Raw genomic sequence first — 55865 nt, 5'->3', positions numbered from 1 at the left:
GCCGAAGATCAGGGCCAGTGCCGCGGCCGGATTGAGGATGATCTTCATCAGCCGCGCCTGCCAGGCCCGCAGGAGAGCGCGCATTTCGCTTTTCAGCGGCTCGGGCTTTTCGGCCTGTTCGGCGTCATAGGCATAGAGGCGGGGCAGGAAGAGAAGTCCCGCCATCCAGGCGATGACCGCCAGGATGTGGAGGCCTCGGGCGAGGTCATAGAGGTTCACGCTGCGGCCCGTTCAGTCTGGAACGGACAGGCTTTCCACCGCGCCTGACAGCCGGGTCCGAACGGCGCCGTGCCGGTACGGTCGAGGCTGTCGGTCACGGCCTGGGCCAGGGCGCCGATGAAAGATTCGGCCACGCCGACGGCGGGCGCCCGGAGATAGGGATGCAGACCGGCCTCGTGGGCCAGTTCGCCGTATTCGATGTCGAGCTCGACCAGGGTCTCGATGTGTTCCGAGACGAAGGCGATCGGGGTGACGACAACGCCGACCCCGTCGGCTGCGGCCTGTTTGATCGCATCCGGGGTCGAGGGGCCCAGCCATTTCATCGGCCCGACCCGGCTCTGATAGCACAGGGCCCAGTCCTGCAATCCGGCAGCCTTGACGACAGCAGACACCGTCGATTCGATCTGTTCCTGATAGGGATCGCCTTGTACCACCAACTTCTCGGGAATGCCGTGGGCGGAGAACAGGACCCGCATCGAGCGGCCCGGATGGTCGCGGGCGGCCTCGGCCAACTTGCCGCGGATGCCTTCCGCCTGGGCCTCGATCCAGCCGGCGGCCCGGGGATAGCAGCAGATCGCGCGTGACCGGCCCGAGCCCGCGTAAGCAGCCTTCCAGGCCTTCAGCGACGACTGGGTCGTGGTGGTCGAAAACTGCGGATAGAGGGGCAGCAGGACCACCTCGTCAGGGCCGAAAGCGGCTACGTCGACGGCCGTTTCCTCGGTCAAGGGATGCCAGTAGCGCATGGCGACGAAACTCTTGACCTCGTCGCCGGGCAACAGGGTCGCCAGCCGGGCGTCGAGCGCCGCCATCTGTTTGCGGGTCTCCGCCTTCAGGGGTGAGCCGCCGCCGGCGTCCATCATCGCATAGTTGGCCTGGGCGCTCTTCTCGCGGCGCGAGGAGATCAGCTTCGCCAGAGGCATCCGCGCGAACCCGGGCAGGCCGATGATGGCCGGATCGTTGAACAGGTTGAACAGGAAGGGCCGCACAGAGTCGGCGTCGTCCGGGCCGCCAAGATTGAACAGGACGACTGCGATCCGTCTACCGGCCATTTGTCAGTCCTTACTGGGCGCCCAGGCGCCTGAGCACCTGTTCGACATGGGCAATCGGCACGTCCGGCAGAATCCCGTGGCCGAGGTTGAAGATCCATGGACCCGCACCCCAGGCCTTGACAAGCTCATCCACCCTGCGGTCCAGAGCCGCACCGCCGGCGCGGAGCAACAGGGGATCGAGGGCGCCCTGGATCGGCTTGATCGCCTGCACCTGTCTGCCGCGTTCCAGCGAACAGGCGGTGTCGAGCGCCACGCCCTGGACATCGACCTCACGGGCATAGCGTTCGGCATGCAGGGCCGAACCGCGCGGGAAACCGATCAGGGGGACGGTGACGCCCAGTTCGCGCACCCTGGCGACCAGCTTCTTGTGCGGCCGCATCACCAGCCGTTCGAACAGATCGTCCGGCAGACCCTCGGCCCAGCTCTCGAATATCTTCAGGGCATCCGCGCCGGCGTCGGCCTGCATCTTCAGATAGCGGGCGGTGGCCTCGACCAGGACGTCCAGAACCGCATCGACCTTGTCCGGGTCGGAATAGGCGTAGGACCGCGCCTGGGCCCGCTCGCCCTTGCCCATCGTATTATGGTGGCCGTCGAGCATATAGGTGGCCACGGTCCAGGGCGCGCCGGCGAACCCGATCAGGGCCCGTTCCGGCTCCAGTTCGGCCCGCACCCGGCTGAGGGTTTCCCCGATCTGATGCAGATGCTCTCCGGCGCCATCGGCCAGCTCAGCCATCCGACCTGGCGACGGCATCAACCCGAGTTTAGGTCCCTCGCCGGTCTCGAACCAGACGTCCTGCCCCAGGGCCTGGGGGATGAGCAGGATGTCGGCGAAGACGATGGCGGCGTCGAAGCCGAACCTGCGCATGGGCTGCATGGTCGCCTCGGCCGCCATCTCCGGGTTCAGGCAGAAGGCGATGAAGTCCGGGGCCTGGGCGCGCAAGGCTCGATACTCGGGCAGGTAACGACCAGCCTGACGCATGAACCAGACGGGCGGGCGCTCAAGGGTCTCACCCTGCAGGACCCGGATCAACGAAGGCGTGATGCTCATGACTCCGGGTCTACGGTGATGAGCGCATCCCCTCAAGCCCACGGCCTTCCTCTTATCCTGATCAGAATCTTAGAAATATCTGAGGAAGCAGGTAGGGCGTGGGAAGGCGGGGACAAATCGGCTCTCGTCCCCACACCGGACGGCCTTGTCCCAAGTCCCGTAAAGACTGCCGGGTGGCTGTGCGCGCGCCTGTGGAAACCGGGCAAAACCCTTAACAAAGCCTTAATGCCCGGGGCTCAGCCGGGCGTTTGACCCGAGGCGGGATTGGGGGGCGTTTACCATTCGTTAAGCATTTCCCCAGTCGAACCGATCGCTGATCAGGGGGAGGGGATGATCCGTTGTCGGACAAGGCGCGTGCTCCACCTGTGTCCCCGCTCGCCGGGCGGCGAGGCCCGCGCTATAGGTTTCGGCGCCCCGACCGAGGTTGGCGGCGCCCAGTCCGGTCCACAGGAATCCTCGCCATTCGCACCCCCTCTGATGTGGTTTTCCCTCGCCGGGATCCGGCGCTCCCGTCGCGGGGTCCGCGATGAGCCCCGCCCGGCCCGCGGGGGCGTCGCGGCTGGCGACCTATTTCCATGTCCATCTGGTCTCGGACTCGACCGGCGAGACGCTGAACGCGATGGCCAAGGCGGTCACGGCCCGGTTCGACGGCGTCATCCCGATCGAGCACATCTATGCGCTTGTCCGGTCCGAAAAGCAGATGGAGCGAGTTCTGGCAGAGGTGGCTGCGGCGCCGGGCGTCGTCCTGCACACCATCGTCGATCGCGACCTGCGCGCCCAGCTGGAGGAAGGTTGCCGGGCGCTCGACATGCCGCACATCGGGGCGCTGGATCCGCTGGTCGGAGCCCTGTCGCGGTATCTCGGCGCGGCCCTGTCGACGCGGGTCGGGGCACAGCACGCCCTGGACCACGACTATTTCAACCGGATCGGGGCGCTGGACTACGCTATGGCCCACGACGACGGTCAGGGCACGGCCGAACAGCTGGAGGGCGCTGACGTCGTCCTGGTGGGGGTCAGCCGGACGTCCAAGACCCCGACCTGCATCTATCTCGCCCATCGGGGCGTCCGCGCCGCGAACGTGCCTCTGGTGCCGGGGCAGGAGGACGGCGAACGGCTGGTCGGATTGAAGAATCCGCTGATCGTCGGTCTGACCGTCTCACCCGACCGGCTGGTGCAGATCCGCCGGAACCGGCTGGACGGGCTGAACGCCACCCATGCCTCATCCTACGTCGAGCCGGACGCGGTGCGTGAGGAGACGATCAAGGCCAGGCGCGCCTTCGAAAAGCGGGGCTGGCCCACCATCGACGTGACCCGCCGTTCGGTCGAGGAGACGGCGGCCGCGATCCTGAACCTGCTGACTGAACGCCGCACCCGCCGTCTGGGAGCATCCTGGTGACCGGGGAAACGACCGAGAGGCTGATCCTCGCGTCCCGCAGCGCCGCCCGTCGCGCCATGCTGACCGGCGCCGGCGTGCCGTTCGTCGCCGAGGACGCGGGGGTGGACGAGGACGTCATCAAGACCTCGCTGGCTGGGATCGATCCGGCCGAACTGGCGCTGGAGCTGGCCCGGGCCAAGGCGCTGGCGATTTCCAGGCATGATCCGGAGGCCTGGGTGCTGGGCTCGGACCAGACTCTGGATTTCGACGGTGACATGATCTCCAAGGCGCCGAACCTGACCGTGGCCCGGGAGCGGTTGCACACTCTGCGCGGCCGCACCCACCATCTCAACTCCGCGGCTGCCCTGGCCAACAACGGCGCGGTGGTCTGGTCAGGCGTCGAGACCGCGCGGCTGACGATGCGCCAGTTCTCCGACGACTTCCTCGACGCCTATCTGGACGCCGAGGGTGAAGGCCTGCTGGGTTCCGTCGGCTGCTATCGGCTGGAGGGAATGGGCTCCCAGCTCTTCGACTGCGTCGAGGGCGATTACTTCACCGTCCTGGGCATGCCGCTGTGGCCCGTGTTGGCCCAACTGCGGCGCGCGGGAGTGATCCGGACATGATCCGCGCCCGGATCACGGGGGCGGTGAAGGTCGGCGGCATCGTCGGCAATCCCGTCACCCACTCGCTGAGCCCGGTCATCCACAACGGCTGGATCGAGGCGGCCGGCATGGACGCCGCCTATGTCGCCTTCTCGCCGAGGGACGCCGCCGGGTTCGAAACCCTTTTGGCCGCCGGCCGGGCCGGCCTGCTCAGCGGCGTCAACGTCACCGCTCCGTTCAAGGAACAGGCCTTCGCCCTGGCGGATTCAGCGTCCGGGACTGCGCGGGACAGCGGATCCGCCAATATCCTCGTCTTCCGCGACGGCGAGGTGAGGGCCGACAGCGCCGACGGCTTGGGCCTGCTGCGGGCACTGCAGGAACAGGCGCCGAAACTGTCATTGGCGGGATCGCCGGTGGTAATCCTCGGCGCCGGAGGGGCCGCACGAGCCGCCGCGGCCGCCCTGGCCGGCGCCGGGGCGCGGGTTCGCATCGTCAATCGGACGCGGGATCGGGCCGAGGCGCTCGCCGCCGATCTCGGGGGATCGGTCTCGGTCGCCGAGGGGCCGGCGGCCTTCTACGGTGCGGCCCTGGTGGTCAATGCCCTCAGTGTCCGGCCCGAGATGGATCTCGCGGCGCTGGATCCCGACACGACCGTCATGGACATGACCTACAGGCCGGTCATCACGCCCTTTCTTCAGGCCGCCCGAGACGTGGGCCTGACAACTGTGGACGGGCTCGCCATGCTGATCGGCCAGGCGGAGCCGTCGTTCGAGGCCATCTTCGGCGTCCCTCCGCCCGCGCTGGACCCGAGGCCTCTGCTGCTGGCCCATCTGGGAGAGGCGGCGTGATCCTGCTGGGCCTGACCGGCTCGATCGGCATGGGCAAGTCGACCACAACCGCCATGTTCGCCGAGCACGGCGCCCTGATCTGGAACGCCGACGACGCGGTTCACGCCCTCTACGCCCGCGGCGGGGCGGCGGTCGAGCCGGTCGGCGAGGCCTTTCCGGGCGTGGTCGTTGACGGCGCCGTGGATCGCGGGCGGCTAGCCGAAGCGCTTGGCCGCGACGAGACGGCCTTCCGGCGACTGGAGACCCTCGTCCACCCGCTCGTCGCCGCCGGCCGCATGACCGATCTGGAGGCGGCGCGGGCGGCGGGCGTGAAGCTGGCCGTCCTCGACATTCCCCTGCTGTTCGAGACCGGTGGCGACCGGGCCGTGGATGCGGTGGTCGTGGTCAGCGCCGACGCAGCCATCCAGCGTCGCCGGGTTCTGGCCCGGCCCGGAATGACAGTGGAGCGGTTCGAGGCCATTCTGGCGCGTCAGATGCCGGACGGCGACAAGCGCCGCCGCGCCGACTTCGTCATCGACACCGGCCGGGACCTCGCCGCCGCCCGGACCCGGGTCGCCGAAATCGTGGGGATCATTCTGGCGCCGGACTGGAAACCACCCCGCCGGACTCTTTCGGGCGCCGCCGAAACACCCCATTAGAAGGGCATGTCCCGCGAAATCGTCCTCGACACCGAAACCACCGGCTTCGATCCCCGCACGGGCGACCGGCTGATCGAGGTCGGCTGTATCGAGATCGAGGACCTGCTGCCGACCGGCCGGACCTTCCACCGGTTCGTCAATCCGGAGCGGCTGATCCCTGCCGACGCCATCCGGGTGCACGGCATTACTGACGACAAGGTCAAGCACGCGCCGAAATTCGCCGAGATCGTCCTCGACCTGATGGCGTTCATCGGCGAGGCCCCGGTCATCGCCCACAACGCCCAGTTCGACCGCAATTTCATCGATCATGAGTGCGGTCGCTGCGGTCACGCCCTGCTGCACGAGACCCGCTGGATCGACACGCTGCAGCTGGCCCAGAAGCGCTGGCCGGGCATGCCCAACTCGCTGGACGCCCTGTGCAAACGCTACAAGGTCAGCCTCGTCGACCGTTCGTTCCACGGCGCCCTGATCGACGCCCGCCTTCTGGCCGAGGTCTATCTGGAGCTGAAAGGCGGCAAGGAGCGTGTGCTGGACCTGTCCAGTCGTCGCGAGAGCCAGGCCGCCGCAGCCCATGCGGCCGCCGGCGGCTATCAGCCACGATCACGGCCGCTCACGCCGCGGATTCACCCCGAAGAGGCCGAGGCGCACCGCGCCTTCCTGCTGGCGACGCTTAAAGACCAGTCGCTGTGGGCCGGTTACGGGCTCGAGGTCGTCGAGCCCGCTGCCTGACTTCAGGCCTGGCCGGTCGCGTCCGGCTGGGCGGCGATCTGTTGCTGGCGCGCCGCATAGATGCCGGCGAAGTCGATCGGATCCAGCATGAAGGGCGGATAGAAGCCGCCGTCCGCGGTCGCCCCGGCCACGATCTCCCGGGCGAAGGGGAACAGATAGCGCGGGCATTCGATCAGCAGCATCGCTTCGATCGCGTCTTCCGGCACGCCTTCGAGCTGGAACAGGCCGCCGTACAGCAGCTCGACCTGGAAGACCGGCATCGTGTCGGTCAAGGCCTTGATCGACAGCTTGACGTCGACTTCAAACAGGCCGTCGGGACGACCCTGGGCGTTGAGCTCGACGCCCATGTCGATCTGGGGCTTGCCCTCGAGGCGCAGGCTGTCGGGGGCCCTGGGGTTCTCGAACGACAGGTCGCGGACGTACTGCGCCAGGATGCGGAAGCCCAGGGTGGCGGGGCGTTCGGTCGGGTTGGCGCCGTTGGCGTCGGCGGGCGAAACGTCGGTCATGGAGGCGAAGCCGTTCAATATGGCGGAAAAGCGAGGCGCCGCGACTAGCATCAGCCCGGACGTCCCGCAACTTTCCCTCTTCCAGGAAGCTACCGCCCGCCGCGCGGCGGCTCGCTGCCTGAGCGGGTTCGGGGCGCGCTGAGGGGTCGCGGCGGCATGTCACAACTCGCCCGGGGTGCGTCGCGGCTTGCGCACGCCCATATCAGACCGTAATCGTCCTGTCCGACGCGCCCGGCCCTCATGGTCGGGATCAGGACGCCATCCCAGGGATACCCCGTGCCGGTACAGTTCCAGCTCGTCATCTTCGCCGTAATCGCCGCGGTCGTCCTGTTCCAGCTCTACAATGTGCTGGGCAAGAAGGTCGGCCGTCAGCCGCAGGAGGACGCCAAGACGCCAGCCCTGCCCGCTACGGGCGTGACCGGTCCCGAAGCCCAGGCCCGCGTGCCCGCGCTTGACGCCGCCACCCTGGCTGCCGCCGCCTCGCTTCGCGCCCGCGACCCGGCCTTCGATCCGGCCAAGTTCATTGACGGCGCCCGCCAGGCCTATGAAACCATCGTGCGGGGCTATGCCTCCGGCGATCGCGCGGCCCTGAAGCCGCTTCTGACCCCCGCGGTCCTCGCCTCGTTCGAGACCGGCATCGCCGCCCGCGAGACCCGGGGCGAGACCGAGCAGGTCGAATTCCTGCATGCGCCGCGCGCCGACCTGGAACTGGCCTCGGCCGAGGGCGACCGCGCTGTCGCCAAGGTCCGGTTCCTGGCCGAGATCCGCTCCAAGGTCATTCCGCCCGAGGCCGAGGCGACTCCGGGCGCTCCGGCCGAGCCCCGCATCGAAGAGCGTCGCACGGCCGAGCACTGGACCTTCGAACGGTCCCTGGGGGCCGCAGACCCCAACTGGGTCCTCGCCCGCGTCGAACCCGCCAACGCCTAGGGACGGCCGCGCCTTGGGACTCGACCTGAGGCTCGTAATGGCGGGCGCGCTCCTGCTCCTGGCGGGGTGTGCGACGCCCCGGTCCGGGCCTCCGGTCTCGCCGACGGGTCCCACGCCCACCGCTCCGCCGCAGGTTTCCAGCCTGCCGGGCCCGCAGAGCCTTCCCGGCTGGGCCGATGAAGACCACCTCGCCGCCTTCCAGGCCTATGCCGAGACCTGCCGCGTCGCGCGTGAGCCGGCTGCCGTGCGTCAGTGCGAGCGAGCCCAGCACATCAGGCGGACATCACGCCCGGTGACGCCTTCCATGGCCAGGGCCTTCTTCGAGGACGGCTTCGGGATCGTGGAAGCTCCACCCGCCGAGAGCCGGTCGCCCCTGCTGACCGCCTATTTTGCTCCCGAGTACCCGGCCCGGCGCACCCCGGACCGGGAGTTCGATACCCCCGTTCTCGGCCGCCCCTCCGGCTGGTCGCGCGGCCAGGTTCTGGACGAGCGCGCCGTGATCGAGGCCGGGCCCTCGCCCTCGCCGCCCCTGGCCTGGATGCGCGCCGAGGACCTGTTCTTCCTCCAGATCCAGGGGTCCGGTTATCTGACGTTCGAGGACGGATCCAAGGCGCGCGCCGCCTATGCCGCCGACAACGGGCGGAGCTTCGTCGGCATCGCCCGGCCGATGGCGGAGCGCGGCCTCCTGCCGACGAACGGAACCTCGGGCGACGCGATCCGCGCCTGGCTGGCGGCCCATCGCGGGCCGGAGGCGCGGGCGATCACGGCCCTGAACCCCCGCTACATCTATTTCTCGCTGGACCCCGACGACGGCGGACATCCGGCGGGCGCGGCCGGCGTTCCCCTGCAGGCGCGGCGGGCTATCGCGGTGGATCCGGCCAGTTGGACCTATGGTGATCTGGTGTGGATCTCGGCCGGCGCCGGAAACCTGGTCGGGGCGCGGCATGGCTACACCGGCCTGGTCATGGCGCTGGACACCGGCTCGGCCATTCGCGGCCCGGTGCGCGCCGATCTCTACATGGGCCGGGGCGAGGCCGCGGGGGCAGAGGCCGGGGCTGTGCGGCATCCCCTGCGCATGTGGCGGCTGGTTGCGAGACCCTGACTCTCCCCGCTGAATTCCCGCGCTGTTAGGGTTTCTGGTGAAAAGCGCCTAGATGGGCGGCGGATTCGCCGCCTGGCCATCCTCCCATGACATCCCCGACCGTTCGCACGCCGCAGCCCCTCACGGAGCGCGTGCTCGAACGCCTCGTGTATCGCAGCGATGCTGTGGGCGCAGCCGACGGTCCGATGGACCTGTCAGAGATCGTGGCGACCTCGGTGCGCAACAATGGCCGACGCCGGATCACCGGCGCGCTGGCCTATCAGGCAGGAACCTTCGTCCAGGTGCTGGAGGGTGATCCCGAAGCGCTGACCGCCCTGATGGCGGACATCGAGGCCGACCCGCGGCACCGCAATGTGCGCGTCCTGGCTCGCTGGCCGGTTCAGGCCCAGCTGTTCCTCGGCTGGGCCATGGTGCTGGTCGACACCCGCAAACTGTCGCCCCATCTGTCCAAACTCCTGTCCCAGACGGGGTCGGGCGCCCAGGTTACGACCGTCATCGCCGAACTGGCCAACGCCCGTCTGGGCTCGATGGTCTAGCCTAGCGGCGCAAGCCTCCCAGAATGCCGCGCAGCAGTTCCCGTGTCAGGGTAGAGCCTGCCGTGCGCAGGACCGACTTGGTCAGGGCCTCCATCGGAGTCTGACGGTTCGATTTGCGCGGCGCCCTGGGCGCGGGCGGCGCCTTCGGAGCCGCGGGAGCACGACCTTGCGGCGCAGGCTTCGCGGCAGGTGCGGTCGCGGCCTCCGTTTGCGCGCGGCGGGCGGCGAGGATTTCCTCGGCGGACTCGCGGTCCGCGACGGTGTCATAGACACCCTTCACCGGGCCGGCCGCCATGACGGCGGCGCGTTCGGCATCGGTGGCGGGCCCCAGGCGGCTGTCCGGCGGACGGATCAGGGTGCGGGCGACGACGCGCGGCGCCCCCTTCTCGTCCAGCGTTGAGACCAGGGCCTCGCCAGTGCCCAGCGCCTGGATGGCGTCGGCCGTATCGAAGGCCGGATTGACCCGGAAACTGTCCGAGGCCGCCTTCAGTCCGCGCTGATCGGACGGGGTGTAGGCCCGCAGCGCATGCTGGATGCGGTTGCCGAGCTGGGCCAGGACGCTGTCCGGGATATCGGCAGGGTTCTGGGTGATGAAATAGATCCCGACCCCCTTGGACCGGATCAGGCGCACGACCTGTTCGACTTTTTCCAGCAGGGGCTTGGGCGCATCCCTGAACAGCAGGTGGGCCTCGTCGAAGAAGAAGACGAGACGAGGTTTCTCGGGGTCGCCGATCTCGGGCAGCTGTTCGAACAGCTCGGACATCAGCCAAAGCAGGAAGGCGCCATACAGGCGCGGGCTGTTCATCAGGCGCGTCGAGTCGAGCACATTGACCTGACCCAAAACACGTCCTTGGCCGTCCAGCGAAGTCCGCATCATGTCGGTCAGTTTCAGAGCGGGTTCGCCGAAGAAGGCGTCGCCGCCGTCCTGTTCCAGCTGCAGCAGGGCGCGCTGGATCGAGGCGATCGAGGCGGGGGCGACATTGCCGACCTCGCGGCCGATGCGGGCGGCGTTCTCGGCGACATAGGTCAGCATGGAGCGCAGGTCGTCGAGGTCCAGCAGCAGCAGGCCCTCCTTGTCGGCGACGTGGAAGGCGACGGTCAGGACGCCTTCCTGCACGTCATTGAGGTCCAGCATCCGCGCCATCAGCAGCGGCCCGATCTCCGATACGGTTGCCCGGACGGGGTGGCCCTTCTGTCCGTACAGATCCCAGAACACCGTCGGCGCGGCCTTCGGCGCCAGGGTCAGGTTCATCCCGGCGGCGCGGGCCAGCAGCTTCTCATTCGGGGTTCCGACCTGGCTGATGCCCGAAAGGTCTCCCTTCACGTCGGCGCAGAAGACCGGGACGCCCATCTCGGAAAAGCCCTGGGCCATGATCTGCAGCGTGACGGTCTTGCCGGTGCCGGTCGCACCCGCGATCACCCCGTGCCGGTTGGCCCGATTCCACAGCAGGATCTCGCTTTTGGTCGTCCCCCCATCGGCGGACTGGCCCAGGAACAGGCCGGGGCTGGCGGCGGCATCGGTCATGCGATGGTCTCCCTGGAGCCTGATCGTTTGAGACGGAAGCACTTTGCACTTCTGTCAAAAGCGTGAATCAGGCTTTCGCTGATATCTGGAGCAGGATTCACGGTATCAGCGGACTCGCGAAACGATTCCTCCTCAGCCGATCCTGCTCTAGATGCTGATGATTAGCCGTGGCGCGGGCCATAGCCAATCGACGATTGACCGGCGCTGCGACGCCCCCGAAAAGACCAGTCATGAAACCACCGATCGCCGTTCCGACATCGACTGTGGCCCGCAATGCCCTGGTGACCCTGGCCGTGGTGGCTGGAGGCGCGGCGCTTTACTGGCTGCGGGACATCCTGACGCCGCTGGCGATGGCGATCTTCCTGTTGATCATGATCGACGGGGTGAAGCGGTTCATCGAGGACCGGACGCGTCTGCCCCGTCACTGGGCCGGGACGGCGGCCCTGGCCGTCGTGGTCCTGGCTTTCCTGGCCTCCATCGCCTTCATCGTGAACGGGGCGGCCGGGTTCTTCACCGACGCCTCGGGGGTGTCCAGCGGCATCGGGCCCCGGATCGACGCCATCATCGCTGACGGCGGGCGGCTGTTCGGCATGGCGACGCCCCCGACGGCCCATGAGCTGTTCGCCGGGCTGGATATCCGCGGCTATCTGACCACCCTGGCCTTCCAGGTGCAGGGGGTTGTCTCCGGCGCCTTCTTCGTCATGGTCTACCTGGCCTTCCTGCTGGCGGCCCAGACGGGCTTCCGGCGCAAGCTGGTCAATCTGTTCCCCAACCGGGAGGCGCGCCAGGAGGCCAGCGAGGTGTTCGAGCGCGTGCGCAGCGGGGTCGAGGGCTATCTGTGGGTCCAGACCGTGACCGGGGGCATCATCTGCGTCGCCGCCTGGATCCTGATGCGTCTGGTGGGCCTGCAGAACGCCGAGTTCTGGACCTTCGTCATCTTCGTGGTCGGCTTCATTCCGGTGCTGGGCGGAGCGATCGCCGGTCTCGCGCCGCCCCTGTTCGCCCTGGTCCAATTCCCGACCTACTGGCCGGCCCTGATCCTGCTGGTGGGGCTGCAGCTGATCCTGTTCGTGGTCGGCAACGCGATCCAGCCGCGCATGCAGGGCGAAAACCAGAACATCGACCCGGTCGCGGTTCTTCTGGCCCTGGCCCTGTGGGGCAAGATGTGGGGCGTGGTCGGCATGTTCCTGTCGACGCCCCTTGCGGTCATGGCCATGGCGATCCTGGCCGAGTTCAAGGGATCGATGTGGATCGCGATCCTCCTGTCGGGGAACGGCAGGCCCTTTGCCGACGAGGCGGAGGAAGAGCGGCCGCACAAGCCGCCGGCCCGCCGTCCGGCCCGCGTCAAACCGCCGCGCGCCGGAGTCGCAGAACCCTGAAACCCGACCCCTTGCGGCCCGGTTCTGTCGATCCCATCTGCCATCCAGACGTCGCGGCCCCCTCCCCTCCCCAAGGCCGCGGCGGCATCGACCGGCGCCCGTTCCCCCCTCCAGCGCCGGTCCAAGAGAGGCCGTCGGACGCCCGTCCGACGGCCTTTTTCTTTGCCGAATCAGTGATGCGTTGAGCACCCCGCCCTCCCTGAAATCCACGCGCGCACCGCATCTGTGAGGAACGCGCGGACGTCCCTGTCGTTAGGCTCGCCGGAAGGGTTGCCTCGCCGCGCTTCTGCGTCGCGTTCGACCAAGGACGGAAAAACATGATCAAAATCATCTCCACGGCCGCCACGGCGCTGCTTCTCATGGGTGTCGCCGCGCCGGCCATGGCCCAGAACTGGATGCCGAACGGGGCCGCCACGCCCGACTGGTCGGGCCCCTATGTCGGCGTCTACGGCAGCGCCACAAAGGCCAACGACCAGGACGACGAGCGTCTCCGGTTCGACCGAAACCTGGACGGAAACTTCGGCGATACGGTCGTCACTACGACTGGCGCCGACGCCTTCAGCGCCGGTTCGTGCGGCGGCTCGGCCAACAGCAATGTGCCGACCGCCGGCTGTGATGACGACGCCAGCGGCTCCGAAGGCGGCATTCGCGCAGGCTGGGACTTCCAGTTCGGCTCTTTCGTGGTCGGAGCCGTGGCGGAATACTCGGGCTTTGCGGGCGCTGAAGACAGCGTGACCTCCTATTCGACCACGCCGGCCTCCTACACCTTCGAGCGCAAGCTTCAGAACCTGGCCGCCCTGCGCGCCCGGGTCGGCTACGCCTTGGGTCCGGCCTTGATCTATGGCACGGCAGGCGGCGCGACCGGCGAAATGTCGAACCAGTTCTACTCGTCGAACACCCAGAACAGCTTCACCGCCACTACGGATGACGACCAGGCCGACGGCTACCAGGCCGGCGGCGGCGTTGAATACATGCTGGCTCCGAACCTCAGCGTGACCGGTGAGTATCTCTACACCTCGCTGGAAGCGCCCGACTTCGACATCCGCGTCGGGCGGGGCAATGCAATCGCAACCAATCCCTTCGTTCTGACCCCCAACACCACGGGTACGGACATGCGACGCTCCAACGGCCGCTTCGGCCTGCATGCGGTCCGGATCGGCATGAACTACCGTTTCTGATCTTCCCCTCGATCAGTGAACGGTGATCAGACGCCGGGTTCTCGAAAGAGGACCCGGCGTTTGTCGTTTCCGGCCTTCCCCGGCCGCGCGGACCGGCCTATCCAGCCATCAGGGACGGGACGCGTCGTCTTGGTGATACCGCAGTAACAATCGATCGATAGCGTCCGGTCCAGACCCTGGCGGCCCTGCCGCGCCTTTCGAGACCCTGCCCATGCCCGGCGACCTCCGCACCTCCTCCCAGCCCTCCAGCCCGGAGGCGCTGCAACGGGCCTTCGCGGAGGCTCTGGGAGGCGGAGGGACCCTGGACGGGCTGGAGCAGTCTTTCGTCACCCAGTCCTGGGAAGACTACGCCGAGGACGAGACGCCGGAGCTGGCGGGAGAAGACGTCGGCGCCGTTCTGGCCGACGCCTGGCGCTGGGCTGAACGCAGGACGCCAGGCGAATCCCGGGTTCTGGTCCAGCCGTTGTCCGCCGCCGGGGGCCGCGCGACCCCCTATGACGTCCTTCGCATCGTTCAGGACGACAGGCCCTTCCTGGTCGACAGCGTCATGGGCGAACTGGCGGACACCGGCGTTTCGGTCCGCGCCCTGTTCCACCCGGTCCTGAATCTGGCCCGACAGGCTGACGGCACGCGCAAGGCCGCCGCCGACGCCCGGGAATCCCTGATCGTCCTTGTCATCGATCCCCTGCCGCCCGAACGCCGCGAGGCGCTCAAGGCCGGCGTCGAACAGACCCTGGCCGACGTGCACACCGCCGTCGCCGACTACCCGGCCATGAACGAACTGATGGCGCGCTCGATCGCCCATCTGGAAGCCTGCCCAGGCGGCATCGACCCGGAGATCGTGGCCGAGAACCTGGAGTTCCTGCGCTCGCTCAACGACGACGCCTTCGTCTTCCTGGGCGCCCGCGACTACGACTATCCGCGCACCTCGGACGGCGGCTATGCGGCCGAGGCCCCGCTGGACCAGTCCGCCGCCGGCGTCGGCGTCCTGCGCGATCCCGAGCGGACGGTTCTGAGGCGCACCTCGGAGCCCGCCGTCCTGACCGCCCAGATGAAGCGCCAGATCGACCTGTCGGATCCGGTCACCGTGGCCAAGGCCAATCTGCGCAGCCGCGTCCATCGCCGCGCCTATATGGATTACGTCGGCGTCAAACGGTACGGCGACGACGGCCGTCCTTCGGGCGAGACCCGCTTCGTCGGCCTGTTCACCGCCGAGGCCTATGACCGACCGCCGTCACAGGTGCCGCTGATCCGCAGGAAGGTCGCCAAGGTCCTCGACCGCGCCGGAAAGGCGCCCGGCAGTCACAACGAGAAGCGGTTGAAGAACATCCTGGAGAACTATCCCCGGGACGAACTCTTCCAGATTTCGGAAGACGAGCTGCTGACGACGGCTCTGGGCATCCTGCACCTGTTCGACCGGCCCCGGATCAAGATCTTCACCCGCAAAGACCCGTTCGACCGGTTTGTTTCCGTCCTCGCCTTCGTGCCGCGCGAGCGGTTCGACGCCGGGGTGCGCGAGCGGATCGGCCGCATCCTGGCCCGGGCCTGGGGCGGACGTCTGTCGGCCTGGTATCCGCAGCTGTCGGACGCGCCCCTGGTGCGCATCCACTACATCATCGGCGTGACCCCCGGCGATCATCCGACTCCGGACGCGCGGGCTCTGGACGCCGAGATCATCGAGACCGGCCGCAGCTGGGTCGATCGCTTCGAGGGCGCACTCCGCGCCGCCGAGGTCGACGACAGCCAGATCGGCTCCATGAGCGCCCGCTGGGCCGAAGCCTTCGGACCGGGCTACCGGGATCGCTACGACGCCGCAGAGGCGGTCAATGACCTGCGGGAAATCGATCGCCTGAACGAAACGGGCGACACGACCGTCGGCGAACCTGTCGCCGTGCGCGCCTTCCGCCATGCCGACGACAGCCCGCTGCAATTCCGTTTCAAACTCTATCGTCGCGGCGCGGCGGTGCCCTTGTCCGACGTTCTGCCGGTCCTGGCCGATATGGGCTTGAAGACGCTGGAGGAATTCGGCCACGCCATCCGGCCCGCCGGCCAGACCGGCTCGGCCCAGGAAATCCACGTTCACGAATTCCTGCTGGAGGATCCGCGCGGCGCAGCGCTCGAGTTCGGCGACATCAAGGGCCCGTTCGAAGTGGCCTTCTCGGCCGTCTGGTCCGGCCAGACCGAGAGCGACGGTTTCAACCGTCTGGTGCTCGAACTCGGCGTCGGCTGGCGCGAGGCCGCCCTGATCCGCACCCTGGCCCGTTATCGCCAGCAGACGGGTCTCGATCCCTCCCAGGCGTTGCAGGAAGAGGCGCTGCGCGACTATCCCGCCATCGCCCGCGCCCTTCTGTCCTTCTTCGCCTGCAAATTCGACCCGGCTCACGGGGGTCCGGCCGATGATCGTGCGTCGGCGTGCACCGAACTGACGGACAAGATCAACGCCCTGCTGATGGACGTGAAGTCGCTGGACCATGACCGGGCGCTGCGCCGGATGATGGCCCTGGTCGGGGCGATCAAGCGCACCAACTATTACCAGGCGACGGCCGATGGCGGCTTCAAGCCGCACATCTCGATCAAGATCGCCTCGCGCGAACTCGACGACCTGCCCCTGCCCAAACCCTATCGCGAGATCTTCGTCTGGGCGCCGCACATCGAGGGCGTCCACCTGCGCTTCGGCCCGGTCGCGCGCGGGGGCCTGCGCTGGTCGGACCGCCGCGACGATTTCCGCACCGAGGTCCTGGGTCTGGTGAAGGCCCAGCAGGTCAAGAACGCCGTCATCGTGCCAGTCGGCTCCAAGGGCGGCTTCTTCCCGAAATACCTGTCGGGTATCGTGCGCGCCGGCGGCGATCGCGACGCCCAGCAGGCCGAGGCCATCCGCGCCTACAAGACCTTCCTGTCGGGCCTGCTGGACATCACCGACAACATCGCCGCCGACGGCAATGTCATCCATCCCGCCAACGTCGTCGCCTTCGAGGGGGACGATCCCTATCTGGTCGTGGCCGCTGACAAGGGGACGGCGACCTTCTCCGACATCGCTAACGGGGTCTCGGCCGACTACGGTTTCTGGCTCGACGACGCCTTCGCCTCGGGCGGGTCGGTCGGCTACGACCACAAGGCCATGGGCATCACGGCGCGGGGCGCCTGGGAGGCGGTCAAGCGCCACTTCCGCGAGATCGGCAAGGACATCCAGACCGAGCCCTTCACCGTGGTCGGCGTCGGCGACATGTCGGGCGACGTGTTCGGCAACGGCCTCCTGCTATCCAGGGCCTCGAAACTGGTCGCCGCCTTCGACCACCGCGACATCTTCATCGACCCGACCCCGGACCCGGCCCCGTCGTGGGAAGAGCGGAACCGCCTGTTCGCCCTGCCGCGCTCGTCCTGGCAGGACTATGACAAGGCGAAGATTTCCACCGGGGGCGGGGTCTTCTCGCGCTCGGCCAAGTCGATTGAACTGACCCCGGAGATCCGCGCCGCCCTCGACATCACCGAGACGGCCCTGGACCCCGTCAGCCTGATCCGCGCCATCCTGAAGGCGCCGGCGGAGCTGCTCTATCTCGGCGGCATCGGCACCTATGTGAAGTCCGCGCTCGAGACGGATGCCCAGGTCGGGGACAAGGGCACCGACGCCCTGCGCATCAACGCTGACGAACTGCGGGTCAAGGTGGTGGGAGAGGGGGCCAACCTCGGCTTCACCCAGGCGGGGCGGATCGCCTTCGCGGCCGGTGGCGGACGCATCAATACCGACGCCATCGACAACTCGGCCGGGGTCGACACCTCCGACCACGAGGTCAACATCAAGATCCTGATCGGCTCGGCGGTCACCAACGGCGTCCTGCCTCTGGCGGAGCGCGTGCCCCTTCTGGCCTCGATGACCGAAGAGGTCGGGCTGAAGGTCCTGGCCCACAACTACGACCAGACCCTGGCCCTGACCCTGCAGCAGGCTGAGGGGGCCGGCGCGCTCGACACCCAGCAGCGCTTCATGCAGGCGTTGACCGCGCGGGGCAAACTGGACCGCAAGGTCGAGGGTCTCCCGGGTGACGTCCGCATCGGCGAGATGAAGTTGGCGGGCCTGGCCCTGACCCGGCCGGAGTTGGCCGTGCTGATGGCCTACTCCAAGCTCGAACTCGCCGATGAGATCGTGGCCTCGAAGGCGCCGGAGGATCCGTTCTTCGAGGAGACCCTGGTCCGCTACTTCCCCGAACCCCTGGCCCGGTTCGAGGAGCAGATGCGCGGCCACCGGCTGCGGCGCGAGATCGTGGCCACGGTTCTGTGCAACGAGATCGTCAACATGACGGGTCCGACCTTCCCCGATCGCGTGCGGGCAGCGGCCGGGTGTGACACGACGGCCCTGGTCATCGCCTTCGAGGCCGCGCGGCGGGTCTTCCGCCTCGACGAGGCCTGGGACGCGGTCAGTGTGCTGGACCTCACGGTCCCGGCCGAGACCCAGACGGCCCTCTATCTGGAAATCTCTACCGTCCTGCGGCGCCAGACCTTCTGGCTGGCCCGTCGCGCAGGCAAGGCGGGGGCGACGGTCCAGGGACTGATCGAGGCCTATCGCCCGGCGGCCGATGCTCTGCGGGGCGCGGGCGGTGATGTCCTGTCGCGCTTCGAACAGGGGCGTCTGGCCAATCGGCTGAAGTTGTTCGCCGGCATGGGGGTGGGCGAGGCCCTTGCCCAGACCATCTCCATGCTGCGTCCCCTGGTCGCCACGGCCGACGTCGGTGATCTGGCGAGGGACGCCGGCTGGTCCGAGCCCCGGATGGCGCGCCTCTATCACCAGGTGGGCGCGGCCTTCGACTTCGACCGCCTGCGCGCCGCGGCCGGCGCCGTGCCGTCGGGCGATCATTTCGACCGCCTGGCCGTGCGTCGCCTGATCGAGGACCTGATGGCCGAACAGGTCGCCCTCACCCGCGCGGTGGCTCTGGCCTCCGAACCGGCGGTGGGCGACACCGAGTCGACCGCCGAAGCGGCCGTGGACGCCTGGATCGGACCGCGTCAGGCCGTGGTCGAAGGCGTTCGCGCCGCCGTGGACGAGATCGAGGCCTCGGGCACGGGCTGGACCTTCGCCAAACTGACCATCGCCAATGGCCAGATCCGCCAGGTCGTGGGCGCGCTTTGATGGCCCGGAAGTTTCTCGTCGTCGTTGACGACAGCCCCGAGTTCGAGGCGGCCCTGCGCTATGCCTCGCGCCGGGCGCGGTCGACCGGCGGCAGGGTGGCCCTTCTGCGGATCATTCCGGGGGGGTCGGACGAGCACTGGGCCGGGGTGCGCGACGAAATCCAGCGCCAGCAGCGGGCCGAGGCCGAAGCGCTTCTGAACCGGCTGGGCGAAGAGGCGCAGGAACGCTCGGGGGCCCAGCCGGTCTTCCTGATCGAGGAGGGCGAGCCCCAGGCGGCCATCCGCAAGGTCTGCGGCGACGATCCTGAGATCAAGATCCTGGTCCTGGCCGCCGGGACCGGCAGCCGGGGTCCGGGTCCTCTGGTGTCGGCGGTGCTGAAACAGGGCGCCGCCTTCGGCGGGCGCAAACTACCGGTCACCATCGTGCCGGGAGAGCTGACCGACGCCGAGATCGAGGATCTGGCGTAGAGCCTGATCGGCTGAGGAGGAACCGCTTCGCGAGTCCGGCAAACGATCATGTTCAAGCACAACACCTTCTCCCTCCCCCTGCCCGGAGGGCGGTTGAAGCGAAGCGGAGACCGGGCGGGGCCGGCAAGGCAAACCTCACAGGCCTGCATCCGCATCGGCCTGCCCTGCCCACCCCGTCGCTCCGCGACGACCCTCCTCCGAGTGGGAGGGAAAAGGCGCCATACCCATCAACGGACGCCCGCATTGCATCTTTGAAAACAAAGGCCGGTCCTGAAATAGAGCTCTATTCCAGCCGCCGTCGAAAACCGTGAGACACTGCTGCCGGTCTTTGACATCGCCAGCCAGCCAGCCGCCCGATGTCGAGTCTGTCGACTCTGTCGACTCTCTTTTTGGAGTTGCGGCCCCCTCTCCTTCCTCGCGCGAAAGATCAATGGGCGGACGCATCGGACGCTTCGGACGGTGTTTTGGAGTGCGGACCGACCAGATTCTACGGACGATCCACACTCCGTTGTTCGAGTCTGACGCGCACGGAGCCGCCCTTGCGTACCGCCCCAGTCGAGCGCATCTCCAGCCCATGTTCATCCAGACCGAACCGACCCCGAACCCGAACGCACTGAAGTTCCTGCCCGGTCGCGATGTGGCCCCCGGCGGTTCGCGCGAGTTCCTGTCGATCGATCAGGCGACGGCCTCGCCGCTCGCCGAGGCTCTGTTCACCCTGGAGGACGTCTCCGGCGTCTTCTTCGGCGCCGACTATGTCTCGGTGACAAAGGTCGAACACGGCCGCGACTGGTCGGAGATGAAGCCGGAGATCCTGTCTGTGATCATGGATCATTTCGTCTCCGGCGCGCCCCTGCTGCGCGACGGCGAGAAGAGCGTCGATGACGGCGCCGAGGACACTGAGATCGTGGCCGAGATCAAGGCTCTGCTCGACAGCCGCATCCGCCCCGCCGTGGCCCAGGACGGCGGCGACATCCTGTTTGACGCCTTCGACGAGGAAAGCGGGATCCTGCGCTTGCGCATGCGCGGCGCCTGCGCCGGTTGCCCCTCCTCGGCCATGACGCTGAAGGCCGGGGTCGAGCAGATGATGAAACACTACGTCCCCGAAGTGACCAGCGTCGAACAGGTCATCTAGGGGCCCCGCCGATCGCCCGTTTCTGACCGCAATCGCTTGCGACACGGTCATCTGCTGCTTGAGCGACGTGAAACGTTTCCGTCTCGCCTGACACTGGCGTCTGAGGCACAATCCGGCATGGCCCGCTTCGCATCCGACTCGGACGCCGCCGCCCTCGGCGAGGGACTGGCGACCCTGCGCCGCGCCGTCGGCCTCAGTCAGGCGGAGGCCGGCGCCCGCATCGGCATGACCAGCCAGGGCTGGGGTCTCTATGAAAGCGGCAAACGGCCGGGCCTGTTTCGCCCCGATGTCCAGCGCCGCCTGACGGGCGCCCTGGACGCGACACCCGAGGATCTCGCCCTGATACTGGTGCGGGAAGGTCCGTCGCCTGCACCGCCAGCGACCGGCGTCGAAAGCCTCGGCCGTGCCTTCAGTCCGCCGCCCGGGCGGCATGCCAAAGCGACCGAACGGATGCAGCTTTCAAACGACGACCTCGCGCCCTGGGCCGCGTCCGGGGTGGTGCTGGAGTTCGATCCGGGCCGCTGGCCGCGCCGGGACCAGGGCTGCGTCATCGATCTGGCGGACGGGACGCGACTGGTCCGGCTGTACCAGAGCGCCGACGGCGACCGGCTGTATGTGAAGGGCGGTCCGGCCGGACTGGGGGCCGAGACCAGTCTGGACCGCAACTCGGTATCCCGGGTGGCGGCTGTCCGCGCGAGGCTGGAGGAATGAAACGAAAAGGTTGCATTTTGCGCGGCGACATGAAACGATCCGGTCAGCAGCAAAGCCGGAGCCGCCCGCATGCCCCGTTCGCCCGCCGCCATCGACGCCCTGGTCGGACAGCGCATTGCGGCGCGGCGTGCGGCCTTGGGTCTGTCGCAGACGGCCCTGTCTCAACGGCTCGGCGTCAGCCCGCAACAGGTCCAGAAATACGAGTCGGGGGCCAACCGGGTCTCGGCGTCGCGTCTGAACGACATCGCAATCGCCCTGGGGGTCGCGCCGGGCGCGCTGTTTCCGGATCGCGCGTCGGAGAGCGACGACCTGTCACGTCTGCGTGTCATGACCGCGACGCCCGAAGGGCGAGCTGTGGCCGCCGCCTTCCCGCTGATCCGCGATCGAACCCTGAGACAGGCCCTGGCGCGGATCACCGAGGCCCTGGCGCCCGCGTCCTGATCGGGTGCGCCCGATGAGGGTGCTGGTCATCGACACGGCGCTGGACGCCTGCACCGCTGCAGTGTTCGAGGAGGGCCGCGCCCTGGGCCTGCGGTCCGAGGTCATGGCCCGCGGTCACTCCGAACGGCTGGGCGGTTTCGTCCGCGACGCGGTGGCGGAGGCCGGCGGCGGGTTCGAAGCGCTGGATCGGATCGGCGTCACCGTCGGCCCTGGTTCGTTCACCGGCCTGCGGGTCGGACTGGCCTTCGCCCAGGGACTCGGCGCGGCGCTCGGTCAGCCGGTTGTCGGCGTATCGACCCTGGCTGCCCTGGCCTGGTCCGCCGATGGCGGACAGGGAGCGACGGCGGCTGTGATCGATGCTCGCCGGGGGCAGGTCTATCTGCAGCTGTTTGAGACAGGTCACCCGGCGTCGGAGCCGGAGGCCGTGTCGCTGGAAGACGCCATCGCGCGCCTCGCCGACCGGTCCTGGCGCATCACAGGGTCGGGTGCGACCCTGGTCGGAGGCGAGGTTTCGACAGTGACCGCGCCCGACCCGGCCGCACTCGCCGCCCTGACCGTTGCGCTCGACCCCGCGAACCATCCGCCGAGCCCCCTCTATCTGCGCGCGCCCGACGCGACCCCGCCGACGCGCCTGCCCGGTCAGGCACGCCCCGTCGTCTCGGGCGCATGACGACCGTGGCCGATCCGGGCGATCTGGCCCGAGGGCTCGCTGGCCTGCACGCGGCAGCGTTCGACACGCCGTGGCCCGCGACGGCCTTCGCCGAACTTCTGGGTCAGGCCGGCGTCTTTCTGGAAGGCGACGCGGACGGTTTCGTCCTGATCCGCACCGTCGCCGACGAAGCGGAGATTCTGACTCTGGCCGTCCGGCCCGCCGCCCGCCGGAAGGGCTTGGGCGCCCGTCTGCTCCGTAACGCGACGGTTCGCGCGGCCGCGATAGGCGTGACGCGGATGTTCCTGGAAGTGGCCGAGGACAATGCTCCAGCCCGCTCCCTCTACGGCGCGCTTGGCTTCGAGGCGGCGGGACGACGACCGCGCTATTATCCGCGTGCGGACGGCCCGGCCGCAGATGCCCTGCTTCTGGTTCTCAACTTGGTCTGAACGGCTTCCCACGGGGGGTTCGCCCCTCTATCTTCACAGCCCATGGACCGGATTGAAAAACTCTGCGCCGAGCGCGGCATGCGCATGACCGAACAGCGCCGGGTGATCGCCCGCGTTCTCGGCAGCGCCGAGGATCACCCCGACGTGGAGGAGCTGTACCGCCGCGCCTCCGCCATCGATCCGCACATCTCGATCGCCACCGTCTATCGCACCGTGCGACTGTTTGAAGAGGCGGGCGTGGTCGAGAAGCACGACTTCGGCGACGGCCGCAGCCGCTATGAAGAGGCCGGCGACGATCACCACGATCACCTGATCGACACCAGAACCGGCGAAGTCATCGAGTTCTTCGACGCCGAGATCGAACGGCTGAAGACCGAGATCGCCGAACGCCTCGGCTTCGAACTGGTCGGGCACAAGCTGGAGCTTTACGGCAAGGCCATTGAAGGCGCCGAGCCGTCCAAGCGCGAGGGCCTGATCTACACGCGCAACGCTGCTCGCGTCGATCCCGGCCAGCTGTCCTGATCCTTGCCGGCTTCGTGATCTTGCAGGCCCTTGGCGCGACACCGAGGAGCGCGTCATGTCCGCGATCCTGACTGCTCCGGAGGTTGACACTTCCGCCGCCCCGATCCCGGGGCCCAAGCGGCTGTTCATCAAGACCTACGGCTGCCAGATGAACGTCTATGACTCGGAACGAATGGCCGATGTCCTGCGCCCGCTGGGCTACGCCACGACCGACGAGGTCGAAGCCGCCGATTTCGTCATCCTGAATACCTGCCATATCCGCGAGAAGGCGGCCGAGAAGATCTATTCCGAGCTCGGCAAGATGCGGGAACTGCGTGAGCGCAAGATCGCACGCGGCGAGGCGCGGATGACGATCGCCGTCGCCGGCTGCGTCGCCCAGGCCGAGGGTGAGGAGATCATGCTGCGCCAACCGGCGGTCGACATCGTCGTCGGACCCCAGGCCTATCACCAGCTTCCGGAACTGCTGACGCGCACGGCGCGGTCGCGCGGCGAGCGGATCGGCGCGGACTTCGCGCCCAACGAAAAGTTTGACGCCCTGAACGCGGGCGGCCCGTCGATGCGCGGGGTCAAGGGCTACACCGCCTTCCTGACGGTGCAGGAGGGGTGCGACAAGTTCTGCAGCTTCTGCGTCGTCCCCTATACGCGCGGCGCTGAATGGTCGCGGCCGGTCACCGACGTTCTGGCTGAGGCGCGCGGTCTGGCGGACCAGGGCGTACGCGAGGTCACCCTGCTGGGCCAGAACGTCAACGCCTATGACGGGGAGGGCGCGGACGGAAAGGTCTGGACCCTGGCGAAGCTGGCGCGGGCGCTGGCGGACATCCCCGGCCTCGATCGCATCCGCTATACGACCAGCCACCCCAACGACATGTCCGACGACCTGATCGCCGCGCACGCCGAGGTCGAGGCCCTGATGCCCTATCTGCATCTGCCGGTGCAGGCGGGGTCGGACCGGATCCTGCGGTTGATGAACCGGAAGCACGGGCGCCAGAAATACGTCGACCTGATCGGGCGCATCCGCGAGGCGCGGCCGGACCTTGCGCTCGCCGGCGACATGATCGTCGGCTTTCCCAGCGAAACAGACCGGGAGTTTGAGGACACCCTCGATCTGGTGCGTCAGGTGAACTACGCGGCGTGTTTCTCTTTCATGTATTCGGCCCGGCCGGGCACTCCGGCCTCGACCATGCCGGGCCAGGTGCCCTCCGCGGTGATGAAGGACCGGCTAAAGGCGCTGCAGGACCTCCTGACCGAACAGCAGGTGGCCTTCAACGAAGCGCAGACGGGGCGGACGTTGAACGTCTTGTTCGACCGCAAGGGCCGCCATCCTGGGCAGGCGGTCGGGCGATCCCCATATCTGCAATCCGTGCATGTCTCCGGCGCGGATCATCTGCTCGGCCGGATCGTTCCGGTGAAGATCGAGCAGGGTAGCCAGAACAGTCTGAAAGGTGTGCTTGTTGGCGCGTGAATCCGAGTTTCTTGCGTTGGACGACGAGTCGCTGCGGGCGGTCATCGGGCCGAACAGCCGCCACGTCGCCCTGATCGAGGATGCCTTCAAGGTGTTGATCGAGGCGCCCGGCGGCGGAATCTCGATCAACGGCGGGGCTCGCGACCGGGCCAGCGCCAAACAGGTGATCGAGGGTCTGGCCCTACGCGCAGCGAAGGGCGCCGAGGTCAACGAGGCGGACGTGCGCGCCGGCATCGGCTCGGCCCGCACCGGGGTGACCGGCGGCGGGCGCCGCGTCGATCCCATGGCACTGCCTATCGGCAAGCGCGGCGCCATCGTCCCCAAGACGGACGCTCAGGCGCGCTATCTGGACACCCTGGCCAACCACGAATTGAGTTTCGGCGTCGGTCCGGCGGGGACAGGCAAAACCTTCCTCGCGGCCGCGTACGGGGCGTCGCTTCTGCGTCGGGGACAGGTGGACCGGCTGGTCATCACCCGGCCAGCGGTCGAGGCGGGCGAAAAGCTGGGCTTCCTGCCCGGCGACCTGAACGAAAAGGTCGATCCCTATCTGGCTCCGATCTGGGAGGCGCTGAACGACATTCTCGGCGCCGAGGATGTGCAGCGTCGGCGCGACAAGGGCGAGATCGAGGCCGCCCCGATCGCCTTCATGCGAGGCCGCACCCTCAGCCATGCCTTCGTCATCGTCGACGAGGCGCAGAACACCAGTCGTCTGCAGATGAAGATGGTCCTGACCCGTCTTGGGGAGGGGGCGCGGATGGTGGTCACCGGCGACCCCTCGCAGATCGACCTCCTGAACCCGCGTGACTCGGGCCTCGCCCATGCGCTGCGCATCCTGCGCGACGTGAAGGGGGTGGGGGTTCTGGAATTCGAGGCCCAGGACGTGGTGCGTCATGCCATGGTCGAGCGGATAGTGCGCGCCTATGACGCCGACGCGGCGACGGGTCGCCCGGCGCCCGACCTGGAAGACCCGGCGCGATGATCGAGGTCGAGGTCGAGGCCGGGGACTGGACCGACGCCATCGACGAGGTCGAGGTCGAGGCCGTGGTCGAACGGGCGGCGGTGGCGGCTCTGGGCGATAGAGAGGGTGGCATCGTTATCCTGCTGACCGACGACGAAACGGTGCGCGACCTGAACGACCGGTTCCGGGGCAAGGACAGGCCGACCAACGTCCTGTCCTTCCCGGCCGCCGAAATGCCCGGCGTCGCCGGTCCGACGCCGCTTGGCGACATCGTCCTGGCCTACGGCGTCTGCGCGGCTGAGGCCGGGGAACAGTCCAAGACCCTGCGCAATCATTTGACCCATCTGGTGGTGCACGGCGTTCTGCACTTGCTGGGGCGCGACCATGAGGTCGACGCGGAGGCCGAGGTCATGGAGGGAGAGGAGCGCGTGATCCTTGCCAGCCTTGGCGTATCCGACCCATACACGCTCTCGCATGACGACTGAGCTTCTCCAGAAATCCAGCGACGCCCTGAACCGGGCCCTGGATGGGCGTCTGGCCCGTATCGGCCTGGCGCTGATCGCCGGCATCGGGGCGGCCCTGGCGCATCCCCCATTCGGTATCTTGCCCGGCCTGTTGGGCTATCCGCTTCTGATGCTGCTCGCCGAACGGTCGGGGTCGGTGCGCGGCGCCTTCTGGATGGGCTGGCTGGCCGGGTTCGGCTATTTCGGCGTCGGCTGTTGGTGGGTCGCCGAGGCCTTCCTTGTCGACCCGGCCCAGGCCTGGATGGCGCCGTTCGCCGCCAGCCTGTTACCTGCCGGTATCGGCCTGTTCTGGGGGATGGCGACGGCCCTATATCGCCGGTTCGCGCCGGATGGCTTGCTCCGCGTCCTGTTTTTCGCTGCCTGTTTCGCCCTGCTGGAATGGCTGCGCGGCCATGTGTTGACGGGCTTCCCGTGGAACCCGGCGGGGGCCAGTTGGGCCGCCGGTTCGGCGGGCTCCCAGTTTGCGGCAGTGGTCGGGGTCTACGGGCTGGGGTTCGTGACGGTCGCGGCGACCTGCGCGTTTGCCCCCCTGTTCTCGCCAGGGTCCCGCAAGGCGCGGGCGGGCGTCGCCCTGACCGGCATCGTCATCCTCTCCGCCCTGGTCATCGGCGGTACAGTCCGGCTGGCCGGAGCGCAGGTGCGCGACACCGACACCCTGGTCCGCATCGTCCAGGCCGACGTGCAGCAGGAGTCCAAATGGTCGCCGGAGACCTACCGCTCCATCGTCGATCGTTACGTCAATCTGACCGCTCGCGCGGGCGCGGCCGAACCCGATGTGATCGTCTGGCCTGAAGGGGCCTTGCCGGCCAGTTTCAACGACGTCTTCGCACCCAACTCACCTGACGGCTCGGCCATCGCGCGGGCCGTCCAGCCGGGCCAGACCCTGCTGATGGGATTGCCCCGGGGCGAGGTAGGGCCCGATGGCCGAGCGCGGTACTACAACAGCCTGTTCGCCATGGCCGATGAAGGCGCGGCCGGGCTGAGAGTCACCGCCGTCTATGACAAATACCGGCTGGTCCCGTTCGGCGAGTTCCTGCCGCTGGGTGGTTTGATGGGCGCGATCGGCGTGCGCAGCCTGGTGCATATGCCCGCCGACTTCAGCCCGGGCCCCCTCCCGACGCCGATCGACCTGCCGAACGCGCCCAGGGTCCAGCCTCTGATCTGCTATGAAAGTCTGTATCCGGGGTTCACGCCGGGCGCGGGCGGCAGGCCTGAATGGATCGTCAACGTGTCCAACGACGCCTGGTTCGGCGCGACCTCGGGACCGATCCAGCACCTCAACCTCGCCAGCTATCGCGCCATCGAAACAGGTCTTCCGGTGGTGCGGGCGACGCCCACGGGGGTTTCGGCCATGATCGATCCCTGGGGCCGGGTCATCGACGGACGGCGACTGGACCCCGGCGAGAGCGGGGTCATCGACGCCCTGTTGCCGCAACCGGTGGGGATCACCCCCTACGGCCGGGTCGGCGACCTGTTTTTCTGGCTGCTGGTGCTTGGCGGGGTGGCGCCGGCGGCGATCTTGTTCGTCAGGGCGCGCCGGGCGGTCCACAGATGAGAAGCGCTCCAGCTTGACCAGAGAAGACGGGTTGGGCCGCAAGGTCACAGTCCCTGCGCGCGCTGCTTCAAAGCCGCCCGAAGACCGTGCTGAGAGAGCCGTCGAATCGATCAAGGCGTTGAGGTCAGGGGATGTCTCGTTGTGACCGACAATCGCAGTCGCGGGCGTGGCGTCGGTGTAATCTTCATTTCCCAGAAATCAGATGACAGCTTGGCCGGACGAGCGCATGAGGTCGCCGGTTTCAATCAAGGCGTATGACGAGCAATGGTTAGAGGTGTCGGCGAGGATGGTCCCCACCCGGTGGACCGCCATGTGGGCAGACGGGTGTGCGAGAAGCGCATCAGCCTGGGTTATAATCAAAGCGACCTGGGTCGGGCGCTGGGACTGACCTTCCAGCAGATCCAGAAATACGAGAAGGGCGCCAATCGCATCTCGGCGTCCAAGCTGTGGGACATCGCTCGCTTCTTCAAGGTGGACGTCGGATACTTCTTCCAGGGGTTGAGTGCTCAACCGGGAATGGCGGAGGGCGAGGCTGGCGCGGCCGCCTTCGATCACGACTTCCCCTCGACCCGATACACCATCGAGATCGCGCGGTTGGCCCCGCAACTGTCCAGCCGTCAGCAGAAGTTGGCTCTGGACATGATCCGCGAGATGACCGGCAAGCCCGAAGAGGCCTAGGCTTCCGTTCAGGCCGCCATCGCCCGATGCGTCCCGACGCCCCGGCCGTCAGTTTTGGGATCGCCGCTGGCCGAAGGTTGGGGCCGCAGCCTTCTGGACAGCCCAATAGGTCGGGCCGTCGTCGGGCTTGAACATGGTGCGCGCCGTGCCGTCCCGCGCCACGACGGCGAAGGTGTTGGTCGAGGCCTGATAAAGCAGGGCGTCACCGTTTGGACGCGTCGCCGTGTCCGTACCGGCAGGCGGCCGCGACGTGAAAGCGGTGATCTTGTCCAGAAAGTCTTCGGCCGACCGCGAGCCAAAGTCCGCGCCGTTGCGGTCGTAGAGGCGCTGGATCTTCTCATCGACCGTCTCGCGGCGGTTTGCGGTCAGGACCGTCGTCTCGGCCCCGTCCGTGTCCGACGAGCTTGTTCCAGTCGAAGACCCCGCGCCCGATGTCAGGCTAACGTCGGCCCCCTCTGTCGTTCGATCCCGCGTTTCGACCGCTGAATCCCCGTTGCCGCAAGCCGTCAAGGTCAGCAACGCTGCGAAGGCGACGCCTGTTGTCATCCAAACTCTCATCACACCCTCCATTTGAAACCCGCAGAAGAGACTTAGCCACAGGTTGTTTGTTCTTGCAATGTTCTTTTTCACCGTCTCGACGGCGTGCCCCGCGGAGGCTAGACCGGCGTCATGTCCAGCACGGCTCTGACGACCCGAAAAATCCTGCTGATCGTTGGGGGCGGGATAGCGGCCTACAAGGCGCTGGAGTTGGTGCGACTGCTGAAGAAGGTCGGCTGCGAGGTGCAGGCCGTGCTGACCGCGAGCGGATCGGAGTTCGTCACCCCCTTGTCGCTGGCGGCCTTGACCGGAAATCCCGTTCGGATGGGCCTCTTCCTGCCCGACGAAGAGACGACAATGAGTCATATCGAGCTGTCGCGCTGGGCCGACCTGGTGGTCGTGGCGCCGGCGACGGCGGGGCTGATCGCCAAGGCGGCGAACGGCATGGCCGACGACCTCGCTTCGACCACGCTTCTGGCGACGGACAAGCGGGTGCTGCTTGCGCCGGCGATGAATGTGCGGATGTGGCTGCATCCAGCGGTGCAGGCCAATGTCACGCGGTTGAAGGGGTTTGACGGTTTCCACGGCGTGGCGGTCGTCGGGCCGGACGACGGCGAGATGGCCTGCGGCGAGTTCGGCCAGGGGCGGATGGCCGAGCCGGCGGCGATCCTGGCCGCGATCACCGATCTGCTGACCGGTCCCGACCGACGGGCGCTGGCGGGGCGGCGGGCGGTGGTGACGGCGGGTCCGACGTTCGAGCCGATCGATCCGGTGCGGGGCCTGACCAATCGGTCCAGCGGCAAACAGGGCTACGCCATCGCCGCCGCCCTGGCCGTGCGAGGCGCCGAGGTGACCCTGGTTTCAGGGCCGACGGGTCTGGCGGTTCCAGTCGGCGTCACCCGGATCGACGTCGAAACGGCGATGGAAATGAAGGCGGCGACTGAGGCGGCGCTTCCAGCCGACATCGCGGTGCTTTCGGCCGCCGTCGCGGACTGGCGCGTGGACACGGTCGCCGGCGGCAAGATCAAGAAGGCGCCGGGCGGGCCGCCGACGCTGAGCCTGATCGAGAACCCGGATATTCTGGCGGGCATCGCCGCGCCCGGAGTGAACCGGCCAAGGCTGGTGATCGGCTTCGCCGCCGAGACCACAGACCTGGAGGCCAACGCCCGGTCGAAATTGTCGCGCAAGGGCTGCGACTGGATCGTCGGCAACGACGTCTCGGCCGATGTCTTCGGCGCCGACGGCAATAGGGTCCTCCTGGTGACCAGGGAGGGGGCCGATGCCTGGCCGCGCCTTTCCAAGACCGAAGTGGCTACCCGCCTGGCCGACCGCATCGCCAATCATTTTTCTCCCAAAGCCTGAGAGTCTGCCTTGAGCACCCTTCGGATCCTGCGCCTGCCCCATGCCGAGGGCCTGGCCCTGCCCGCCTATGAGACCGCCGGGTCCGCGGGCATGGATCTGAGGGCCGCGGTGCCCGAGGACGCGCCGATGACGCTGGAGCCGGGCGCGCGGGCTCTTGTGCCCACGGGGCTCAGGATCGCGCTGGAACAGGGCTGGGAGGCGCAGATCCGGCCGCGCTCGGGCCTCGCATTGAAACATGGGATCAGCGCGCCCAACACCCCGGGGACCATCGACAGCGACTATCGCGGCGAGGTGGGGGTCATCCTGATCAACCTGGGCCAGGAGCCGTTCGTCATCAAACGCGGTGAGCGCATCGCCCAGATGGTCATCGCGGCGGTGGCCCAGGCGACCGTGGTCGAGGTGGAGACCCTGGACGACACGGCGCGCGGCTCCGGTGGTTTCGGCTCCACCGGCCGATAAGGTCGCATCCATTCCCGCAGACCGGCGTTAACCCTGCCGACGGCCAAGCTGGGCCCTAGCCAATCCGGAGCGTCGCGTGATGGAAGAGGTCTTCGCCCAGCTGGGCAACCTGCTGCAGGGGTTGTTCGCCCTCACCCAAACCGGGTTCGACAGCGTCAACCAGGTGGTGGGCCTGGTCATCGCTCTGATCGCCGCCTTCATGATGCCGGCGTGGCGCAGCCTGTTCAGCACCGCCCTGGGCGCGACCCTGGTCTATATCATCGTGGGCTTGCTGAGGCCGATGCTGGACGGGGACGCGTTCGCCCTGCCGGATCTGATGAGCATGACCTTCTGGATGACCGTCCTGGCCCTGTTCCTGGCGTTCTCGGTGATCATCGCCGTATTCTTCTTCCTCAGGAGCCTGGTGGGCGGCGGACATCGCCATCGGGCCCATGCCCACTAGGAACCGGAAGGCGGACGTTCGCGTCCGCCCTTTCCCTTTCGACGGGACGGAGCTATAGGGACTCCCACATCGTTAGACCGGCGTCCAACGGCGTCGTTCAAAGCGGCGGCCTTGGATGGCCGACCGCTTTTTCTTTTGCCCGGATTTCCCTGCTTGCGCGCCAAGACCGTCGAAGACCGCCAGATCCTGGAGCTGATCGATCCCGTCGCGGAATCGATCGGGCTGGACATCGTGCGCGTGCGTCTGATGGGCGGCACCCTGCGTCGCCGCCTTCAGGTCATGGCCGAGCGCCCGATCGACAACGACATCGACGTCGGCGAATGCGCCCGTCTGAGCCGCGCCATGTCCGAGGTTCTGGACGCCGCCGATCCGATCGCCGGCGAGTATCTGCTGGAAGTCTCGTCGCCCGGCATCGACCGGCCGCTGACCCGGCTCAAGGATTTCGACCTGTACGAGGGTTTCGAGGCGCGACTGGAATCCGACCGGATGATCGAGGGCCGCAAGCGCTTCAAGGGCATCGTCGCCGGCACGGATGGCGACAACATCGCCATCGATCTGGACGGCGAGGAAGAAACCGCCCTGATCCCCTTTGACTGGCTGGTGGACGCCAAGCTTGTCATGAACGACGCCCTTTTGAAGCGCGGGGCCGCGATCCGCGCCGCGCGGGGCGAACCCGAAGACGACGGCCTGCCAGAAGGCGCGCCTGAAGACCAAAACAACGCAAAGACTTCTGAGGACGACGCCTGATGGCCGTGACCGGTATTTCCGCCAATCGCCTGGAACTTCTGCAGATCGCCAATGCGGTCGCGCAGGAAAAGAACATCGACCGCGAGATCGTGATCGAGGCTCTGGAAGAAGCCATCCAGAAGGGCGCCAAGTCGCGCTACGGCGCCCATCACGACATCCGCGCCAAGATCGACCCGAAGACCGGCGAACTGGCCCTGACCCGTCACGTGACCATCGTCGAGGACGACTGGATGCCGGAAGACGAGCTGGAGGAGTTCAACGATAGCGCCATGGTCCGGCTGACCGATGCGTCCAAGCGCGATCCGGAAGCCGTCGTCGGCAAGGAATATGTCGAGGACCTGCCGCCGTTCGAATTCGGCCGCGTGCAGACCCAGATGGCCCGCCAGGTCATCACCGGAAAGGTTCGCGAGGCCGAGCGCGCCAACCAGTACGAAGAGTTCAAGGACCGCGTCGGCGAGATCGTCAACGGCACCGTCAAGCGCGTCGAATACGGCAACACGATCGTCGATCTCGGCCGGGGCGAGGGCATCATGCGCCGCGACCAGTCGATCCCGCGCGAGGTGTTTAACATCGGCGACCGGATCCGGACCTACATCTACGACGTCCGCCCGGAGGCCAAGGGTCCGCAGATCATGCTGTCGCGCGCGCACCCGGGCTTCATGGCCAAGCTGTTCGCCCAGGAAGTGCCGGAAGTGTACGACGGCGTGATCGAGATCCGCGCCGCCGCCCGCGACGCCGGCTCGCGCGCCAAGATGGCCGTGCTGTCCAATGACAGCTCCATCGACCCCGTCGGCGCCTGCGTTGGCATGCGCGGCTCGCGGGTCCAGGCCGTCGTGGCCGAGCTGCAGGGCGAGAAGATCGACATCATCCAGTGGAACCCGGACGAGCCGACCTTCATCGTGAACGCGCTCGCTCCCGCCGAAGTCTCCAAGGTCGTGCTCGACGAAGAAGCCGACCGCGTCGAGGTGGTTGTGCCCGACGAGCAGCTGTCGCTGGCCATCGGCCGTCGCGGCCAGAACGTCCGTCTGGCCTCCCAGCTGACCGGCTGGCAGATCGACATCATCACCGAGTCGCAGGACTCAGAGCGTCGCCAGCGCGAGTTCTCGGAACGCACCCTGCTGTTCCAGGAAGCCCTGGATGTTGACGAGGTCATCGCCCAGCTGCTGGTCACCGAAGGCTTCGCCACGGTCGAGGACCTGGCTTTCGTCGAGAACTACGAAGTCGCCGAGATCGAAGGCTTCGACGAGGATACCGCCGAGGAACTGCAGGCCCGCGCCCGCGACTATCTCGAGAAGCAATCCGCCATTCTGGACGCCAAACGCGTCGCCCTGGGCGTGCTGGACGAGGTCATGGCCGTTCCGGGTGTGACCCTGCCGATCGCCGTCGCCCTGGGCGAGGGCGGCGTCAAGACGGTCGAGGACCTGGCCGATCTGGCCACCGACGAAATCCGCGGCGGCTACGAGATGAAGAACGGCGAGCGAACCAAGGTCGCCGGTGTTCTGGAGAGCTTCAACCTGGCCCAGGAAGACGCAGAACTGCTGATCCTCCAGGCCCGCGTGGCCGCCGGCTGGATCGATGCCTCGGAACTGCCGCAGCCGCCGGAGCCTGAGTACGAGGAAGGCGGCGAGTACGCCGAAGGCGACTTCGATCCTGAAGCCGTGTTCGACTCCGCCCCGGAGGACGACGCCGAAGCCGAGGTCACCGCTGATGACGCCGAGGTCGAAGACGACCTCGCGCCGACCCCAGACGCGTGATGGGGTGCGCCGTTCATGAGCCTTCGCGACGCGACGATCGATAGAGAGCGCCGGGACCTGGTGACCCACCAGGCCATGGATGAATCTCGACTGATCCGTTTCGTCGCCGGACCGGACGGCGCCGTCGCCCCCGACCTTGGAAGGAAACTTCCCGGTCGCGGCATGTGGGTGGAGGCCTCGCGGGCCTCGATTGACGCCGCCGTGAAGAAAAATTTGTTCTCACGCTCGGCCAAGGCCCAACTGAAGCCGTCGGCCGATCTCGCCGACACGGTCGAAACCCTGCTGATCCGGCGCTGTCTGGATCAGCTGGGTCTTGCCCGGCGCGAAGGCGTGCTTATCTCCGGCTTCGAGAAATCCGCCGCAGCGATCCGCTCGGGCAAGGCCGCGTGGCTGATCGAGGCCGCCGACGGATCGTCCGACGGGCGCGGAAAGCTCGTCGCCCTGGCACGACATCAGACGACCAAGGTCTGCGGCGCTTTCAGTGCGGACGATTTGAGTTTGGCCCTCGGGCTGGAAAATGCGATACACGCCGTCCTGCTGCATGGCGGCAGAGCCGATCGCTGGACCATCGAGGTCGAACGACTGGCGGGATTTCGATCGCTTCGGCCTGCGGCCTGGGACACGGACCATCCGGGTTCCTCAAGCGGGAACGGGTCGAACGAGGACCCGAAGGACGAGCCTGAACGGGCGGATTGACGGGCGGGGTCATGCCTCTTTCGAGAGGCGGACGCCGCACGACTTTTTGCGTTTCCAGGCTTTGGCGTGACGAGACGACTTTTGACTAAGACGCGGCGGAATTCTCCGCCCTCGAGTAAAGCGACCGGATGAGCGACGAGAACGACAAGACCAACGACGGCCAGACTCCGCAGGCCCCCACCGGAACCCCGTCGACGACGGGACCACGGGCGCCTCTGAGCCTGAAGCCGCGTGCCGTGGGATCGGTCCCGACCGGCACCGTGCGCCAGAGCTTCAGCCATGGCCGCACCAAGACGGTGGCGGTCGAAATCAAACGTCGTCCAGGCGCTCCGGTCGGCGGGCATCAGCGCCCGCAGGGCTTCGACGTCGCGCGTCCGCGTTCCGACGCTCCCGCTCCGCAGACCTCCGCGCCGCGTCCGCAAATGCAACAGCCCGCTGGCGGCCGACTGTCCAACGAGGAACAGGAAGCCCGTCGTCGCGCCATCGAGACGGCGACCCAGGCCCAGGCCGAACGCGCCGCCGCGCAGGCCGCCGAACAGGCGCGTCGCGACGCCGCCGCTCGTGATCAGGCCGCCGCTACGGCCGCCGCCGCCAGCGCCGCCCAGGCCGAGGCCGCCGCCGCCCGCGCCGCCGCGGAGGCTGCACGCGCCGAAGCCTCCAAGCTGACCGCCGCCGCACCCGCCCCGACTGGCAAGCCTGCCGCTCGTGCGCCGCTGGCTCCCAAGCCCGCCGCCGCGCCGCCGCCGCCGGCCCCGGAGCCCGTCGCTCCGGTCACCGCCGCGCCCGAACCGGCTCCGGCCGCTCCGGCGCCGGTTGCCCCCGCTCGCCCGGCCCCGCCGGCGCGTCCTGTGGTCAATTTCGGCCAGCGTGTACCCAAGGCCCCGAACCCGGCCCGAGCGCCCATCGACCGTCCTGCCTTCGGCGCTCGCTCGGCGCGCGAAGAAGCCATGGGGGGTGGTGAGAAATCCTACTCCGACCGTCCGGCCAATGCCCGTCCGACCGGGGCCCCCGCGCGTCCGGCCGAGCCCGTTCGCTATTCTGCGCTGAACCCGCGTCCGGCCCCCGGCGCCGCCCGACCGGGAGGTCCGCGCACCGGTCCCGGCGGTCGTCCCGCCCCGAACGCGCCTCCGGCAGAGGCCAATGTTCTGCGCCCGGCCCGCGCGCCCGGCGGCGGTTTCGCCAAACCGTTGAAGCCCGAGGACGATCGCGACAAGCGTTTCTCCGACGCCGGCAAGGCTGTAAGTCGCACGCGTGGCGAGCCCAAGCGCCGTGAAGGCCGTCTGACCATCCAGTCCGTGGCCGGCGACGGCGATACGGCCGAGCGCATGCGTTCGCTGGCGTCGGTCCGCCGCGCCCGCGAACGTGAGAAAGAGAAGCGCAAGGGCGGGTCCACCGACGCGCCGAACCGCCCGCGCGAAGTCATCATTCCTGATGTCATCACCGTACAGGAGCTGTCCAACCGGATGGCTGTGCGCGGCGTCGACATCATCAAGTTCCTGATGAAGCAGGGCCTGATGATGAAGATCAACGACGTCATCGATACCGACACCGCCGAACTGGTGGCCGACGAATTCGGCATGACCGTGCGTCGCGTGTCCGAGTCGGACGTCGAGGCCGGCTTCCTGTCCGACGACATCGACGACGAGGCGACGACGCCCCGCGCGCCGGTCGTGGCCATCATGGGCCACGTGGACCACGGCAAGACATCGCTTCTGGACGCGCTGCGCACCACCGATGTGGCGGCGGGCGAGGCCGGCGGCATCACCCAGCACATCGGCGCCTACCAGGTGAAGACGCCGAACGGCGACGCTGTGACCTTCCTGGACACCCCGGGCCACGCGGCGTTCAGCGCCATGCGTACACGCGGCGCCAACGTCACCGACATCGTCATCCTGGTGGTGGCGGCCGATGACGGCGTCATGCCGCAGACGATCGAGAGCATCCAGCACGCGAAAGCCGCCGGTGCTCCGATCATCGTGGCCGTCAACAAGATCGACAAGCCGGACGCCGATCCCCAGAAGGTCATCAACGAACTGCTGCAGTACGAGATCATCGGCGAAGCTCTGGGCGGCGACACCCAGATCGTCGAGATCTCGGCCAAGGCGCGCACCAATCTGGACGGCCTGCTCGAGGCCATCCTGCTGCAGGCCGAGGTCATGGACCTCAAGGCAGATCCGGAACGCTCGGCCGAAGGCGTGGTCATCGAGGCCAAGCTGGACAAGGGTCGTGGCCCGGTCGCGACTATCCTCGTCAAGCGCGGCACGCTGAGGAAGGGCGACCTGGTTGTCGCCGGTTCCAGCTTCGGCCGCGTCCGCGCCCTGCTCAACGAGCGCGGGGAACAGCTGACCGAGGCCGGTCCGTCCGTGCCGGTCGAGATCCTGGGTCTGGACGAGGCTCCGAGCCCCGGCGAACCCCTGGCCGTGGTCGAGAACGAGGCCCGCGCTCGCGAGCTGACCGAGTACCGCGCCCGCATCAAACGCGAGAAGGCGACCGGCGGCATCAACCAGGTCAGCCTGGTCGATATGATGGCCAAGCTGGGATCCAAGAAGATTTCGGAGCTGCCGGTCCTCATCAAGTCGGACGTCCAGGGCTCGGGCGAGGCCATTCAGGGCTCGCTCGAGAAGATGGGCAACGACGAAGTCCGCGCCCGGGTCATCTATTCCGGCGCCGGCGGCATCACCGAGTCGGACGTGCAGTTGGCCAAGTCGGCCGGCGCGCCGATCCTGGGCTTCAACGTCCGTGCCTCGAAACAGGCCAAGGATCTTGCCGAGCGTGAAGGCGTGGAGATCCGCTACTATGCGATCATCTACGACCTGCTGGACGACATGAAGGGCGTGCTCTCGGGGATGCTGGCCCCGCTGCAACGCGAAACCTTCCTGGGCAACGCAGCCGTGCTGCAGGTGTTCGACATCTCCAAGACTGGCAAAATCGCCGGTTGCCGGGTGTCCGAGGGCGTCGTCCGCAAGGGCGCCAAGGTCCGAATTATCCGCGACGACATCGTCGTGCTGGAACTGGGCACGCTCGCCACGCTCAAGCGCTTCAAGGATGAGGTCAACGAAGTGCCGTCGGGCCAGGAGTGCGGCATGCATTTCCAGGGCTTCCACGACATCAAGGTCGGCGACTACATCGAGTGCTTCACCGTCGAAGAGATCCAGCGCACTCTCTAGCAGGGCGCTACCGCTCGCGACGCGGTTGCTCGCTGCTTGAGCGCGAGGTTGGTGTGATTGGGAGGTCGACAGCGTCGGCCTCCCTTCCGCCGCAAGTCGCGGTTTGAAGTGATGCCATGCTACACCGTATGCTCGCCGTTCTGACGCTCGTCGCCATCGCTACGCCGGCGGCGGCAGATACTCGCTATCTCGCTTTCGACCCGTCCGACCGGGTCACGACCGCCCTGACGCGCGGCGTGACGCTGGAGGTGGAGCGCGGCTGGTTCGGCGCAGTCAGCGTCCGGCGGATCATCTCCACAACGGCGCGCGGTTCCGCGACCATCGCGCGCGGCGGCCCGGATGAGGCGAGACGGGTCCTGCCCGAGGGTGCCTCCGAGAGTACAGTCTATTCTCTTGCACAGGAAGGCGACGGGCGAGGCCTGGCCCGTGCCCTTTGCCCCGGGGCCGACGCCGCCTTCCTCGTGCTCGGGCGCGTGCGCGCCGGGCGGCCGATCGTCATGCACGGTGCAGGACGCTGGCCGGACGGGGCGTTCCGGCACTGCGTAACCCTGTCCTACGACTACCGGGGCGAATGGAGCCTGCCGCCCCGCGCCTCGGCCGCCGAGACGGACTGATGCGGATCGTGGGGGCGATGCTCCTGGCTGGAGCGCTGGGACTGGCCTTCGCCCTGTGGACCTGGACCCGTCCGGGTGATCCGGCCTTGCTCTCCCATACCGAAGCCGGCGTCACCGTCCACGTTCTCAACAATGGGTTCCACACTGATCTCGCCGTGCCCCGGGCGGTGCTGGAGGCCGGCGGCGGGCCCCTGGCCGAGGCGTCCCGCTCGATCGGACCGGGCGACTGGATACTGATCGGCTGGGGCGACGCGAAATTCTTCGTCGACACGTCTCCGATGGCAGAGCGGCTCCCCGACGGCCTGCGGGCCTTTTTCTGGCCTGGCAATGCCTCGGTCGTCATGCTGGACCCGGAGAAGGGCAACCCCGCAGGGCGTTTCACGCCCGACAACCGCCGCACGCTTGTCCTGTCGCCTGAGGCCTTCGCCGGATTGCGCGGGCGGGTCCAGGATTCGCTGACGCTCGTCGAGGGCCACCCCCGCCTGTCCACGGCGCGGGACGGCGACGGCGCGCATTTCTTCGCCAGCCGGGAGCATTTCTCGATCGGCTACTTGTGCAACAACTGGACGGTGCGGGTGTTGAATGCGGCGGGACTGCCCGTCCGTCCATTGCGTTCAGTGACGGCGGGAGAGGTCATCGCCGCCGTGGATCGCGCTGAATTGGACACCGGCGCCAGACGGGACTAGACCGCGCCTCTTTTTGTTTCGCCGCTGTCAGAAGGCTCCGACGCGGCGTCGCTTCCCGGCCGGGTCCGATCCCCGGCGGCGAACAGGACGAACGCCATGAGCAACCGAAAATCCTCCAAACCCGCCGCCAAGGCCGGAACCGTGAGCCAGCGCCAGCTGCGCGCCTCGGAAATGATCCGCCACGCCCTCGTCGAGGTGATGCGCGAGAACGAGATCCGCGATCCCGCCCTGATCGGCGTCTCCGTGACGGTCACCGAGGTGCGTCTGTCGCCGGACTTGAAGCACGCCACCTGTTTCGTCGAGCCGCTGGGCGCCGGGATCGAGACCTCGGACACCGCCGGCCACATCGACGAGATCATCAAGGCGTTGAACGAACACGCTAAATTCTTGCGCGGCGCCCTGGGCCGCCATATCGACATGCGTTTCACGCCGGACCTGCGCTTCCGCCACGACGAGAGCTTCGCCGCCGCCGAACGCCTGAACCGGCTGCTGGACGACCCCCGCGTCCGCGCCGACTCCTTTGTGCCGCCTGTTGAAGACGAGGACGAGGATTGATGGTCCGGCGTCAAGCAGCGCAAGGCGCGGCAGGCCAGGCCTGATGGGCCGGCGCAAAAAGGGCCTGGTCGTCAACGGCTGGGTGTGTCTGGACAAGCCGTTCGAGATGGGCTCGACCGACGCCGTGTCGAAGGTCCGCCGCCTGTTCGATGCCCAGAAGGCCGGGCATGCCGGGACGCTGGACCCTCTTGCCAACGGTATCCTGCCGATCGCCCTGGGCGAGGCGACCAAGACAGTGCCCTTCATGATGGAGGCGGAGAAGGTCTATCGCTTCACCATCAACTGGGGCGTATCGACCGATAGTGTGGACCGCGAGGGCGAGATCGTTGCCCGTTCCGATGTGCGCCCGACAGCCGAGGCGGTCCGCGCGGTTTTGCCGACCATCGTCGGCGAGATCGACCAGACCCCGCCCCGGTTCAGCGCCATCAAGGTCGACGGCCAGCGAGCCTATGACCTGGCCCGCGAGGGCGCGGACTTCGAGCTGGAGAGCCGCCGGGTCACCATCCACGAGGCCGAGGTCACTGATGCGCCAGACGCCGACCATGTCGAACTGACCATTCGCACCGGCAAGGGCGTCTACGTCCGCTCGCTGGCCCGCGATCTGGCGGTCATGCTGGGCGCCGAGGGGCATGTCTCGGCCCTCCGACGCGAGCGGGTAGGGCCGTTTTCAGTCGAGAACAGCGTCACGCTGGATTTCCTGACCGATCTGGTGCATAGGGACGCCGCCTTGGAAGGCCTACTGCCCGTTTCGACCGCCCTGGACGACATCCCGGAACTGGCCGTCACGGAACAGGACGCCTTCTCGCTTCGTCAGGGACGACCGATCGTTCTGCTCCCCCGACAGGTCGAGACGCTCAAGAGCCGCCTCCGGGACGGCTCTCGCACCGTTTCCGCCTTTCAGGGCCAGACCCTCGTCGCTCTCGGTCAGATGCGGGCCGGCCGGCTAGAACCCGACCGCGTATTCAATCTCTAATTCTGGAGAAACACGATGTCGATTACGCCAGAGCGTAAGAACGAAGTCATCGCCGAGAACGCCCGCACTGCAGGCGATACCGGTTCGGCCGAGGTCCAGGTCGCGATCCTTTCGGAACGCATCGCCAACCTCACCGAGCACTTCAAGACGCACAAGAAGGACAACCACTCGCGCCGCGGCCTGCTCAAGATGGTCTCGCAGCGTCGTCGCCTTCTGGACCACCTGACCAAGGTCGATAAGGAGCGTTACACCGCCCTGATCACCAAGCTGAACCTGCGCCGCTAAGCGCAGTTCTGCGGAACAGTTTCGAGGCGCGGGCCACGTCCGCGCCTCTTTCCGCATCCAGAGACCAGCCGCGCACCACGGTTTTTACTGGTGCAGACGCGAGGGCCAGAGCGGTCCTCTTTAACTCCCGGATCGATCGCGATGGCGCGGCGGTCCATGGATCGAAGGACTGAACGCCCGACGCATCCAGCCCCACTGATGGGATCCCGCGCGGAATACGCCGCCCGGGCTACGAAAGACGAAACATGTTCGATATCAAACGCAAGACGATCGACTGGGCCGGCCGCCCGCTGACCCTGGAAACGGGCCGTATCGCCCGCCAGGCCGACGGCGCCGTTCTGGCCACCTATGGCGAGACCATCGTCCTCGCCACTGTCGTCTACGGTCGCGCGCCCAAGCCGGGCCTGGATTTCTTCCCGCTGACCGTCAACTACCAGGAAAAGACCTTCGCCGCCGGCAAGATCCCGGGCGGCTATTTCAAGCGTGAAGGCCGTCCGACCGAGAAGGAGACCCTGGTCTCTCGCCTGATCGACCGTCCGATCCGCCCGCTGTTCGTCAAGGGCTTCAAGAACGAGACCCAGGTCGTCATCACCGTGCTGCAGCACGATCTCGAGAACGATCCCGACATCGTCGGCATGGTCGCCACCTCCGCCGCCCTGACCCTGTCGGGCGTGCCCTTCATGGGCCCGATCGGCTCCGCGCGCGTCGGCTATATCGACGGCGAGTTCGTGCTGAACCCGACGCTGGACCAACTGCCCGACTCGCAGCTGGACCTTGTCGTTGCCGGCACCAAGGACGCCCTGATGATGGTCGAGTCCGAAGCCAAGGAACTGTCCGAGCAGATCATGCTGGACGCCCTGATGTTCGCCCATCGCGGCATGCAGCCGGTCATCGACGCCATCATCGAGATGGCTGAGCACGCCGCCAAGGATCCGTTCGACTTCTCGCCTGAGGACCACTCGGGCGTCGTCACCCAGATCCAGTCGCTGGTCGGCGAGGACATCAAGGCCGCCTACACCCATCCCGGCAAGCATGCCCGTCATGAAGCCGTCGGCGCCGCCAAGAAGAAGGCCTCGGCCGCTCTGGTGAAGACCGACGAGAACCCGGACGGCGTCGATTCCGCCAAGTTCGGCGTCGCCTGGAAGGAATGCGAAGCCCACGTCCTGCGTCGCGACATCATCGACAACGCCCACCGCGTCGACGGGCGTGCACTCGACAAGGTCCGCGACATCGTTTCAGAAGTCGGCATCTTCCCGCGCACCCACGGTTCGGCCCTGTTCACCCGCGGTGAGACCCAGGCCATCGTGGTCGCCACCCTGGGCACCGGCGAAGACGAGCAATACGTCGACTCGCTGGCCGGCACCTACAAGGAGAAGTTCCTCCTGCACTACAACTTCCCTCCCTATTCGGTCGGCGAGACCGGACGTATGGGCGGCGCGGGCCGTCGGGAAATCGGTCACGGCAAGCTGGCCTGGCGGGCGATCCGTCCGATGCTGCCGACCGCGGAAGAGTTCCCCTATACGATCCGCATCGTGTCGGAGATCACCGAGTCCAACGGTTCGTCCTCCATGGCTTCGGTCTGCGGCGCCTCGCTGGCGCTGATGGACGCGGGCGTACCCCTGAAGAAGCCCGTCTCGGGCATCGCCATGGGCCTGATCCTGGAGCCGTCGGGCGAGTTCGCCATCCTGTCGGACATCCTGGGTGACGAAGATCACCTGGGCGACATGGACTTCAAGGTCGCCGGCACGCGTGACGGCATCACCTCGCTGCAGATGGACATCAAGGTCGCCGGCATCACCGAAGAGATCATGAAGAAGGCCATCGCCCAGGCGTCGGCCGGTCGTCTTCACATCCTCGATGAGATGGACAAGGCCATCGACGGCGCCCGCACCGAACTGGGCGAATACGCGCCGAAGATCGAATCCATCAAGGTTCCGGTCGACAAGATCCGCGACATCATCGGCACCGGCGGCAAGATCATCCGCGAGATCGTCGAAAAGACCGGCGCCAAGATCAACATCGAGGACGACGGCACGGTGAAGATCGCTGCCTCGGATCAAGAGAAGATCGACGCCGCCAAGAACTGGATCTCGTCGATCGTGTCCGAGCCCGAGCCCGGCATGATCTACTCCGGCAAGGTCGTGAAGGTCGTCGACTTCGGCGCCTTCGTGAACTTCTTCGGCGCCAAGGACGGCCTGGTCCACGTGTCCCAGATCTCGCTGGAACGCGTCGCCAACCCGGCCGACGTCCTGTCCGAGGGTCAAGAGGTCAAGGTCAAGTTCCTCGGCTTCGACGATCGCGGCAAGACCAAGCTCTCGATGAAGGTCGTCGACCAGTCGACGGGTGAAGACCTGACGGACAAGATCAATGCCGAACGCGCCGAACGCGGCGAGCCTGCCCTGACCGAGGACACCGGCGGCGGCGGCAAGAAGCGTGAAGGCGGTGGAGGCGATCGCGGTCGCAGCCGTCCGCGTCGCGACTAAACGTCGGCGTTAGCCCTGAAATGAACGAGGCCCCGCTGGCAACGGCGGGGCCTTTTTCTATGGGGTCAGGCCGAGCACTCGGCGGGCCGGGCCTCGCCCGGACCGTATTGGCCGCAGGAGCGGTCGATCTCGTCCTGGATCAGGGTGCAGGCGTTGGCGGGATTGCATGGCGGGTGGCTGGCCGGGCTGACCATGGTGCAGCGCTCCGCCAGCCTGACAGCGGCGGCCTCGCCGATGCTGTCCGCGCAGGTCCGATCGGCGGCGCCCAACAGCTCGCCCTCGGGCGACGAGGCTTCTTCCTGGGGCGGAGCGTCGTCTGGCATGACCGGCGTCTGTTCGACGGTGGCTTCCGCGGTCGCGGTCTCTTCTGCGGCCGGAGCCGTCTCGGGCGAGCCGCAGGCGGCGAGCGACAGGCCGAACGCAAGGGCAAGGGCGGCGGGCACACGAACCATGGCGGCGTCTCCGGGCGATCTGGAAGGCGCGACGATGACGCTGTTCTCCGTTGCTGGAAAGCCCGTTCTCGTCCGCGAAAAACACCCTGACGAAACGGACCTAACGGACGAAACCTTTGGTCTTTCTCAACAGAATCAGAAGGTTGCTGTTTCGAGCCTTGTCACTCCCCGGAGGGTTCTCCGACAGGGCGGACGAAACGGCGCTGGATTGTCAAAGACCCCCCCCCCCCCAGATATGGGATACGACCGCGCATCCGCAAGGCGTGGACAAGAATAAATTCACACCCGGGGTGGAAGCTCAGCGCTGGCGGGCGAGCGCCTCGTCCACCGCGGCCTTCTGCAGCTTGAACAGGTCGTTGCAGCCCGCCTCGGCCAGTTCGAAAAGACGGTCGAATTCGGGGCGTGAGAAGCCGCGCTTCTCGCCGGTCGCCTGGATCTCGACGATGGTTCCCGAGCCGGTCAGGACGAAGTTGCCGTCGGCTTCGGCGTTGGAATCCTCCTCGTAGTCGAGGTCGGCCACGGGCGTATCAGCGAAGATGCCGCAGGAAATGGCCGCGACCTGATCGAGAATCGGATCGGCCTTCAGCACGCCTTCGGCCCGCAGGTAGCCCAGCGCCGAGGCCATCGCGACCCAGGCACCGGTGATCGAGGCGGTGCGGGTGCCGCCGTCGGCCTGGATGACGTCGCAGTCGATCAGCACCTGACGCTCGCCCAGCGCCTTGAGGTCGACGACGGCGCGCAGGGAGCGGCCGATCAGCCGCTGGATTTCCTGCGTGCGGCCCGACTGCTTGCCGGCGGCGGCCTCACGCTTGCCGCGCGTGTGGGTGGCGCGAGGCAGCATGCCGTATTCGGCGGTGACCCAGCCCTGACCAGTGTTGCGCATCCAGCCGGGCACTTTTTCCTCGATCGAGGCGGTGACCAGGACCTTGGTATGGCCGAACGAGACCAGGCAGGAGCCCTCGGCGTAACGGTTTACGCCGGTCTCCAGCGTCACGGCGCGGAGCTGGTCTGGGGTGCGTTCGGAGGGTCGCATGACGGGTATCCTGAAGGTCGGTATTGCATTGGCGTATCGAGCGGCGGTGCTTATCCTGAAAGGGTGAGCCTGTATCCCCCCAACCTCCCCGTGCGATCGGGTCGCCGCCCGTGAGGCCGCCGCTCAGCCCCCTGATGACGCCCCACTACGCCGGCTTGGCCGCGCTGGACCAGCGGGCGCGGGATATCTTCAGGAGCGTGGTGGAGACCTATCTCGAGACCGGGGAGCCGGTGGGGTCGCGAACTGTGTCGAAAGGCGGGGTGCATCTGTCGCCCGCCTCGATCCGCAACACGATGCAGGATCTCACTCTGGCGGGGTTGCTGGCGGCGCCGCACACCTCGGCGGGGCGAATCCCGACCCATGCCGGCCTGCGCCTGTTCGTGGACGGCCTGCTGGAGATCGGCGACGTCGGGACCGAGGAGCGACGCGAAATCGACGCCCGTCTGCTCGGGCGCGGCAAGGGCTTCGAGGAGGCGCTGAACGAGGCCACGGCCCTGCTGTCGGGTCTGGCGGGCGGGGCCGGCATCGTCGCCAGTCCGGTGCGGGACTCGGGCGTCAAACATGTGGAGTTCGTGGCCCTGGGCTCGGGTCAGGCGCTGGCGGTACTGGTTGCCGATGACGGGACGGTCGAGAACCGGCTTATGCCGCTGGCCGCCGGCGTGACGCCGTCGATCCTCCAAGAGGCCTCGAACTTCCTTTCGGCCCGCATGAAGGGCAGGCTCCTGTCCGAGGCGCGTCTGGAGATGGGGGCGGAACTGGCCGCCGCGCGCAGCGAACTGGACGCCACCGCCGCCCGTCTGGTCGAGGACGGGCTGGCGGCCTGGTCGGGCGGGGCGGATCGTCAGCGGTCGCTGATCGTGCGGGGGCGCGCCAACCTGTTGCAGGACGCTGGCGCCGCTGAGGATCTGGAAAAGGTCCGGGTCCTGTTCGACGATCTGGAGCAGAAGGAACAGCTGATCGGCCTGCTCGACGGGGTCGATGCGGCGCAGGGAGTGCGGATTTTTATCGGGGCGGAAACGCGACTGTTTTCGCTTTCGGGTTCCGCCGTCGTCGCGGCGCCCTATATGACGGGCCGACAACGGGTTCTGGGCGCCATCGGCGTGATCGGACCCGCAAGACTGAACTATGCCCGCATCATCCCGTTGGTGGACTACACCGCGCGGGTGCTGGGGCGCATCCTGGACGGACAAGACACGTGACCGATACCCAAGACCCGAACTACGATGCCGAGCTGGACGAAGCCCTGGCCAACGCCGAGGCAGGTCTGGACTCTGGCCCGGCGGACGATCTCGGCCCGCTGGACGCCATGATCGCCGAGCGCGACCAGTGGAAGGATCGCGCCATGCGGGCGGCGGCTGAGGCGGACAACGTCAAGCGCCGCACCGAGACCCAGATGAACGACGCCCGCGCCTTCGCGATCCAGCGCTTCGCGAAGGACCTGCTGGGCGTGGCCGACAATCTGGAGCGCGCCCTGATGGCTGCGCCCAAGGACGCCGACGCCGGCGAGGCCGGTCTGGTGACCGGTCTGGAGCTGACGCAGAAGTCCCTGTTGCAGGCCTTCGAGACCAACGGGCTGAAGCGCGTCGCCCCGGGGCCGGGCGAGGCTTTCGACCCGCACCTGCACCAGGCCATGATGGAACAGCCCTCGGCCGAGGTTCCGGGCGGCAGCATCCTCGTGACCATGCAGGCCGGCTACGAACTGTTCGGCCGCACCGTGCGTCCGGCCATGGTCGTGGTGGCGGCCAAGGGGTCGGGTCCGCAAGGCGGCAATCCCTATGGCGCAGCGCCCGGGGCCAACGGCGGGTCCTTCGACGGCAAGGCGTAGTCCCGATCCTCCCCCAATGGGGGAGGTGGCTCGAAGCGAAGCGTAGAGACGGAGGGGCCCCGGTTCAGATGCGGAGTCTGCGGCCGGCCCCCTCCACCGCTCCGCGGTCCCCCTCCCCCAACGGGGAGGAATTCTACTTAAGCTTCGCCTCGAACAAGGCCAGCAGTCGGGCCCAACCGTCGGCGGCCTCGGTCGCGCGATAGGAAGCCCGGTAGTCGGCGTGGAAGCCGTGGGGGGCGTCGGGGTAGAGTTTGATACCGCTCTCGGTGGCGCCCGCGGCCTCCAGCGCCGCCTGCATGGCGGCGACGGAATCGTTGGGGATGCCCTGGTCCTGGCCGCCGTAGTTGCCGATGACGACGCTCTTCAGGTCGTCGGCCAGATCGACCGGGAAGGGCTGGCCCGCGGCGACCTGTTCGGGCGTGGCGGTCGGCGAGGGGGCCAGACGGCCGTACCATGCGACGCCGGCGTCGATCGCGGCGAAGCGGGCGGCGGCCTGCCATACGACCTTGCCGCCCCAGCAGAAGCCGGTGATCCCGACCTTGTCGACATTGGCCCACAGCTGGCCCGAGGCCCATTCCAGGGTGGCGTTGATGTCGCCCATGACCTGTTCGTAGCCAGCGGCGCCGACGATGGCCTGGATGCGCTGCATGTCGGCGAGCGGGGCCGGATCCTCGACGCGGACGAAGAAGGCCGGGGCGATGGCGACGTAACCGGCCTTGGCCAGACGGCGGCAGACGTCCTGGATATAGGCGTGCAGGCCGAAGATTTCCGACACGACGATCACAACGGGGAAGGGGCCATCGCCTTCGGGGCGGGCGACATAGGCCGGCAGGTCGAAGTCGTCGGCGGAGGGATAGGAGACCATCGCCGTCGCCAGGCCCTCGGAATCGGTCGTGATCGGCTGGGCTTCCTGGGCCAGGGCGGCGACCGCATAGCCGGTGAACATGGCTCCCGCCGTCAGCCCGCCGAGGGATCGGCGCGAGAACCGGAAATCGTCGGCGTTCTGGCCTTCGGGGCGGATCAGGATGGTCATGGGCGCTTCCTCCGGGATTTTCCGTGGCGGACTGTGACGAGACCGCGCGGTTCCGTCGAGTCACCGCCCTGTGACCTTACGCCGCCCGGCGAAGGGTCAGGTTGATCCGCCCGCCGCCGGGCATCAGCCGCGACGAGCCGGCCACCAGTCGATCGATCCCATGGCGCGCCAGTCGAGCGGGGCCGGTCAGGGCGCAGACGTCGCCTGACGCCAGTTTCAACGACCGGGTCGGCCCCTTGCCCGCCGGGCCGATGCGGAAGACGGCGGTGTCGCCCAGCGACACCGACAGGACCGGGGCGCAGAGGTCGGCCTCGTCCCTGTCCTGATGCAGCCCCATGCGGGCGTCCTCACGGTAGAGATTGATAAGGCAGGCGTCGGGCGGCCCGGGCCAGCCGGTCAGCTCGGCCCACAGGTTCAGAAGGACGGGCGGGATCGGCGGCCAGGGCGCGCCGGTCTCGGGATGGGTCGGCTGGTAGCGGTAGCCCGCACGGTCCGAGACCCAGCCGAGCGCGCCAAGATTGCTCATCCTGACCGAGAACGGCTTCCCGCCCGGGGTCACCGGTCGATAGAGGGGCGCGATGGCCAGGGCTGTGTCGATTTCGGCCAGAAGGGAGGCCTGCGCGGCCTCCTGCAATCGGCCGGGCCAGTAGTGAAATCCGGGAAGGTCGGGGAAGGGCTCCATCGCCTTCGTCTAGCGCGTGAAATAATAGTCCGCGACCTGGCAGGCGTTGATGCCGCTGCGTTGCAGGCTCTGGCCGTTGTCGAACTCTGCGCGCAGCGAGTAGCGGCAGGCGCCGGAGCCGTCGTCGATGGTCACCACCACACTCTGGCCCGGCGACAGGGTGCCCGAACCCAGGAGGTCGTCGCCCCAGTCCCCGCCGCTGGAGGCGTAAAGATAGGTCATCGACCAGCCGGTCTGGTTATGGATGCGGACATCGCGATTGTAGGCGTCCTGCGATGGATGCGCCGGAGTGACCGCATGGACCGCCACGACCCGCTTTGACGCCGATTCCGCCATCGCCTGGGCCCCCGACAGGCCAAGCAGTGTCAGGCCCAGGATCAGGGCTGGTGTGAACCGGCGGGGCTTGCGAGGCGGGGAGCGCATCATCGGGACCTGCAACTGGCGGGCCCGTGACCCGCAACCAGGTCCAACAGTGCCCGAACGGGAGCCTGAACGCACCTGATGACCCCTGACTCCGCCTGAATCGGGCCTCGTCCTGAAACAAGGCCTTGCGGGGCATGACGACTTTCCCATATCCCGACCAGCCCGAGAGACCCCGCAATCCGTGGGGTTTCACGGAAAAACAGACAACCTGCCGCGCTCTCGCCCCCGAGAGGCGGCGCAACCAAAACGGGGGCGGTCACGCGCGGCGCTTTCTGACAAGGCCGCCGCATCGCCCGCCAGACGGAGAAAAGACAGGCTCATGGCCAAGATTATCGGTATCGACCTCGGCACCACCAATTCGTGCGTGGCCGTCATGGACGGCAAGAACCCCAAGGTGATCGAAAACGCCGAAGGCAACCGCACCACCCCGTCGGTGGTCGCGATCCAGGACGGCGGCGAGACCCTGGTCGGCCAGCCCGCCCGTCGTCAGGCTGTGACCAACCCCGCCAACACCTTCTTCGCCATCAAGCGCCTGATCGGCCGCAGTTTCGACGATCCCGTCGTGGCCAAGGACAAGGCCATGGTGCCCTATGAGATCGTCAAGGGTCCGACCGGCGACGCCTGGGTGCGCGCCAACGGAAAGGATTACTCGCCGCAGCAAATCTCGGCCTTCACCCTGATCAAGATGAAGGAGGCCGCCGAGGCCTATCTGGGCGAGAAAGTCACCCAGGCCGTCATCACCGTGCCCGCCTATTTCAACGACAGCCAGCGTCAGGCGACCAAGGACGCCGGCAAGATCGCCGGACTGGAAGTGCTGCGCATCATCAATGAGCCGACCGCGGCCGCTCTGGCCTATGGCCTGGACAAGAACGACGGCCAGAAGATCGCCGTCTATGACCTCGGCGGCGGCACCTTCGACGTCTCGATCCTGGAGATCGGCGACGGCGTCTTCGAGGTGAAGTCGACCAACGGCGACACGTTCCTGGGCGGCGAGGACTTCGACGTCCGTCTGGCCGACTATCTGGCCGACGAGTTCAAGAAGGAGCAGGGCGTCGACCTGCGCCAGGACAAGCTGGCCCTGCAGCGCCTGCGCGAAGAGGCCGAGAAGGCCAAGAAGGAACTGAGCTCGGTGACCCAGTACGAGGTCAACCTGCCGTTCATCACCATGAACGCGTCGGGCCCTCTGCACCTGAACATCAAGCTGTCGCGCGCCAAGCTGGAAGCCTTGGTCGACGACCTGATCCAGCGCACGATCGAACCCTGCGCCAAGGCGCTGAAGGACGCGGGCCTCAAGGCTTCCGACATCGACGAAGTCGTCCTGGTCGGCGGCATGACCCGCATGCCCAAGGTGCAGGAGGCCGTGAAGGCCTTCTTCGGCAAGGAGCCGCACAAGGGTGTGAACCCTGACGAGGTTGTCGCCCTGGGCGCCGCCGTTCAGGCCGGTGTTCTGCAAGGCGACGTCAAGGACGTGCTGCTGTTGGACGTGACCCCGCTGACCCTGGGCATCGAGACCCTGGGCGGCGTCTTCACCCCGCTGATTGAGCGCAATACGACCATCCCGACCAAGAAGAGCCAGGTGTTCTCCACCGCCGACGACAACCAGTCGGCCGTGACCATCCGGGTCTTCCAGGGCGAGCGTCCGATGGCCCAGGACAACAAGATGCTGGGCCAGTTCGACCTGATGGGGATTCCGCCTTCGCCGCGCGGCATGCCGCAGATCGAGGTCGCCTTCGACATCGACGCCAACGGCATCGTCAACGTCTCGGCCAAGGACAAGGCGACGAACAAGGAACAGTCGATCCGCATCCAGGCGAACGGCGGCCTGTCGGACGCCGACATCGACAAGATGGTCAAGGAAGCCGAGGCCAACGCCGCCACCGACAAGATCCGCAAGGACTTGGTCGAGGCCCAGAACGCCGCTGACAGCCTGATCAACTCGACCGAGAAGGCCATGGCCGAACACGGCGACAAGGTCGGCGCCGACGAAAAGGCGGCGATCGAGACTGGTCTGGCGGAACTGAAGACGGCTCGCGACGGCGCCGATTCGGAAGATATCCGGACCAAGACGAACACGCTCGTTCAGGCTTCGATGAAGCTGGGCGAGGCGATGTACGCCCAGAGCGCCGGTCAGTCCGGTGACGACGCGCCCGCCGACGACTGCGTGGTCGATGCGGAGTTCGAGGAAGTCTCGGGCGACGACGAAGAGAAGAAGAGCGCCTAAGCGTCGTGGTCCTCCCCTGCGATCCAGGGGAGGACCGTGGCTTTCATGAAACTTGCATCACCGCACCCGGCGCCCATGTCTTGCGTGGGCCGCCATTCCGCTTGCACGCTCGAAAAAGCGACGTGATCGGATTGTCAGGGGTTGGTTTGAGGACGTCTGCGCATGGCGCGTGATTATTACGAGGTGCTGTCGGTCGAGCGGACCATCGACGCCGCCGGCCTGAAGTCCGCCTATCGCAAGCTGGCGATGGAGCACCACCCGGACCGCAACGGCGGTTCCGAAGAGTCCATGGCCAGGTTCAAGGAAGTCTCCGAGGCCTATACGGTCCTGTCGGACGACCAGAAGCGCGCCGCCTATGACCGGTTCGGCCATGCGGGCGTGAACGGCGGAGGCGGCGGGGGTCAGCAGGGCTTCCACGACGTCAACGACATCTTTTCCCAGGTCTTCGGCGACGCGTTCGGCGACGTCTTCGGCGGTGGCGGGCGGCGCCAGTCGAACGGCCCGCGTCGCGGTTCGGACCTGCGCTACGACCTCGAGATCACCCTGGAGCAGGCCTATCAGGGCGCCGAGGTGGAAATCTCCGTGCCGACGACTGCGGCGTGCGAGACCTGCGAGGGTTCGGGCGCCAGGAACGGCGCCAAGCCGACGACCTGCTCTACCTGCCAGGGTGCGGGACGCGTGCGTCAGGCCAACGGTTTTTTCCAGGTCGAACGCACCTGCCCCTCCTGCGGCGGTCAGGGACAGCGGCTGTCGGCGGCCGACACCTGCGGGACCTGCCACGGCCACGGCCAGGTGCGGAAGACGCGCAAACTGTCGCTGAAGGTTCCGGCCGGCGTGGATGACGGCTCGCGCATCCGCCTGTCGGGCGAGGGTGATGCCGGAACGCGCGGCGGCCCGCGCGGCGACCTCTATGTCTTCCTGTCGGTGACACCGCACGATCTGTTCGAGCGCGACAACCTGGATCTGCTGTGCACCGTGCCGGTGTCGATGACGGTCGCGGCCCTGGGCGGCGAGATCGATGCCCCCTGCCTGGTATCCGAGGCCTGCGACGGCCAGTGCAAGGCTCCGGTCAGCGTTCCCGCCGGCGCCCAGACCGGCAAGACGGTCCGCATCCGCGGCAAGGGCATGCCCCATCTGAACGGCCGCCAGCGCGGCGACCTGGTGGTCGAGCTGTTCGTCGAGACACCGACCGACCTGACGCCCCGCCAGAAGGAGTTGATGCAGGAACTGGCCGCCTCGTTCGGCGACAGCCAGAATCCGCGAAACTCGTCCTTCGCCGGCAAGGCCAAGCGATTCTGGGCAGACATCCTCGGCTCGGAAGAAGACGCGAAGTCGGCGCGCGAGAACGCCCAGTGAATTTCGCCGGAGGGGCCTCGTCTTGAGCGAACTGTTTCACGTCGGGATTTCCGGCGCGCGCGGCCGGATGGGTCGGGCCGTGTCCCAGGCCCTGGACGCGCGCGAGGACGTCATGGTTTCGGTCCGTTTCGACTGGGGCGAGACGCCGGACCTGAGCCTTTGCGACGTGGTCATCGACTTCTCCACCGCCGAGGCCTCGGTCGCCCTGACACAGACCTGCGCCGAGCGCGGCGGTCCAGCCCTCGTCATCGGTTCGACCGGCTTCACTCCCGAGCAGGACGCGGCCATCCAGGCTGCGGCTGAAAAATTCGCCATCGTGCGCAGCGGCAACTTCTCGCTCGGCGTCAACATCCTGATCGGCCTGGTCGAGCATGCGGCCCTTCGGCTGGACGCCCGCGACTGGGACATCGAGGTCGCCGAGGCCCATCACAGGAAGAAGATCGACGCCCCGTCCGGTACCGCACTGATGCTGGGCGAGGCTGCCGCGCGCGGTCGCGGTCATGACCTGTCGGAGTTGCGCAGCGCGCCCTACGACGGCATCTCCGAGGAACGGAAGACCGGGACCATCGGCTTCTCCTCGATCCGCGCGGGCGGCCTCGTCGGGGAACACACGGTGCTGTTCGCCTCGGACGACGAGGTCCTGACCCTGAGCCACTCGGCCATCGACCGGTCCCTGTTCGCCAAGGGCGCGGTCGCCGCCGCCGCCTGGGTGCGGACGCGCGGGCCGGGACTCTACGACATGCAGGATGTGCTGGGCTTCAGGCAGGCATGATTTAGGGCGCTACCGCTCGCCGCGCGGCGGCTCGCTGCTTGAGCGCGGTCGGTGCGCGGTCGGGCGGGTCAGACCCGCTCGAATTCCAGGAACAGAGGGTCGGTGTCGCCGAGGCGTTTTTCCTCATAGCGGGTCACCACGTGATCCTCCGGCGCGACCTTCCAGTCTGCCGTCTCGTCGGCCAGCCAGACCAGGCCTGGCGTGGCCAGGAACCGCTCCAGCGCCCAGCCGGCGTAGTCCTTCCAGTCCGTGACGAAACGCAGGCGACCGCCGGGCTTGAGCTTGCGCCCGAGTTCGGCGGCGAAGGCCGGCTGGATCAGGCGGCGCTTGTTGTGCCGCGCCTTGTGCCAGGGGTCAGGGAACAGGATCATGATCCGGTCCAGCGATCCGTCCGGCAAGGCCTGGACCACGGCTCGCGCGTCATCGGCATGCAGGCGAATGTTCTTGAGGCCCCCTTCCTCGATATGCCGCAGCGCCGAGGCGACGCCGTTGAGGAAGGGCTCGCAGCCGATCATCAGGGCGGACGGGTTGCGCGCGGCCTGGGCGGCGAGGTGCTCGCCACCGCCAAACCCGATCTCAAGCCACACCTCTTTGGCACCTGGCATCAGAGCGGAAACGTCGATCGGTCCCGCCGCTGGATCCGGAAGCGTCACCGAGGGCATCAATGTATCGAACAGAGCCGCCTGGCGCGGCTTGATCGCCCGCGACTTGATCCGTCCGAAGGAACGGAGCGGGGCGTCAGGCGAGCGGGCGGAAGGATCGGTCGTCATCGCGCGCCTGTAGCCTGCGACGACGACCGTTGAAAGGCGCGGAGGCCTATTCGATGCCTTCGATGGTGCCGTCTTCATTGACCACGACGTATTCCAGCTCGCAGAAGTTCAGTTTCTGCTGCCAGGCGTCGCCGTCCTCGAAGACGATCTTGACGTAATATTCGCAGGCGTCTTCGGAATCGTAGAAGCGCATGTTGACGGTGTCGCCAGACGCCAGGATGCGGCTCGGCATCCAGTCCTGGCTGTAGGTGCCGTTCGGCTCGCCGGTCTGGAAGGTCAGGATGGTCCATGGCGTGCCGTTGACCAGGTCGAAGGTGTAGTAGTCGCCGTCCTGAACCGGAGCAGCCGAGGCCGGAGCGGCGCCGCAGAGCAGAGCGAGGGCGGCGAACGCGCCCATCATTATGGATTTCATAGTCATTCCCCCGACCAGGCGGACATCGCCGGGCCTTGCGCGACATGCGTGCAAGGCCCGGACCACGTCAACATCCCGAAAGGGATCGGTCAGATAGGATCAGGCCAGGGCCTTCAACTGGTCGACCAGGTCGGTCTTTTCCCAGCTGAAGCCACCGTCCGCGTCCGGCGTGCGGCCGAAGTGGCCGTAGGCGGAGGTGCGCGCGTAGATCGGCTTGTTCAGGCCCAGGTGCTCGCGGATCGCACGGGGCGTGGCGCCGCCGATCAGGCCCAGGATCTTGTCTTCCAGCACGGCCTCCGTGACCGAACCCTTGCCGGTGCCGTGCAGGTCCACGTGGATCGACTGGGGCTTGGCCACGCCGATGGCGTAGGAGATCTGGATCGTGCAGCGGTCGGCGAGGCCGGCGGCCACGACGTTCTTGGCCAGGTAGCGGCAGGCGTAGGCGGCCGACCGGTCGACCTTGGTCGGGTCCTTGCCGGAGAAGGCGCCGCCGCCGTGCGGCGCCGCGCCGCCGTAGGTGTCGACGATGATCTTGCGGCCGGTCACGCCCGCGTCGCCGTCCGGGCCGCCGATCTCGAAGATGCCGGTCGGATTGATGTGCCAGACGGTGTTCTCGTCGGCGAAGCCTTCGGGCAGCACTTCGAGGATGTAGGGCTTGACGATCTCGGCCACCTGTTCGGACGACAGGCCGGCGGCGTGTTGGGTCGACAGGACGATGGAGGTGGCGCGGACGGGCACACCGTCCACATACTGGATGGTGACCTGCGACTTGGCGTCGGGCTCCAGGCGGGTGTCGCCGCCATGGCGGACCTCGGCGAGGCGCTTCAGGATGTTGTGGCTGTACTGCAGGGTGGCCGGCATCAGCTCCGGCGTCTCGTTCGAGGCGTAGCCGAACATGATGCCCTGGTCGCCCGCGCCCTCATCCTTGTTGCCGGCGGCGTCGACGCCGACGGCGATGTCGGCCGACTGGCCATGCAGGCGGTTGATGAACTCGAACTTCTCCCAGTGGAAGCCAGCCTGCTCATAGCCGATGTCCTTGACTGCGGCGCGCACGGCGGCCTCGATCTCAGCCTCGACGCCCGGGGCCCAGTTTCCGTCCGTGTCCATAATGCCCTGGCCGCGGATCTCGCCGGCCAGCACCACCAGGTTCGTCGTCGTCAGGGTCTCGCACGCCACGCGGGCATAGGGATCCTTGGACAGGAACAGGTCCACGACGGTGTCCGAGATACGGTCGGCGACCTTGTCGGGGTGGCCCTCGGAAACGCTTTCCGAGGTGAAGAGGAAGGAAGAACGGGACAAAGGGGATCGCTCCGAGCAGCCCTGTGCGGGCGGGGTTGGCCGGAGACATATAAAGATATGCTTATATGATCAAGTGAGGACGGCTGGCGGTCGCGTCGCTCAGTGTCCGGAACGTAGCAGGAAGCGGCGGTGCAGCGGCTGGATCGGGCGGGTATTGCCAGGATGCAGTCGCTCGAAAGCATCGACCTGGTCTTGCGACACAGTGATGGGAGCGCACAGCACGACCCAGTCCACCGTCTCGCTGCACGGCGGGGTGGTGAGTGAGCCTTCATATCGGAAGAAGTCGCGGCCGGCGGGCAGCAAGCCGTTCGGGTCCAGCGCGGGTCCGGCCGTCGGGGCGCCCAGGCTGTCGATGACGGCCTGAAGCGGGGCGCTGGTGGCGCCCGTATCGCTGACCGACAGACAAAGCCCCCGGTCCCTATGCCGCCGGGCGGTGACCTGGACCCCGCCGGTTTCCGTGAACTTCACCGCATTGCTGATCAGGTTGGATATGACCTGG

Annotated in this window: 56 protein-coding genes (1 of these 56 running past the window's edge); 41 read left to right on the top strand and 15 right to left on the bottom strand. The window is 67.5% G+C overall.

From position 1 onward, the window contains the following. The 3 genes in view from ACP7AZ_RS10090 to hemE are tightly spaced (at most 10 nt apart) and all read right to left on the bottom strand, a layout consistent with a single transcriptional unit that may run on beyond the window. A protein-coding gene (locus ACP7AZ_RS10090; RefSeq protein ID WP_426038526.1) for a CopD family protein crosses the window boundary here: on the bottom strand, window positions 1–219 show its 5' portion. 246 nt of this gene lie to the left of the window's left edge; the window shows 219 of its 465 coding nt (coding positions 1–219); the start codon lies at window positions 217–219; the stop codon falls past the left edge of the window. Then, window positions 216–1268, bottom strand: a complete 1053-nt coding sequence (hemH, locus tag ACP7AZ_RS10085; protein WP_426038525.1) for a ferrochelatase — start codon at window positions 1266–1268, stop codon at window positions 216–218. Before hemH ends, ACP7AZ_RS10090 begins: the two co-directional genes overlap by 4 nt. A gap of 10 nt (window positions 1269–1278) precedes the next feature. After that, complete coding sequence (gene hemE / locus ACP7AZ_RS10080) at window positions 1279–2316, bottom strand: uroporphyrinogen decarboxylase (protein ID WP_426038524.1); 1038 nt, start codon at window positions 2314–2316, stop codon at window positions 1279–1281. A gap of 526 nt (window positions 2317–2842) precedes the next feature. Here hemE and ACP7AZ_RS10075 point away from each other — a divergent pair. From ACP7AZ_RS10075 to dnaQ, 5 genes are read left to right on the top strand one after another with little or no spacing between them, the layout of a single operon-like run. Continuing rightward, complete coding sequence (locus ACP7AZ_RS10075) at window positions 2843–3712, top strand: pyruvate, water dikinase regulatory protein (protein ID WP_426038523.1); 870 nt, start codon at window positions 2843–2845, stop codon at window positions 3710–3712. After that, window positions 3709–4314, top strand: a complete 606-nt coding sequence (locus tag ACP7AZ_RS10070) for a Maf family protein (protein ID WP_426038522.1) — start codon at window positions 3709–3711, stop codon at window positions 4312–4314. Before ACP7AZ_RS10075 ends, ACP7AZ_RS10070 begins: the two co-directional genes overlap by 4 nt. Then, window positions 4311–5141, top strand: coding sequence for a shikimate dehydrogenase family protein (locus ACP7AZ_RS10065; RefSeq protein ID WP_426038521.1), 831 nt, complete (start codon window positions 4311–4313; stop codon window positions 5139–5141). The genes ACP7AZ_RS10070 and ACP7AZ_RS10065 overlap by 4 nt, the downstream gene beginning before the upstream one ends. After that, window positions 5138–5779, top strand: a complete 642-nt coding sequence (gene coaE, locus ACP7AZ_RS10060; RefSeq protein WP_426038520.1) for a dephospho-CoA kinase — start codon at window positions 5138–5140, stop codon at window positions 5777–5779. The genes ACP7AZ_RS10065 and coaE overlap by 4 nt, the downstream gene beginning before the upstream one ends. A 6-nt stretch (window positions 5780–5785) precedes the next feature. Then, a complete protein-coding gene (dnaQ, locus tag ACP7AZ_RS10055) occupies window positions 5786–6508 on the top strand; it encodes a DNA polymerase III subunit epsilon (protein ID WP_426038519.1) in 723 nt (240 codons plus the stop codon). 2 nt (window positions 6509–6510) lie between these two features. On the opposite strand, the gene secB is transcribed toward dnaQ, so the two are convergent. Further along, window positions 6511–7014 carry a protein-export chaperone SecB gene (gene secB, locus ACP7AZ_RS10050; RefSeq protein ID WP_426038518.1) on the bottom strand — a complete coding sequence of 168 codons (504 nt, stop codon included), beginning with the start codon at window positions 7012–7014 and terminating at the stop codon, window positions 6511–6513. Window positions 7015–7290: 276 nt separating this feature from the next. Here secB and timA point away from each other — a divergent pair, with 276 nt between their 5' ends. From timA to ACP7AZ_RS10035, 3 genes are all read left to right on the top strand, one after another. Continuing rightward, the gene (gene timA / locus ACP7AZ_RS10045) at window positions 7291–7941 is read left to right on the top strand and encodes a TIM44-related membrane protein TimA (protein WP_426038517.1); all 651 of its coding nucleotides are present in this window, start codon (window positions 7291–7293) and stop codon (window positions 7939–7941) included. Window positions 7942–7978: 37 nt separating this feature from the next. Then, the gene (locus ACP7AZ_RS10040; RefSeq protein WP_426038516.1) at window positions 7979–9043 is read left to right on the top strand and encodes an MltA domain-containing protein; all 1065 of its coding nucleotides are present in this window, start codon (window positions 7979–7981) and stop codon (window positions 9041–9043) included. A 131-nt stretch (window positions 9044–9174) separates the two neighbouring features. After that, a complete protein-coding gene (locus tag ACP7AZ_RS10035) occupies window positions 9175–9579 on the top strand; it encodes a BLUF domain-containing protein (protein WP_426038515.1) in 405 nt (134 codons plus the stop codon). A 1-nt stretch (window position 9580) separates the two neighbouring features. Here the strand turns inward: ACP7AZ_RS10035 and ACP7AZ_RS10030 are convergent, their stop codons facing one another. Then, window positions 9581–11104, bottom strand: a complete 1524-nt coding sequence (locus ACP7AZ_RS10030; protein ID WP_426038514.1) for a helicase HerA-like domain-containing protein — start codon at window positions 11102–11104, stop codon at window positions 9581–9583. Between the two features lie 230 nt (window positions 11105–11334). On the opposite strand from ACP7AZ_RS10030, the gene ACP7AZ_RS10025 reads away from it, so the two are divergent. The 15 genes from ACP7AZ_RS10025 (at window position 11335) to ACP7AZ_RS09955 (ending at window position 28328) form a co-directional block, all read left to right on the top strand. Further along, a complete protein-coding gene (locus ACP7AZ_RS10025) occupies window positions 11335–12483 on the top strand; it encodes an AI-2E family transporter (RefSeq protein ID WP_426038513.1) in 1149 nt (382 codons plus the stop codon). A 317-nt stretch (window positions 12484–12800) separates the two neighbouring features. Beyond that, entirely contained in the window at window positions 12801–13661 is an 861-nt protein-coding gene (locus ACP7AZ_RS10020) for an outer membrane protein (protein ID WP_426038512.1), read from the top strand. A 211-nt stretch (window positions 13662–13872) separates the two neighbouring features. Continuing rightward, window positions 13873–18780: an NAD-glutamate dehydrogenase gene (locus ACP7AZ_RS10015; RefSeq protein WP_426038511.1), complete on the top strand. Its 4908-nt coding sequence runs from the start codon at window positions 13873–13875 to the stop codon at window positions 18778–18780. After that, the gene (locus ACP7AZ_RS10010) at window positions 18780–19247 is read left to right on the top strand and encodes a universal stress protein (protein ID WP_426038510.1); all 468 of its coding nucleotides are present in this window, start codon (window positions 18780–18782) and stop codon (window positions 19245–19247) included. Before ACP7AZ_RS10015 ends, ACP7AZ_RS10010 begins: the two co-directional genes overlap by 1 nt. A gap of 574 nt (window positions 19248–19821) precedes the next feature. Further along, window positions 19822–20379, top strand: a complete 558-nt coding sequence (locus tag ACP7AZ_RS10005) for a NifU family protein (RefSeq protein WP_426038509.1) — start codon at window positions 19822–19824, stop codon at window positions 20377–20379. A gap of 117 nt (window positions 20380–20496) precedes the next feature. Then, the gene (locus tag ACP7AZ_RS10000; RefSeq protein WP_426038508.1) at window positions 20497–21090 is read left to right on the top strand and encodes a helix-turn-helix domain-containing protein; all 594 of its coding nucleotides are present in this window, start codon (window positions 20497–20499) and stop codon (window positions 21088–21090) included. A 69-nt stretch (window positions 21091–21159) separates the two neighbouring features. Beyond that, the gene (locus ACP7AZ_RS09995; RefSeq protein WP_426038507.1) at window positions 21160–21531 is read left to right on the top strand and encodes a helix-turn-helix domain-containing protein; all 372 of its coding nucleotides are present in this window, start codon (window positions 21160–21162) and stop codon (window positions 21529–21531) included. Window positions 21532–21544: 13 nt separating this feature from the next. Next, window positions 21545–22201 (top strand): tRNA (adenosine(37)-N6)-threonylcarbamoyltransferase complex dimerization subunit type 1 TsaB, encoded by a 657-nt coding sequence (gene tsaB, locus ACP7AZ_RS09990; RefSeq protein ID WP_426038506.1) that lies wholly within the window; start codon window positions 21545–21547, stop codon window positions 22199–22201. After that, window positions 22198–22629: a ribosomal protein S18-alanine N-acetyltransferase gene (gene rimI / locus ACP7AZ_RS09985; protein WP_426038505.1), complete on the top strand. Its 432-nt coding sequence runs from the start codon at window positions 22198–22200 to the stop codon at window positions 22627–22629. The genes tsaB and rimI overlap by 4 nt, the downstream gene beginning before the upstream one ends. Before the next feature lie 42 nt (window positions 22630–22671). Beyond that, entirely contained in the window at window positions 22672–23151 is a 480-nt protein-coding gene (locus tag ACP7AZ_RS09980; protein WP_426038504.1) for a Fur family transcriptional regulator, read from the top strand. Between the two features lie 55 nt (window positions 23152–23206). Further along, complete coding sequence (gene miaB, locus ACP7AZ_RS09975; RefSeq protein ID WP_426038503.1) at window positions 23207–24613, top strand: tRNA (N6-isopentenyl adenosine(37)-C2)-methylthiotransferase MiaB; 1407 nt, start codon at window positions 23207–23209, stop codon at window positions 24611–24613. Then, entirely contained in the window at window positions 24603–25592 is a 990-nt protein-coding gene (locus tag ACP7AZ_RS09970) for a PhoH family protein (protein ID WP_303697153.1), read from the top strand. The genes miaB and ACP7AZ_RS09970 overlap by 11 nt, the downstream gene beginning before the upstream one ends. Continuing rightward, window positions 25589–26056 (top strand): rRNA maturation RNase YbeY, encoded by a 468-nt coding sequence (gene ybeY, locus ACP7AZ_RS09965; protein ID WP_426038502.1) that lies wholly within the window; start codon window positions 25589–25591, stop codon window positions 26054–26056. The genes ACP7AZ_RS09970 and ybeY overlap by 4 nt, the downstream gene beginning before the upstream one ends. Further along, window positions 26046–27650, top strand: coding sequence for an apolipoprotein N-acyltransferase (lnt, locus tag ACP7AZ_RS09960; RefSeq protein ID WP_426038501.1), 1605 nt, complete (start codon window positions 26046–26048; stop codon window positions 27648–27650). The genes ybeY and lnt overlap by 11 nt, the downstream gene beginning before the upstream one ends. 264 nt (window positions 27651–27914) lie before the next feature. Then, the gene (locus ACP7AZ_RS09955) at window positions 27915–28328 is read left to right on the top strand and encodes a helix-turn-helix domain-containing protein (protein ID WP_425990409.1); all 414 of its coding nucleotides are present in this window, start codon (window positions 27915–27917) and stop codon (window positions 28326–28328) included. 48 nt (window positions 28329–28376) lie between these two features. On the opposite strand, the gene ACP7AZ_RS09950 is transcribed toward ACP7AZ_RS09955, so the two are convergent. After that, window positions 28377–28874 (bottom strand): S-type pyocin family protein, encoded by a 498-nt coding sequence (locus ACP7AZ_RS09950; RefSeq protein ID WP_426038500.1) that lies wholly within the window; start codon window positions 28872–28874, stop codon window positions 28377–28379. Between the two features lie 123 nt (window positions 28875–28997). On the opposite strand from ACP7AZ_RS09950, the gene coaBC reads away from it, so the two are divergent. The 13 genes from coaBC (at window position 28998) to pnp (ending at window position 43088) form a co-directional block, all read left to right on the top strand. After that, window positions 28998–30227, top strand: a complete 1230-nt coding sequence (coaBC, locus tag ACP7AZ_RS09945) for a bifunctional phosphopantothenoylcysteine decarboxylase/phosphopantothenate--cysteine ligase CoaBC (protein ID WP_426038499.1) — start codon at window positions 28998–29000, stop codon at window positions 30225–30227. 9 nt (window positions 30228–30236) lie between these two features. Next, a complete protein-coding gene (gene dut, locus ACP7AZ_RS09940; RefSeq protein ID WP_426038498.1) occupies window positions 30237–30686 on the top strand; it encodes a dUTP diphosphatase in 450 nt (149 codons plus the stop codon). A 79-nt stretch (window positions 30687–30765) separates the two neighbouring features. After that, a complete protein-coding gene (locus tag ACP7AZ_RS09935) occupies window positions 30766–31128 on the top strand; it encodes a hypothetical protein (protein WP_426038497.1) in 363 nt (120 codons plus the stop codon). 153 nt (window positions 31129–31281) lie between these two features. Beyond that, a complete protein-coding gene (gene rimP, locus ACP7AZ_RS09930; protein ID WP_425990419.1) occupies window positions 31282–31875 on the top strand; it encodes a ribosome maturation factor RimP in 594 nt (197 codons plus the stop codon). Further along, window positions 31875–33629 carry a transcription termination factor NusA gene (gene nusA / locus ACP7AZ_RS09925; RefSeq protein ID WP_426038496.1) on the top strand — a complete coding sequence of 585 codons (1755 nt, stop codon included), beginning with the start codon at window positions 31875–31877 and terminating at the stop codon, window positions 33627–33629. The genes rimP and nusA overlap by 1 nt, the downstream gene beginning before the upstream one ends. A gap of 15 nt (window positions 33630–33644) precedes the next feature. Beyond that, window positions 33645–34325, top strand: a complete 681-nt coding sequence (locus ACP7AZ_RS09920) for an RNA-binding protein (protein ID WP_303696144.1) — start codon at window positions 33645–33647, stop codon at window positions 34323–34325. A 128-nt stretch (window positions 34326–34453) separates the two neighbouring features. Then, entirely contained in the window at window positions 34454–37492 is a 3039-nt protein-coding gene (infB, locus tag ACP7AZ_RS09915) for a translation initiation factor IF-2 (protein ID WP_426038495.1), read from the top strand. Window positions 37493–37608: 116 nt separating this feature from the next. Further along, window positions 37609–38106, top strand: coding sequence for a hypothetical protein (locus ACP7AZ_RS09910; RefSeq protein WP_426038494.1), 498 nt, complete (start codon window positions 37609–37611; stop codon window positions 38104–38106). Then, window positions 38064–38792 (top strand): DUF2459 domain-containing protein, encoded by a 729-nt coding sequence (locus ACP7AZ_RS09905; RefSeq protein WP_426038493.1) that lies wholly within the window; start codon window positions 38064–38066, stop codon window positions 38790–38792. Before ACP7AZ_RS09910 ends, ACP7AZ_RS09905 begins: the two co-directional genes overlap by 43 nt. A gap of 96 nt (window positions 38793–38888) precedes the next feature. Beyond that, window positions 38889–39347 (top strand): 30S ribosome-binding factor RbfA, encoded by a 459-nt coding sequence (gene rbfA / locus ACP7AZ_RS09900; protein ID WP_426038492.1) that lies wholly within the window; start codon window positions 38889–38891, stop codon window positions 39345–39347. A gap of 43 nt (window positions 39348–39390) precedes the next feature. Next, window positions 39391–40320 carry a tRNA pseudouridine(55) synthase TruB gene (truB, locus tag ACP7AZ_RS09895; RefSeq protein WP_426038491.1) on the top strand — a complete coding sequence of 310 codons (930 nt, stop codon included), beginning with the start codon at window positions 39391–39393 and terminating at the stop codon, window positions 40318–40320. A gap of 15 nt (window positions 40321–40335) precedes the next feature. Beyond that, window positions 40336–40605: a 30S ribosomal protein S15 gene (rpsO, locus tag ACP7AZ_RS09890; RefSeq protein ID WP_077353982.1), complete on the top strand. Its 270-nt coding sequence runs from the start codon at window positions 40336–40338 to the stop codon at window positions 40603–40605. A gap of 245 nt (window positions 40606–40850) precedes the next feature. Beyond that, window positions 40851–43088, top strand: a complete 2238-nt coding sequence (gene pnp / locus ACP7AZ_RS09885) for a polyribonucleotide nucleotidyltransferase (protein ID WP_426038490.1) — start codon at window positions 40851–40853, stop codon at window positions 43086–43088. 65 nt (window positions 43089–43153) lie between these two features. Here the strand turns inward: pnp and ACP7AZ_RS09880 are convergent, their stop codons facing one another. Together ACP7AZ_RS09880 and rph are read right to left on the bottom strand one after the other, a co-directional pair. Next, complete coding sequence (locus ACP7AZ_RS09880; RefSeq protein WP_426038489.1) at window positions 43154–43540, bottom strand: hypothetical protein; 387 nt, start codon at window positions 43538–43540, stop codon at window positions 43154–43156. Between the two features lie 298 nt (window positions 43541–43838). Next, window positions 43839–44573 carry a ribonuclease PH gene (rph, locus tag ACP7AZ_RS09875; RefSeq protein ID WP_426038488.1) on the bottom strand — a complete coding sequence of 245 codons (735 nt, stop codon included), beginning with the start codon at window positions 44571–44573 and terminating at the stop codon, window positions 43839–43841. 134 nt (window positions 44574–44707) lie between these two features. Between rph and hrcA the strand changes: the two genes are divergently transcribed. Both hrcA and grpE read left to right on the top strand, forming a co-directional pair. Next, window positions 44708–45772: a heat-inducible transcriptional repressor HrcA gene (hrcA, locus tag ACP7AZ_RS09870; protein ID WP_426038722.1), complete on the top strand. Its 1065-nt coding sequence runs from the start codon at window positions 44708–44710 to the stop codon at window positions 45770–45772. Then, entirely contained in the window at window positions 45769–46398 is a 630-nt protein-coding gene (grpE, locus tag ACP7AZ_RS09865) for a nucleotide exchange factor GrpE (protein ID WP_426038487.1), read from the top strand. Before hrcA ends, grpE begins: the two co-directional genes overlap by 4 nt. Window positions 46399–46531: 133 nt before the next feature. Here the strand turns inward: grpE and ACP7AZ_RS09860 are convergent, their stop codons facing one another. From ACP7AZ_RS09860 to ACP7AZ_RS09850, 3 genes are all read right to left on the bottom strand, one after another. Continuing rightward, on the bottom strand, window positions 46532–47431 hold the full coding sequence (locus ACP7AZ_RS09860; protein ID WP_426038486.1) for a dienelactone hydrolase family protein: 900 nt from the start codon (window positions 47429–47431) through the stop codon (window positions 46532–46534). Between the two features lie 76 nt (window positions 47432–47507). Beyond that, window positions 47508–48113 carry an alpha-ketoglutarate-dependent dioxygenase AlkB family protein gene (locus tag ACP7AZ_RS09855; RefSeq protein ID WP_426038485.1) on the bottom strand — a complete coding sequence of 202 codons (606 nt, stop codon included), beginning with the start codon at window positions 48111–48113 and terminating at the stop codon, window positions 47508–47510. A gap of 9 nt (window positions 48114–48122) precedes the next feature. Next, complete coding sequence (locus ACP7AZ_RS09850) at window positions 48123–48539, bottom strand: hypothetical protein (RefSeq protein ID WP_426038484.1); 417 nt, start codon at window positions 48537–48539, stop codon at window positions 48123–48125. A 316-nt stretch (window positions 48540–48855) separates the two neighbouring features. Between ACP7AZ_RS09850 and dnaK the strand changes: the two genes are divergently transcribed. The 3 genes from dnaK (at window position 48856) to dapB (ending at window position 52885) form a co-directional block, all read left to right on the top strand. Continuing rightward, window positions 48856–50757 carry a molecular chaperone DnaK gene (gene dnaK, locus ACP7AZ_RS09845; protein ID WP_426038483.1) on the top strand — a complete coding sequence of 634 codons (1902 nt, stop codon included), beginning with the start codon at window positions 48856–48858 and terminating at the stop codon, window positions 50755–50757. A 162-nt stretch (window positions 50758–50919) separates the two neighbouring features. Beyond that, complete coding sequence (gene dnaJ, locus ACP7AZ_RS09840; RefSeq protein ID WP_426038482.1) at window positions 50920–52113, top strand: molecular chaperone DnaJ; 1194 nt, start codon at window positions 50920–50922, stop codon at window positions 52111–52113. A 22-nt stretch (window positions 52114–52135) separates the two neighbouring features. Then, complete coding sequence (gene dapB, locus ACP7AZ_RS09835) at window positions 52136–52885, top strand: 4-hydroxy-tetrahydrodipicolinate reductase (RefSeq protein WP_426038481.1); 750 nt, start codon at window positions 52136–52138, stop codon at window positions 52883–52885. Window positions 52886–52953: 68 nt separating this feature from the next. Here dapB and trmB read toward each other — a convergent pair whose 3' ends face one another. From trmB to ACP7AZ_RS09815, 4 genes are all read right to left on the bottom strand, one after another. Beyond that, window positions 52954–53655 (bottom strand): tRNA (guanosine(46)-N7)-methyltransferase TrmB, encoded by a 702-nt coding sequence (trmB, locus tag ACP7AZ_RS09830; RefSeq protein ID WP_426038480.1) that lies wholly within the window; start codon window positions 53653–53655, stop codon window positions 52954–52956. Between the two features lie 46 nt (window positions 53656–53701). Further along, window positions 53702–54067 carry a hypothetical protein gene (locus tag ACP7AZ_RS09825; protein ID WP_426038479.1) on the bottom strand — a complete coding sequence of 122 codons (366 nt, stop codon included), beginning with the start codon at window positions 54065–54067 and terminating at the stop codon, window positions 53702–53704. 99 nt (window positions 54068–54166) lie between these two features. Beyond that, window positions 54167–55366, bottom strand: a complete 1200-nt coding sequence (gene metK / locus ACP7AZ_RS09820) for a methionine adenosyltransferase (RefSeq protein WP_426038478.1) — start codon at window positions 55364–55366, stop codon at window positions 54167–54169. Window positions 55367–55465: 99 nt separating this feature from the next. Continuing rightward, window positions 55466–55865, bottom strand: a 400-nt coding sequence (locus ACP7AZ_RS09815) for a carbonic anhydrase family protein (RefSeq protein WP_426038477.1), incomplete at its 5' end; no start/stop codon positions are given.

The sequence above is a fragment of the Brevundimonas sp. DC300-4 genome, assembly GCF_049897365.1.
Classification (GTDB): domain Bacteria; phylum Pseudomonadota; class Alphaproteobacteria; order Caulobacterales; family Caulobacteraceae; genus Brevundimonas.
This window is presented reverse-complemented; position numbering and strand designations above follow the sequence as displayed.

Bases quoted from the DNA above. Each gene is read 5' to 3' on its own strand.
- lnt (WP_426038501.1), top strand. From the start codon at position 26,046: ATGACGACTGAGCTTCTCCAGAAATCCAGCGACGCCCTGAACCGGGCC.
- ACP7AZ_RS09980 (WP_426038504.1), top strand. From the start codon at position 22,672: ATGGACCGGATTGAAAAACTCTGCGCCGAGCGCGGCATGCGCATGACC.
- ACP7AZ_RS09825 (WP_426038479.1), bottom strand. From the start codon at position 54,067: ATGAAATCCATAATGATGGGCGCGTTCGCCGCCCTCGCTCTGCTCTGC.
- trmB (WP_426038480.1), bottom strand. From the start codon at position 53,655: ATGACGACCGATCCTTCCGCCCGCTCGCCTGACGCCCCGCTCCGTTCC.
- ACP7AZ_RS09935 (WP_426038497.1), top strand. From the start codon at position 30,766: ATGGAAGAGGTCTTCGCCCAGCTGGGCAACCTGCTGCAGGGGTTGTTC.
- ACP7AZ_RS10020 (WP_426038512.1), top strand. From the start codon at position 12,801: ATGATCAAAATCATCTCCACGGCCGCCACGGCGCTGCTTCTCATGGGT.
- tsaB (WP_426038506.1), top strand. From the start codon at position 21,545: ATGAGGGTGCTGGTCATCGACACGGCGCTGGACGCCTGCACCGCTGCA.
- dnaJ (WP_426038482.1), top strand. From the start codon at position 50,920: ATGGCGCGTGATTATTACGAGGTGCTGTCGGTCGAGCGGACCATCGAC.
- truB (WP_426038491.1), top strand. From the start codon at position 39,391: ATGGGCCGGCGCAAAAAGGGCCTGGTCGTCAACGGCTGGGTGTGTCTG.
- rbfA (WP_426038492.1), top strand. From the start codon at position 38,889: ATGAGCAACCGAAAATCCTCCAAACCCGCCGCCAAGGCCGGAACCGTG.
- nusA (WP_426038496.1), top strand. From the start codon at position 31,875: ATGGCCGTGACCGGTATTTCCGCCAATCGCCTGGAACTTCTGCAGATC.
- hrcA (WP_426038722.1), top strand. From the start codon at position 44,708: ATGACGCCCCACTACGCCGGCTTGGCCGCGCTGGACCAGCGGGCGCGG.
- ACP7AZ_RS10005 (WP_426038509.1), top strand. From the start codon at position 19,822: ATGTTCATCCAGACCGAACCGACCCCGAACCCGAACGCACTGAAGTTC.
- coaBC (WP_426038499.1), top strand. From the start codon at position 28,998: ATGTCCAGCACGGCTCTGACGACCCGAAAAATCCTGCTGATCGTTGGG.
- ACP7AZ_RS09860 (WP_426038486.1), bottom strand. From the start codon at position 47,431: ATGACCATCCTGATCCGCCCCGAAGGCCAGAACGCCGACGATTTCCGG.
- infB (WP_426038495.1), top strand. From the start codon at position 34,454: ATGAGCGACGAGAACGACAAGACCAACGACGGCCAGACTCCGCAGGCC.
- ACP7AZ_RS09850 (WP_426038484.1), bottom strand. From the start codon at position 48,539: ATGATGCGCTCCCCGCCTCGCAAGCCCCGCCGGTTCACACCAGCCCTG.
- ACP7AZ_RS10010 (WP_426038510.1), top strand. From the start codon at position 18,780: ATGGCCCGGAAGTTTCTCGTCGTCGTTGACGACAGCCCCGAGTTCGAG.
- hemE (WP_426038524.1), bottom strand. From the start codon at position 2,316: ATGAGCATCACGCCTTCGTTGATCCGGGTCCTGCAGGGTGAGACCCTT.
- ACP7AZ_RS10075 (WP_426038523.1), top strand. From the start codon at position 2,843: ATGAGCCCCGCCCGGCCCGCGGGGGCGTCGCGGCTGGCGACCTATTTC.
- ACP7AZ_RS10040 (WP_426038516.1), top strand. From the start codon at position 7,979: ATGGCGGGCGCGCTCCTGCTCCTGGCGGGGTGTGCGACGCCCCGGTCC.
- ACP7AZ_RS09950 (WP_426038500.1), bottom strand. From the start codon at position 28,874: ATGACAACAGGCGTCGCCTTCGCAGCGTTGCTGACCTTGACGGCTTGC.
- dnaQ (WP_426038519.1), top strand. From the start codon at position 5,786: ATGTCCCGCGAAATCGTCCTCGACACCGAAACCACCGGCTTCGATCCC.
- ACP7AZ_RS10030 (WP_426038514.1), bottom strand. From the start codon at position 11,104: ATGACCGATGCCGCCGCCAGCCCCGGCCTGTTCCTGGGCCAGTCCGCC.
- ACP7AZ_RS09955 (WP_425990409.1), top strand. From the start codon at position 27,915: ATGGTTAGAGGTGTCGGCGAGGATGGTCCCCACCCGGTGGACCGCCAT.
- rpsO (WP_077353982.1), top strand. From the start codon at position 40,336: ATGTCGATTACGCCAGAGCGTAAGAACGAAGTCATCGCCGAGAACGCC.
- ACP7AZ_RS09880 (WP_426038489.1), bottom strand. From the start codon at position 43,540: ATGGTTCGTGTGCCCGCCGCCCTTGCCCTTGCGTTCGGCCTGTCGCTC.
- ACP7AZ_RS10000 (WP_426038508.1), top strand. From the start codon at position 20,497: ATGGCCCGCTTCGCATCCGACTCGGACGCCGCCGCCCTCGGCGAGGGA.
- ACP7AZ_RS09910 (WP_426038494.1), top strand. From the start codon at position 37,609: ATGCTACACCGTATGCTCGCCGTTCTGACGCTCGTCGCCATCGCTACG.
- dnaK (WP_426038483.1), top strand. From the start codon at position 48,856: ATGGCCAAGATTATCGGTATCGACCTCGGCACCACCAATTCGTGCGTG.
- ACP7AZ_RS09920 (WP_303696144.1), top strand. From the start codon at position 33,645: ATGAGCCTTCGCGACGCGACGATCGATAGAGAGCGCCGGGACCTGGTG.
- ACP7AZ_RS09855 (WP_426038485.1), bottom strand. From the start codon at position 48,113: ATGGAGCCCTTCCCCGACCTTCCCGGATTTCACTACTGGCCCGGCCGA.
- hemH (WP_426038525.1), bottom strand. From the start codon at position 1,268: ATGGCCGGTAGACGGATCGCAGTCGTCCTGTTCAATCTTGGCGGCCCG.
- ACP7AZ_RS09905 (WP_426038493.1), top strand. From the start codon at position 38,064: ATGGAGCCTGCCGCCCCGCGCCTCGGCCGCCGAGACGGACTGATGCGG.
- rimI (WP_426038505.1), top strand. From the start codon at position 22,198: ATGACGACCGTGGCCGATCCGGGCGATCTGGCCCGAGGGCTCGCTGGC.
- ACP7AZ_RS09995 (WP_426038507.1), top strand. From the start codon at position 21,160: ATGCCCCGTTCGCCCGCCGCCATCGACGCCCTGGTCGGACAGCGCATT.
- ACP7AZ_RS10065 (WP_426038521.1), top strand. From the start codon at position 4,311: ATGATCCGCGCCCGGATCACGGGGGCGGTGAAGGTCGGCGGCATCGTC.
- ACP7AZ_RS10025 (WP_426038513.1), top strand. From the start codon at position 11,335: ATGAAACCACCGATCGCCGTTCCGACATCGACTGTGGCCCGCAATGCC.
- ACP7AZ_RS10015 (WP_426038511.1), top strand. From the start codon at position 13,873: ATGCCCGGCGACCTCCGCACCTCCTCCCAGCCCTCCAGCCCGGAGGCG.
- miaB (WP_426038503.1), top strand. From the start codon at position 23,207: ATGTCCGCGATCCTGACTGCTCCGGAGGTTGACACTTCCGCCGCCCCG.
- ybeY (WP_426038502.1), top strand. From the start codon at position 25,589: ATGATCGAGGTCGAGGTCGAGGCCGGGGACTGGACCGACGCCATCGAC.
- rph (WP_426038488.1), bottom strand. From the start codon at position 44,573: ATGCGACCCTCCGAACGCACCCCAGACCAGCTCCGCGCCGTGACGCTG.
- pnp (WP_426038490.1), top strand. From the start codon at position 40,851: ATGTTCGATATCAAACGCAAGACGATCGACTGGGCCGGCCGCCCGCTG.
- secB (WP_426038518.1), bottom strand. From the start codon at position 7,014: ATGACCGACGTTTCGCCCGCCGACGCCAACGGCGCCAACCCGACCGAA.